General features: G+C 70.6%; 47 protein-coding genes and 1 pseudogene (2 of these 48 cut by a window edge). 27 read left to right on the top strand and 21 right to left on the bottom strand.

The genetic code is table 11. The features are described from left to right. On the top strand, window positions 1-158 hold the 3' portion of the coding sequence (locus tag ACFP2T_RS07185; RefSeq protein WP_377418844.1) for an alpha/beta fold hydrolase. The gene continues 694 nt to the left of window position 1, outside the view; only the last 158 of its 852 coding nucleotides appear in the window; the start codon falls outside the window, past its left edge; its stop codon occupies window positions 156-158. Between the two features lie 60 nt (window positions 159-218). On the opposite strand, the gene ACFP2T_RS07180 is transcribed toward ACFP2T_RS07185, so the two are convergent. The 3 genes from ACFP2T_RS07180 to ACFP2T_RS07170 all read right to left on the bottom strand — a co-directional run bounded on the left by ACFP2T_RS07180 (window position 219) and on the right by ACFP2T_RS07170 (window position 2723). Further along, window positions 219-446 carry a ferredoxin gene (locus tag ACFP2T_RS07180; RefSeq protein ID WP_377418841.1) on the bottom strand — a complete coding sequence of 76 codons (228 nt, stop codon included), beginning with the start codon at window positions 444-446 and terminating at the stop codon, window positions 219-221. After that, complete coding sequence (locus ACFP2T_RS07175) at window positions 443-1648, bottom strand: cytochrome P450 (protein WP_377418838.1); 1206 nt, start codon at window positions 1646-1648, stop codon at window positions 443-445. Before ACFP2T_RS07175 ends, ACFP2T_RS07180 begins: the two co-directional genes overlap by 4 nt. Before the next feature lie 178 nt (window positions 1649-1826). Further along, entirely contained in the window at window positions 1827-2723 is an 897-nt protein-coding gene (locus ACFP2T_RS07170; protein ID WP_377418835.1) for an alpha/beta hydrolase, read from the bottom strand. Window positions 2724-2864: 141 nt separating this feature from the next. Here ACFP2T_RS07170 and ACFP2T_RS07165 point away from each other — a divergent pair, with 141 nt between their 5' ends. Further along, window positions 2865-3200 (top strand): winged helix-turn-helix transcriptional regulator, encoded by a 336-nt coding sequence (locus ACFP2T_RS07165; RefSeq protein WP_377418832.1) that lies wholly within the window; start codon window positions 2865-2867, stop codon window positions 3198-3200. Window positions 3201-3306: 106 nt separating this feature from the next. Here ACFP2T_RS07165 and ACFP2T_RS07160 read toward each other — a convergent pair whose 3' ends face one another. Continuing rightward, the gene (locus ACFP2T_RS07160; RefSeq protein ID WP_377418829.1) at window positions 3307-3951 is read right to left on the bottom strand and encodes a response regulator; all 645 of its coding nucleotides are present in this window, start codon (window positions 3949-3951) and stop codon (window positions 3307-3309) included. Further along, window positions 3903-5213, bottom strand: a complete 1311-nt coding sequence (locus ACFP2T_RS07155) for a sensor histidine kinase (protein WP_377418827.1) — start codon at window positions 5211-5213, stop codon at window positions 3903-3905. The genes ACFP2T_RS07160 and ACFP2T_RS07155 overlap by 49 nt, the downstream gene beginning before the upstream one ends. 210 nt (window positions 5214-5423) lie before the next feature. On the opposite strand from ACFP2T_RS07155, the gene ACFP2T_RS07150 reads away from it, so the two are divergent. Further along, a complete protein-coding gene (locus ACFP2T_RS07150; RefSeq protein ID WP_377418824.1) occupies window positions 5424-7538 on the top strand; it encodes an MMPL family transporter in 2115 nt (704 codons plus the stop codon). Between the two features lie 63 nt (window positions 7539-7601). Here the strand turns inward: ACFP2T_RS07150 and ACFP2T_RS07145 are convergent, their stop codons facing one another. The 5 genes from ACFP2T_RS07145 to ACFP2T_RS07125 all read right to left on the bottom strand — a co-directional run bounded on the left by ACFP2T_RS07145 (window position 7602) and on the right by ACFP2T_RS07125 (window position 13101). Continuing rightward, window positions 7602-8426 carry an RNA methyltransferase gene (locus ACFP2T_RS07145; protein WP_377419927.1) on the bottom strand — a complete coding sequence of 275 codons (825 nt, stop codon included), beginning with the start codon at window positions 8424-8426 and terminating at the stop codon, window positions 7602-7604. A 194-nt stretch (window positions 8427-8620) separates the two neighbouring features. After that, a complete protein-coding gene (locus tag ACFP2T_RS07140; protein ID WP_377418821.1) occupies window positions 8621-9517 on the bottom strand; it encodes a carbohydrate ABC transporter permease in 897 nt (298 codons plus the stop codon). Continuing rightward, complete coding sequence (locus ACFP2T_RS07135) at window positions 9514-10479, bottom strand: carbohydrate ABC transporter permease (RefSeq protein ID WP_377418818.1); 966 nt, start codon at window positions 10477-10479, stop codon at window positions 9514-9516. The genes ACFP2T_RS07140 and ACFP2T_RS07135 overlap by 4 nt, the downstream gene beginning before the upstream one ends. Window positions 10480-10593: 114 nt before the next feature. After that, window positions 10594-11880, bottom strand: a complete 1287-nt coding sequence (locus ACFP2T_RS07130) for an ABC transporter substrate-binding protein (protein ID WP_377418815.1) — start codon at window positions 11878-11880, stop codon at window positions 10594-10596. Between the two features lie 588 nt (window positions 11881-12468). Beyond that, window positions 12469-13101: a TetR/AcrR family transcriptional regulator gene (locus ACFP2T_RS07125; RefSeq protein ID WP_377418812.1), complete on the bottom strand. Its 633-nt coding sequence runs from the start codon at window positions 13099-13101 to the stop codon at window positions 12469-12471. Window positions 13102-13163: 62 nt separating this feature from the next. On the opposite strand from ACFP2T_RS07125, the gene ACFP2T_RS07120 reads away from it, so the two are divergent. The 4 genes from ACFP2T_RS07120 (at window position 13164) to ACFP2T_RS07105 (ending at window position 16049) form a co-directional block, all read left to right on the top strand. Then, entirely contained in the window at window positions 13164-14147 is a 984-nt protein-coding gene (locus ACFP2T_RS07120; RefSeq protein WP_377418809.1) for an ATP-binding cassette domain-containing protein, read from the top strand. Continuing rightward, window positions 14144-14989 (top strand): ABC transporter permease, encoded by an 846-nt coding sequence (locus tag ACFP2T_RS07115; protein ID WP_377418806.1) that lies wholly within the window; start codon window positions 14144-14146, stop codon window positions 14987-14989. Before ACFP2T_RS07120 ends, ACFP2T_RS07115 begins: the two co-directional genes overlap by 4 nt. A 37-nt stretch (window positions 14990-15026) precedes the next feature. Next, window positions 15027-15518: a hypothetical protein gene (locus ACFP2T_RS07110; RefSeq protein ID WP_377418803.1), complete on the top strand. Its 492-nt coding sequence runs from the start codon at window positions 15027-15029 to the stop codon at window positions 15516-15518. 69 nt (window positions 15519-15587) lie between these two features. Beyond that, on the top strand, window positions 15588-16049 hold the full coding sequence (locus ACFP2T_RS07105) for an SAM-dependent methyltransferase (protein WP_377418800.1): 462 nt from the start codon (window positions 15588-15590) through the stop codon (window positions 16047-16049). Window positions 16050-16123: 74 nt separating this feature from the next. On the opposite strand, the gene ACFP2T_RS07100 is transcribed toward ACFP2T_RS07105, so the two are convergent. Further along, on the bottom strand, window positions 16124-16513 hold the full coding sequence (locus tag ACFP2T_RS07100) for a DnaJ family domain-containing protein (RefSeq protein ID WP_377418797.1): 390 nt from the start codon (window positions 16511-16513) through the stop codon (window positions 16124-16126). A gap of 351 nt (window positions 16514-16864) precedes the next feature. Between ACFP2T_RS07100 and ACFP2T_RS07095 the strand changes: the two genes are divergently transcribed. Next, window positions 16865-18046 carry a metallophosphoesterase gene (locus ACFP2T_RS07095; RefSeq protein ID WP_377418794.1) on the top strand — a complete coding sequence of 394 codons (1182 nt, stop codon included), beginning with the start codon at window positions 16865-16867 and terminating at the stop codon, window positions 18044-18046. Between the two features lie 110 nt (window positions 18047-18156). On the opposite strand, the gene ACFP2T_RS07090 is transcribed toward ACFP2T_RS07095, so the two are convergent. Next, complete coding sequence (locus ACFP2T_RS07090) at window positions 18157-18873, bottom strand: DUF6766 family protein (RefSeq protein ID WP_377418791.1); 717 nt, start codon at window positions 18871-18873, stop codon at window positions 18157-18159. A gap of 224 nt (window positions 18874-19097) precedes the next feature. Here ACFP2T_RS07090 and ACFP2T_RS07085 point away from each other — a divergent pair. After that, window positions 19098-19256: pseudogene (locus ACFP2T_RS07085) on the top strand (VOC family protein); the annotation flags it as partial. Window positions 19257-19370: 114 nt separating this feature from the next. Beyond that, a complete protein-coding gene (locus tag ACFP2T_RS07080; protein WP_377419925.1) occupies window positions 19371-20573 on the top strand; it encodes a hypothetical protein in 1203 nt (400 codons plus the stop codon). Between the two features lie 15 nt (window positions 20574-20588). Here ACFP2T_RS07080 and ACFP2T_RS07075 read toward each other — a convergent pair whose 3' ends face one another. Then, window positions 20589-21296, bottom strand: coding sequence for a GntR family transcriptional regulator (locus ACFP2T_RS07075; RefSeq protein WP_377418788.1), 708 nt, complete (start codon window positions 21294-21296; stop codon window positions 20589-20591). A gap of 154 nt (window positions 21297-21450) precedes the next feature. On the opposite strand from ACFP2T_RS07075, the gene ACFP2T_RS07070 reads away from it, so the two are divergent. The 10 genes from ACFP2T_RS07070 to ACFP2T_RS07025 all read left to right on the top strand — a co-directional run bounded on the left by ACFP2T_RS07070 (window position 21451) and on the right by ACFP2T_RS07025 (window position 30652). Beyond that, window positions 21451-22212: a LamB/YcsF family protein gene (locus tag ACFP2T_RS07070; RefSeq protein WP_377418785.1), complete on the top strand. Its 762-nt coding sequence runs from the start codon at window positions 21451-21453 to the stop codon at window positions 22210-22212. Window positions 22213-22425: 213 nt separating this feature from the next. Continuing rightward, window positions 22426-23766, top strand: coding sequence for a hypothetical protein (locus ACFP2T_RS07065; protein ID WP_377418782.1), 1341 nt, complete (start codon window positions 22426-22428; stop codon window positions 23764-23766). Window positions 23767-23939: 173 nt separating this feature from the next. Then, window positions 23940-25205 (top strand): ABC transporter substrate-binding protein, encoded by a 1266-nt coding sequence (locus ACFP2T_RS07060; protein ID WP_377418779.1) that lies wholly within the window; start codon window positions 23940-23942, stop codon window positions 25203-25205. Next, window positions 25202-26062, top strand: a complete 861-nt coding sequence (locus tag ACFP2T_RS07055) for a branched-chain amino acid ABC transporter permease (RefSeq protein ID WP_377418776.1) — start codon at window positions 25202-25204, stop codon at window positions 26060-26062. Before ACFP2T_RS07060 ends, ACFP2T_RS07055 begins: the two co-directional genes overlap by 4 nt. A gap of 22 nt (window positions 26063-26084) precedes the next feature. Further along, complete coding sequence (locus ACFP2T_RS07050; protein WP_377418773.1) at window positions 26085-27170, top strand: branched-chain amino acid ABC transporter permease; 1086 nt, start codon at window positions 26085-26087, stop codon at window positions 27168-27170. Beyond that, window positions 27167-27889 carry an ABC transporter ATP-binding protein gene (locus ACFP2T_RS07045; RefSeq protein ID WP_377418770.1) on the top strand — a complete coding sequence of 241 codons (723 nt, stop codon included), beginning with the start codon at window positions 27167-27169 and terminating at the stop codon, window positions 27887-27889. Before ACFP2T_RS07050 ends, ACFP2T_RS07045 begins: the two co-directional genes overlap by 4 nt. Beyond that, window positions 27890-28591, top strand: coding sequence for an ABC transporter ATP-binding protein (locus tag ACFP2T_RS07040; RefSeq protein ID WP_377418767.1), 702 nt, complete (start codon window positions 27890-27892; stop codon window positions 28589-28591). A 26-nt stretch (window positions 28592-28617) separates the two neighbouring features. Then, on the top strand, window positions 28618-29235 hold the full coding sequence (pxpB, locus tag ACFP2T_RS07035; protein ID WP_377419923.1) for a 5-oxoprolinase subunit PxpB: 618 nt from the start codon (window positions 28618-28620) through the stop codon (window positions 29233-29235). Beyond that, window positions 29232-30134 carry a 5-oxoprolinase subunit C family protein gene (locus ACFP2T_RS07030; protein ID WP_377418764.1) on the top strand — a complete coding sequence of 301 codons (903 nt, stop codon included), beginning with the start codon at window positions 29232-29234 and terminating at the stop codon, window positions 30132-30134. Before pxpB ends, ACFP2T_RS07030 begins: the two co-directional genes overlap by 4 nt. Window positions 30135-30220: 86 nt before the next feature. Continuing rightward, on the top strand, window positions 30221-30652 hold the full coding sequence (locus ACFP2T_RS07025) for a VOC family protein (RefSeq protein WP_377418761.1): 432 nt from the start codon (window positions 30221-30223) through the stop codon (window positions 30650-30652). A 21-nt stretch (window positions 30653-30673) separates the two neighbouring features. Here ACFP2T_RS07025 and sigJ read toward each other — a convergent pair whose 3' ends face one another. Next, window positions 30674-31606, bottom strand: coding sequence for an RNA polymerase sigma factor SigJ (gene sigJ / locus ACFP2T_RS07020; RefSeq protein WP_377418758.1), 933 nt, complete (start codon window positions 31604-31606; stop codon window positions 30674-30676). Window positions 31607-31904: 298 nt separating this feature from the next. Between sigJ and ACFP2T_RS07015 the strand changes: the two genes are divergently transcribed. The 3 genes from ACFP2T_RS07015 to ACFP2T_RS07005 all read left to right on the top strand — a co-directional run bounded on the left by ACFP2T_RS07015 (window position 31905) and on the right by ACFP2T_RS07005 (window position 35315). Continuing rightward, entirely contained in the window at window positions 31905-32651 is a 747-nt protein-coding gene (locus ACFP2T_RS07015) for an SAM-dependent methyltransferase (protein WP_377418756.1), read from the top strand. Window positions 32652-32716: 65 nt separating this feature from the next. Then, window positions 32717-33700: a 5-dehydro-2-deoxygluconokinase gene (iolC, locus tag ACFP2T_RS07010; RefSeq protein ID WP_377418753.1), complete on the top strand. Its 984-nt coding sequence runs from the start codon at window positions 32717-32719 to the stop codon at window positions 33698-33700. Between the two features lie 379 nt (window positions 33701-34079). Next, window positions 34080-35315: a glycosyltransferase gene (locus ACFP2T_RS07005; protein WP_377418750.1), complete on the top strand. Its 1236-nt coding sequence runs from the start codon at window positions 34080-34082 to the stop codon at window positions 35313-35315. 124 nt (window positions 35316-35439) lie between these two features. Here ACFP2T_RS07005 and ACFP2T_RS07000 read toward each other — a convergent pair whose 3' ends face one another. After that, the gene (locus ACFP2T_RS07000) at window positions 35440-36489 is read right to left on the bottom strand and encodes a CE1 family esterase (RefSeq protein ID WP_377418747.1); all 1050 of its coding nucleotides are present in this window, start codon (window positions 36487-36489) and stop codon (window positions 35440-35442) included. Between the two features lie 154 nt (window positions 36490-36643). Next, window positions 36644-38443, bottom strand: coding sequence for a hypothetical protein (locus tag ACFP2T_RS06995; protein ID WP_377418744.1), 1800 nt, complete (start codon window positions 38441-38443; stop codon window positions 36644-36646). Window positions 38444-39067: 624 nt separating this feature from the next. Here ACFP2T_RS06995 and ACFP2T_RS06990 point away from each other — a divergent pair. Genes ACFP2T_RS06990 through ACFP2T_RS06975 form a run of 4 tightly spaced genes read left to right on the top strand, consistent with a single transcriptional unit; the run spans window position 39068 to window position 53153 of the window. Beyond that, window positions 39068-46204 carry an SDR family oxidoreductase gene (locus ACFP2T_RS06990; protein WP_377418741.1) on the top strand — a complete coding sequence of 2379 codons (7137 nt, stop codon included), beginning with the start codon at window positions 39068-39070 and terminating at the stop codon, window positions 46202-46204. Window positions 46205-46209: 5 nt separating this feature from the next. Beyond that, window positions 46210-50889, top strand: coding sequence for a type I polyketide synthase (locus tag ACFP2T_RS06985; RefSeq protein WP_377419921.1), 4680 nt, complete (start codon window positions 46210-46212; stop codon window positions 50887-50889). A 27-nt stretch (window positions 50890-50916) separates the two neighbouring features. Further along, complete coding sequence (locus tag ACFP2T_RS06980) at window positions 50917-51234, top strand: acyl carrier protein (RefSeq protein WP_377418738.1); 318 nt, start codon at window positions 50917-50919, stop codon at window positions 51232-51234. Next, window positions 51231-53153, top strand: coding sequence for an alpha/beta fold hydrolase (locus ACFP2T_RS06975; protein ID WP_377418735.1), 1923 nt, complete (start codon window positions 51231-51233; stop codon window positions 53151-53153). Before ACFP2T_RS06980 ends, ACFP2T_RS06975 begins: the two co-directional genes overlap by 4 nt. Here ACFP2T_RS06975 and ACFP2T_RS06970 read toward each other — a convergent pair. From ACFP2T_RS06970 to ACFP2T_RS06950, 5 genes are all read right to left on the bottom strand, one after another. Then, window positions 53144-53674, bottom strand: coding sequence for a ribose-5-phosphate isomerase (locus ACFP2T_RS06970; RefSeq protein ID WP_377418732.1), 531 nt, complete (start codon window positions 53672-53674; stop codon window positions 53144-53146). The genes ACFP2T_RS06975 and ACFP2T_RS06970 overlap by 10 nt on opposite strands. Next, window positions 53671-55521 (bottom strand): dihydroxyacetone kinase family protein, encoded by a 1851-nt coding sequence (locus ACFP2T_RS06965; RefSeq protein ID WP_377418729.1) that lies wholly within the window; start codon window positions 55519-55521, stop codon window positions 53671-53673. The genes ACFP2T_RS06970 and ACFP2T_RS06965 overlap by 4 nt, the downstream gene beginning before the upstream one ends. After that, the gene (locus ACFP2T_RS06960; protein ID WP_377418726.1) at window positions 55518-56540 is read right to left on the bottom strand and encodes an NAD(P)-dependent oxidoreductase; all 1023 of its coding nucleotides are present in this window, start codon (window positions 56538-56540) and stop codon (window positions 55518-55520) included. Before ACFP2T_RS06960 ends, ACFP2T_RS06965 begins: the two co-directional genes overlap by 4 nt. Beyond that, the gene (locus ACFP2T_RS06955; RefSeq protein WP_377418723.1) at window positions 56537-57469 is read right to left on the bottom strand and encodes a sugar phosphate isomerase/epimerase family protein; all 933 of its coding nucleotides are present in this window, start codon (window positions 57467-57469) and stop codon (window positions 56537-56539) included. The genes ACFP2T_RS06960 and ACFP2T_RS06955 overlap by 4 nt, the downstream gene beginning before the upstream one ends. Before the next feature lie 72 nt (window positions 57470-57541). Then, window positions 57542-57671 carry the 3' end of a DUF6807 domain-containing protein gene (locus tag ACFP2T_RS06950; protein WP_377418720.1) on the bottom strand. Its footprint extends 950 nt past the window's final position, so only the last 130 of its 1080 coding nucleotides appear in the window; its start codon lies beyond the right edge, outside the window — the gene reads right to left on this strand; it ends in the stop codon at window positions 57542-57544.

Below are 57671 nucleotides of genomic sequence, written 5' to 3'. Positions count from 1 at the left end.
CGTACCCGGTGACCGGACAGCGGATGCACGCGGCGATGCCAGGCAGCCAACTGCGGACCCTGAAGGGCGCTCCGCACGGCATCCCGTGGACGCACGCCGAAGAGGTCAACCAGGCGCTGCTCGAGTTCATCAAGACCCCGGTCGACGCGCTGACCTGACTGCCGACCGGGCCGGCGGAGCGGACCGAGCGCTCCGCCGGCCCGGGGTACGGCTCGCGGCTACGGCTCGGGTGCGATGAGGCGGTGGTCGCTGGCGTCCCGCACCGTGATCGCCTCGACCGGGCAGGACTCCGCGGCGTCGATCACGGGGTCAGCCGGAGCGACCGTCTCGGCCAGCGGCGCCGAGAGCCCTTCGACGAGGTGGAAGTACTGTGGCGCGGTGCCGGCGCAGATGCCCGCTCCGATGCAGCGGTGCGGGTCGACGCCGACACGCCAGGTGGTGCTCACCAGGTCACCGGTAGCGCGGCCAGGCCGCGTACGAGCAGCCCGCTCTTCCAGGTCAGCTCCGGTTCCGGCACCGCCAGCCGCAGCCCGGGAAGCCGGGTGACCAGGGTGTGGATCGCCACCTGCAACTCCATCCGGGCGAGCTGCGCGCCGACGCAGTGGTGTACCCCGTGGCCGAAGCCCACGTGAGGGTTCGGGTCACGACCCAGGTCGAGCCGGTCCGGATCGGCGAACACCTCGCCGTCCCGGTTCGCCGAGCCGACCGCGGGCAGCACCGGCTCCCCGGCCCGGACGAGGACGCCGCCGAGCTCGATGTCCTCCGTCGCGTAACGGGGGAAGGCGGAGGCGACGCCGAGCGGCACGTACCGGATCAGCTCCTCCACCGCGGACGGCACCAGAGCGGGATCGGCCCGCAGCCGGGCCAGTTCCGCCGGATGTTCCAGCAGCACGTAGACGAAGTTCGGGATCTGGGTCACCGTCGTCTCGTGCCCCGCCGCGAGCAGCCCGCCGGCCAGTTGCACCAGCTCTTCCTCGGTGAGCCGGTCCTCGTTCTCGTCCCGGGCCCGCACCATCGCGCCGAGCAGGTCGTCGATCGGCTCGCGGCGGCGCACCGCGACCAGCTCTCCGATGTAGCCCCAGAGGTTTTCCAGGTAGTTCTGGATCTGGTCCGCACTCAGCGACGTGGTCGAGACGATCGCCTCGGACCAGGTGTGGAACTTGTCGCGGTCGGCGAACGGGACCCCGAGCAGTTCGCAGATGACCTGGATCGGCAGCGGCGTGGCGAACTGCTCGACCAGGTCGGCCGGGGGACCGGTCTTCACCATCTCGTCCACCAGCTCGTCGCTGATCTGCTGGGCTCGGGTGCGGAGCAGTTCGACCCGGCGCGCGGTGAACGCCTTCGCCACCAACCGCCGCAGCCGGGTGTGGTCCGGTGGATCCATCCGCAGCATGCCGAGGTCCTGCTGTCGTGGGATGGTCCGGGGCTCGTCGCGGCCGACGCTGAGGGCGCGGCTGAACCGGGAGTCACCCATCACGACCCGGACGTCCTCGTGGCGGGTGGCGAGCCAGGCCTCCTCGCCGAACGGTAGCTGCACCCGGGACAGTGGTTCGTCCCGGCGCAGCTGCGCGTAGTGCGGGTCGAGGTTGAGTCGGTCGGGAGCGGCGAACGGGTACGGTCGGGCGGTCACCTGCCGGCTGTCCGTCATCACGAATCCCTCCGTCAGAAGGCGGGCGTGGTCGGCGGCGCGACGGCCGGCGGTGACCGCCATGACCGATGACGATCAGCCTGATCGGGCCACCTGCACCGAGTAAGGCACTGATGGCGGATAGTAGCGAATTATGCTGATCAATACCATTGGGCACTGTGGATGATCGGTCGGACCGTCATCGGCTCAGCCGGCGGCGCAGGAAGTCCACGGTGGCCTCGACCGCCCGGTCGACGTACGGCTCGACGTCGTACAGATCGATGTGCCGGTCGCAGTCCAGCCAGACGATCTCCTTCTCGCCGGTGGCCCGCCGATGCAGCTCGGCGGCGAGTTCCGGCGCGCAGTAGTCGTCCACCCTGCCGTGCACCACCAGCAGCGGGGTGGCCCCCAGCAGATCGGCGGCACCGAGCACGTCGAAGGTCATCAGGGCGTGCAGGGATCCCCGGGTCACCCGGTTACGCCAGTGCGCGGACGCGGACCGCCCGGTGCCGTAGTAGGCGTACGGCTCGTCGCCGCCCATCGCCGCCTCGCCCCCGTCCGGAGCCACCGCCGGCAGGTACTCGTCGTACCGGTCGACGAAGGACCCCAGCGCACCCCGGTACGCCTCGACGCCCATCCGCCGGGCGAACCAGGCGGGACTGTTGTACGCCCCGGCGATGCCGGCCACCGCCCGTACCCGGGGATCGCCGGCAGCGGCCCGCACCGCGTACCCGCCGCCGAGGCATATCCCGACCAGTCCGATCCGGCCCGGGTCCACCTCGCTCCGGGACGCGAGCACCGTCACCGCGGCCCGCAGGTCGGCCAGCTTGCCCTGGCTGTCCTCATGCCCCTGCCGCCCGCCGCTCTCGCCGAAACCCCGGTGGTCGAAGGCGAGGGTGGCGAACCCGGACCGGGCGAGGCGTTCCGCGTAGAGCCCGGCGACCTGGTCCTTGACCCCGGTCAGCGGGCCGGTGAGCGCGATCGCGGGCAGTGCCCGGTCGGCGTCCGGCAGCCGCAGTGTGCCGACCAGTGTGATTCCGTCGGCGATGAACTCGACCCGCTCCGTGCGGATCCGATCGGTGTGGCCGTCAGACATGTCGCTCCTCGCGGCGGGAACAGGGGTCGGGGTTATCGTTGGCACGACGCTAGGTCGGGTCCCGACCGCCGACCAGAGGGCACTTCGCGGTGCCCATCCACCCGGGACCCGGGGCGTACGACCCGACGGGGGAGAGACGCGATGGCTCTGGTCGTTCCGGATGTGCTGGAGGAGAGCTGCACCACCCGGCAGGCCCTGGAGCGGCTCGCCGCCAAGTGGCGGGTGCTGGTGGTCTACGCGCTGCTGGCCGGCGCGCAGCGGCACTCCGAACTGCGTCGACGCCTGCCGGGCATCACCCAGAAGGTGCTGACCGAGACACTGCGGGGGATGGAGTCGGACGGCCTGGTCGAGCGGCGGGTTCTCAAGGACACCGCGCCCCAGCACGTCGAGTACGCGCTGACCGAGCTGGGCAAGACCCTCCAGGAGCCGTTGGCCGCGATCTGTGCCTGGGCGGCGGAGCACGGCGACCGCCGTTGACCCCGGCGCGGTCCGGTCACCCTCGCCGGTCGATCCGTCGATCCGTCGATCCGTCGGCCCGTCGGTCCGTCGGTCCGTTGGTCGGTCGGGGCGGGCGGTCAGGCGTTCAGGCGTTCAGGTAGGTGAGGACGGCCAGGACCCGACGGTTGTCGTCGTCCGAGGGTGGCATGCCCAGCTTGCTGAAGATGCTGTTGATGTGCTTGCTGACGGCCTTCTCGGTGACGAAGAGCCGGCCCGCGATCGCCGCGTTCGAGCGGCCCTCCGCCATCAGGCCGAGGACCTCGCGTTCCCGCGCGGTGAGGGCGTGCAACGGCTGGGCGCCGGCATTCTTGGCCAGAAGTTGACCGATCACCTCCGGGTCCATCACGGTGCCGCCGGCGGCGACCCGGCGTACCGCGTCGACGAACTGGCTGACGTTGGAGACCCGGTCCTTGAGCAGGTAGCCGATCGCGCCGCTGCGGTCGGCCAGCAGCTCGCGGGCGTAGAGCTGTTCGACGTGCTGGGAGAGGACCAGGACCGGCAGCCCGGGGATCCGCGCACGGGCCTGGATCGCCGCCTGCAGACCCTCGTCGGTGAAGGTGGGCGGCAGCCGTACGTCGACCACCGCCACGTCGGGCCGGTGCTCGATCAGCGCCGGCAGCAGCGCCGGTCCGTTGTCGACGGCCGCGACGACCTCGAAGTCGAACGCCTGGAGCAGTCGAGTTATCCCGTCTCTGAGTAGGGCGAGGTCTTCGGCGATGACAACTCGCACGGCAGCTCCATGGTCACGGTCGTGGGCCCGCCGGGCGGGCTGGCCACGAACATCGTGCCATCAAAGGCGGCGAGTCGTCGTTCGATCCCCCGCAGGCCACTACCGGCCGCCGGGTCGGCACCGCCGAGGCCGCTGTCCGCGACCACCATGACGAGTCGTCCCTCGCCGTGGCTCAGCCGTACCCAGGCGTGGTCCGCGTGACTGTGCTTGGCGACGTTGGCCAGCAGTTCGGCCACCGCGAAGTAGGCCGCCGACTCGACCGGGGCCTGTGGCCGGCCCGGCAGGTCGGCCTCGACGTCGATGATGAGCGGCAGTTTCAGGGCGAGGGCCCGGACCGCGCCGTCCAGCCCACGTTCGGCGAGCACCGGAGGATGGATGCCCCGGACGAGGTCGCGCAGCTCGCCCAGGGCCTCGCCGCTGGCCTCCCGGGCCTCCGCCATCAGCCGCTGGGCTGCCTCGGGATCCCGGGCCATCAGCGCCTCGGCCAGCCCGATGTTCATGCTCAGGGCCACCAGCCGGGCCTGGGCGCCGTCGTGCAGGTCACGTTCGATCCGGCGCAGTTCGGCGGCCTGCGCGTCCATTGCGTCGGAGCGGGTCTCGGTGAGCCGCTGTACCCGCTGTCTCAGCATCGCCTTCGGGGTCGGAGCCAGCAGCGCCCGGATGAACCCGGCGTGCAGCTGCTGGAGGCGCTGGCCCAGGAGCCCGCCGAGGAACAGCACCAACCCGCCCTGCGGCACCGCGAGCACCGCCTCGAAGGCATTGTCGATCGGCCAGGTCACGCCGTACCCGTACCAGATGTCGAGTGACCAGAGCAGGACCGGCAGGCCGAGGAGGCCCTCCAGGCCGTAGACCACCAGGCAGAGCGGGAGCAGTCCCAGCACCAGGCCGACCGGGATCGACACCAGCAGCCAGAGCAGGTCCCGCCAGGTCGCCGGGTCGGTGATCATCCACCGGTAGCGGCCCCAGAGGCCGGCCCCGGCCGGTTCCGGTCGGTACGGGACCGGGATCTCCTCCCCGGTCCACCGCCCGGCGAGCCGCCGGTTGAGGTTGGCGAGATCGCGTACCGCGAGTGTCACCGCCGGAAAGGCGAACAGGCCGGCGCCGAGCAGGGTGAAGACGAGCGCCAGCACCGACAGCACCAACAGCACGATGTTGGCGCTGACCGAGAGCACGGCCAGCAGCAGCGCCTGGCCGCCGTCGATGAGGCGGCGGCGGAACCACGGTCGTAGCTGTCGTAGCCGTTCGGCGAGGGAGCTGTCCATGGGCCCATTCTGGTGGATCTGTCGGTCCGGATCTGTAGTGCTACGACCACCCCTGTTGGGGACGTGCCACCCCTGCTGCCGGTGCTGCGAGCCCGTTGGATCGATGGCGTGACCGTGGCCACCAGCGGCCGGGAGTTCCAGCGGTCACCAGCGGCCGGGGGTTTCCACCGGTCACCAAGCAGCCCTACCAGGTTCCGGGAGGAACGCGTCATGTCCAGGCACCGATTGGCCGGAATACCATCCGGCCGGCGCGCCAAGTTCGCGATGCTGGCCCTGTGGGTCGTTGTCGCGGCACTGGTCGGCCCGCTCGCACTCCAGCTGACCGAGGTGCAGAACAACGACAACCTGGGCGCCCTGCCCGGCGGGGCCGAGACGAGCCGGGCGGCTGAGCGGGCCGAGGCGGCGTTTCCGGAGCCGGACGGTCTGGTGGCGGTCGTCGTGTACGCCAGGGAGGCCGGCCTCACCGACGCGGACCGGACGAAGGCCGCGACCGACCGGGCGGCGTTCGCCCGGTACGCCGACGGTGGTGTGGTGCCACCCGAGGCGCCCAGCGAGGACGGCCAGGCGCTGCTGCTCTCCTTTCCCCTCGCCGGTGACGGCGACGCGCAGTCGGCGGCCGTCGGCGAGCTCAAGGACCAGTTGGCGGACGGGGTGCCCGACGGGTTGCGGACCGCGCTGACCGGGTCCGCCGGGGCCGACGACGACATGTTCGACGCGTTCGGTGGGATGGACCACACCCTGCTGCTGGCCACGATCGGCGCGGTGGCGCTGTTGTTGCTGATCACCTATCGCAGTCCGGTGCTCTGGCTCATTCCGTTGATCACCGCCGGGGTGGCCAGCCAGCTGGCCAGCGCCGTCGTGTATCTGCTCGCCAGGCACGGCGGGCTCGTCGTCGACCTGCAGAGCCAGAACATCCTGACCGTGCTGGTCTTCGGGGTCGGGGTGGACTACGCGCTGTTGATCATTGCCCGGTACCGCGAGGAGTTGCGGCGGCACCGGGACCGCCACGAGGCGATGGGGTTGGCCATGCGCCGCTCGCTCCCCGCGATCTGCGCCTCCGCCGCCACCGTGGTGGCCGGGCTGCTGTGCCTGCTCGCCGCGCAACTGCCCGGGACCCGGGGCCTCGGCCCGGTCGGGGCGGTCGGGATCGCCGCGACCCTGATCGCGATGACCACGCTGCTGCCGGCGGTGCTCGTACTCTTCGGCCGGTGGCTGTTCTGGCCGTTCGTGCCGCGGTACTCGGCCGACCGGGCCGCGCACGACGTGGCCGAGGACCACCGCGGCTGGGCCAGGGTGGCCGGCTTCGTCGGCCGGCGTCCCCGGACGACCTGGATCGGTACCCTCGTCGCGCTCGGCGCGCTCACCCTCGGCATCGGCAACCTCAGCATCGGCCTGCCCGGGGACGAGTTCTTCACCAAGGAGGTCGGCTCGGTCACCGGGCAGCGCATGATCGAGACGCACTGGGCGGCGGGCACGATCGCCCCGGCCGAGATCCTGGCCAACGCCGGCAGCACGGACCAGGTGGTACGGGTGGCCGGGGCGGTCGACGGGATCGCGGAGGTCGGCGAGCCGGAGAGCTCGGCCGACGGACGGTGGGTACGGGTCCCGGCGGTCCTGGCCGACGACCCGGGCTCCCGGGCGGCCATGGAGAGCGTTGACCGGCTGCGCGACGCGCTCGCGACGGTGCCCGACGCCGACGCCCTGGTTGCCGGGGAGACCGCGTTCCAACTGGACACCGAGGAGGTCACCAACCGGGACAACCGGGTGGTGATGCCGTTGATCCTGCTGGTCGTCTTCCTCATCCTGGTGCTGTTGCTCCGCGCGCTGGTGGCACCACTGCTGCTGATGATCAGCGTCGTGGTGTCGTACGTCGCCGCGCTGGGCGCCGCCGGCCTGGTCCTCGACGCGCTGGGGCATCCGAGGCTGTGGGTCGGCATCCCGTTGCAGGCGTTCCTGTTCCTCGTCGCCCTCGGGGTCGACTACACCATCTTCCTGATGACCCGGGCCCGGGAGGAGGTCGCCGTGCTGGGGCACCGGCGGGGGGTCCTGCACGCCCTCACCGTCACCGGCGGAGTGGTCACCAGCGCCGGTGTGGTGCTCGCGACCACCTTCGCCGCGCTCGGCGTGCTGCCGTTGGTGCCGTCGGTGCAGACCGGCGTCATCATCGCCGTCGGTGTCCTGATCGACACGTTCCTGGTGCGCAGCCTGCTCATCCCGGCCCTGGCCCTGCACGTCGGGCCCGGCACCTGGTGGCCCGGCAGGCCGGACCGGACGACGACCGAACCGGTGTCGCCACCCCTGGCCCGGGCCGGGACGGCACGCTGACGCCAGCCCGGCAATCGGCAGCGCCGTCGCCGCCCCGCCGACCGTTCCCCGTACCCGGGGCGGTCAGCCGGGCGGCGACGGTCGGGTACGACGCTGCCGGGCCACCTCGTACAGCGCGACGGTGCCCGCGGTCGCGGCGTTGAGCGAACTCGCCGACCCGACGATCGGGATCCGGAGCATCCGGTCGCAGGCCTGGCGCCACGCGCTGCTCAGCCCGTGTGTCTCGTTGCCGATCAGCAACAGCGTCGGCCCGGTGAGATCGTGTTCGGCGATCTCCACCTCACCGCCCTCGTCGGTGCCGACGATCTGGACGGGCGACCCCTGCCCGCGCAGCGTCTCGACCCACTCGACCACCTCCCGGTGGGACCCGGTCCGGACCACGGGCACCGCGAAGAGCGAGCCGGTGCTGGCCCGGACCGCCCTCGGGTCGTACGGGTCGGCGGCGTGTCCGACGACGATCACCCCGGCGGCGCCGAAGGCGTCGGCCGAGCGGACCAGCGTGCCGATGTTGCCCGGTGCCGTGGGGCGGTCGAAGACGACCACCAGCGTCTCCGGCCCGGTCGGGATCCGGTCCAGCCGGTCTGGCGGCAGCCCGACGACGGCGACCAGCTCGGGCAGCCCGTCGTCCTTGCCGCCGAGTTCCGCGAGGAGTTCGGGTGCCATCCCGACCCGGGTGGTCGGCACCTGGTCGAGCAGTTCCTCCGCCCACCGGGACAGCGGCGCGCCGTCGACGTGGAGCAGGGCGTGGATCGGCCAACCCCGCCGCACGGCCAGGGTGATCGGCCGGACCCCCTGGACGAGGAACTCACCGGCCCGCTGCCGTTTGGTGCGGTTGGTCAACAGGGCCAGCCACTGCTGGAAATTCGCGTTCCGGGTGCTGACCCGCAGGGTCTTCTTCGCCGCCCTTGCCGGGCCGCCCCGGTCGGCCGTCCCGGCCCGTCCGGAGGATGCCCCGGACCGGCGTTCCGGGCCGCGGCTGGGGCTGTCCGCAGTCACCGGGCGACGATATACCGCCCGACCTGGCGGCCGGGCGGGAGTCCGGCGGGCAGCGGGAGGACCTGCCGTGATCGGAGTCCGTCGTCCTACTTCGTCGCTCCACTGGTGAAGCCGTTGTAGATGAAGCGCTGGAGCAGCAGGAAGACGATCAGTGTGGGGACGATGACCAGGATCACCCCGGCCGAGATGACCTCCCACTGGGCTCCGAACGGTCCCTTGAACCGGAACAGCGAGGTGGAGATGACGCCGAGGTCCCGGTCGGGCATGTAGAGGAACGGGATGAAGAACTCGTTGTAGATGGTGATCCCCTTGATGATCACGACGGTGGCGATCGCCGGCTTCAGCAGGGGCAGGATGATCCTGAAGTAGATCGTGAGGGAGCTGGCACCCTCGATCGCGGCGGACTCGTCCAACTCGCGCGGGATGCTCCGGAGGAACTGCTGGAAGATGTAGATCGAGATGATGTCCGTGCCGAGGAACAGCGCGATCGCCGACCAGCGGGTGTTGAACAGGCCGAGATTGTTCACCACCTGGAACGTGGCCACCTGGGTCGTCACCCCGGGTACGAGGGTGGCCAGGAGGAACAGCAGGATGATCGTCTTCCTGAGCCGGAACTGGAACCGGTCGAGGGCGTACGCCGCCATCGAGCCGATGATGACGGTGCCGACGAGGGAGATGACGAGGATGATCGAGGTGTTGACGAAGGCCCGCAGCATTCCGCCTTCGTTGAAGGCGGTGACGTAGTTGTCGAAGTTGAACCAGTTGCCGGGGGCGTCGAACGGTTCGCCGTTGACGTACTCGTCGTTGGTCTTCAGCGAGGCCATCAGCAGGACCAGCAGCGGCAGCAGTACGACCACCGAGGCGAGGACCAGCGAGACGTACTTGAGGGTGACGGCGATCCGGGCGCCGACGAGCTGCGACCGGGTCGTCCGGGCGCGTCGTGCGGCGGGTGCCTCGGGGCCGCGGAAGTCGGTCAGGCTCACGACAGGTTCACCTTCTCGTCGGGCACGACCCGGCGCTGTACCCAGGTAACCAGCAGGATGATCAGCAGCAGTACGACGGCCATCGCGGAGGCCAGCCCCACCTTGTAGGCCTTGAACGCCAGGTAGACGGTCTGGGTCACGAAGGTCTCGCTGCCGTTGGCGCCGCCGGTCATGATGTACGGGATCTCGAACACCGACAGCGAGCCGGAGATCGCGAGGATGACCGACAGCCCGACGATCGGCCTGATGCCGGGCAGGATGAGGAACCGGAACTGGTGCCACCGGTTCGCGCCGTCGATCTCGGCCGCCTCGTAGAGCTGCGCGGGAATCGACTGGATCGCGCCGAGGAAGAGGACGAAGTTGAGCCCCAGGTAGCGCCAGATGGACGTGCCGGCGAGGGAGTAGTTGATGGTGCCGGGATCGCCGAGCCACTGTCGGGACAGGTCGCCGAGGCCGAGCGCGCTCAGGGTCGAGTCGAGGGTGCCGCCGGGCTCGAAGAAGTACAGGAAGACCATCGCGATCGCGACCCCGTTGATCAGGTAGGGGAAGAAGATGATCCCCTTGAAGAAGTTCCTGAACCTGACGTTGAAGCTCAGCACCGTCGCGAAGTAGAGCGCCAGCACGATCTGGATGACCGAAGCGCCGACGTAGTAGAGGCTGACCCGGAGCACGCCGAAGAGTTCGGGGCGGGTCGCGATCTCGACGTAGTTGTCGGCGCCGATGAACTCCTTGGTCGGGCTGAGCCCGTTCCACGAGGTGACGCTGTAGCCGAACATGTTGACGACCGGTATGTAGGTGAAGACCACCAGCAGCGCCACGGGCACGATCAGGAAGAGGTACGGGGTGATGGGCTTTCGCCTGCGTGGCCCCTGCCGACGTCGGCCGGTGGTCCCGAGGCCCCGCTGGGGGGTTGCCCCGGGCAGCCCGGAGAACCGACTCGCGGTGTTGGTCGGAGATGCCATCTGGAAACGCAAACCTTCCGGTAGGCCCGGCCGCACGTCGTCGTGTCGGCCGATGGGCGTGCGAGCGGCATCCGCCACCCGCACGCCCGAGGTCCGTTGCCCGAGTTCAACCGGTTATTTGATCCTGGACTTGGCGTCCGACCACTTCTTGTTCAGGTCGGCGAAGATCTCGTCCTTGGTCTCCTTCTTCGCTCCCCGCGCGGCATCCACGATCCGCTGTCGGTACTTGCCGTCGTTCAGGGCGATCTCGGCCTCGTTGCCGATCTTGTCGGCCAGGCCCTCCTCACCCTTGGGGGCGGGGCTGAGTTCGATGAACTCGGTGTTCACGGCGGTCAGGTCGGCCAGGGTGGCCGGCATCGCCTGGCTGATCACCGTGGAGATGCCGCCCTGGTCCACGGAGTAGTTCGACTCGTCCGTGAACCAGTCGATCCAGGCCCGGGCCGTCGCCTTGTTCTTGGAGTTGACGTTGATGGCGTTCTTGTAGTCGCCGCCCATCACGGTGTGGAACTTGCCGTTGACCTGGAGGGGGAAGGGCAGGTAACCGATGTCGGCCTTGTTGGTGGCCGCGTCCTGCATCTGCACGACGGCCCAGGAGCCCAGCATCATCGTGGCGACCTTGCCGGTGCCGATCATGCCCTTGGACTGTTCCCAGTTGGTGGTCGTCGGATCGGGCTCGGTCAGGCCCTGCTGCACGATGTCGAAGATCAGCGAGTCGATGATGTGGTGTTCCTTGCCGGGGGCCCAGGGCGCGTCGTCCTTTGCCAGCTTGATTGCCGCGTCGGGATCGCCGCTCACCACACCCCGGAAACTCTCCCACTGGGACAGCGGCCAGGCGTCCTTGTAGTTGGTGTACAGCGGAATCGCGTCGGTCTTGTCCCTGATCGCGGTCAGCGCCGCCAGGAACTCGGTCGGCGTCTTCGGCGGCGCGGTGATGCCCGCCTGCTGCCACACCTTCTTGTTGTAGACGAAGCCCTGGGCGTTGCCGGTGATGGAGAGGCCGTAGACCTTGCCGTCGAGGACCTTTTCGTTGCGGACGAACCGGTACTTGTCCTTGAGTTCGTCGACGGTGCCCAGTGGCTCGAAGAAGTTCGGCAGCAGGTCGTCGGTGACGGAGTTGGGGATGAGGAGGACGTCGCCGTACTCCTTGGTGTTCATCCGGATCCGGACTTCGCCCTCGTAGTCGGTGATCGCCTCGAACTTGACGGTCGTGCCCGGATACTTCGCCTCGAACTTCTTCTTGTACTCCTGGAAGACGGTGTTGACGATGTCGGTGCGTTGGGTGAGTACCGTGATCTCGCCGGAGATGGCGCCGTCGGTTCCGCCCTCGTCGTCACCTCCGCCACAGCCCGCCACTGCCAGCAGAAGTGCGAGTGCGGTGCCGGCGATTCCGTACTTTCTCATATGCGCGTCCCACCTTTCGGTGTCCACATTGGACATAGCACGATGTGTAGAGGCGCGCCTTGGGGAGGGTGGGATAGGCGTCGCGACTTGCAGGGAACGTACACGCGGGTTACAGCCGTGTCAACGACGTGACAACACTATGCGGGAACTGAACTGTTAAGTGCATGAACCGGTTCAGGCATAACGTCCTGTTTGGCCTGCTAGAAGCCTCGCTCGAAGCGTCGGGGCGGGTGATGCGCCCGGGTGGTCACGATCCGTGAACCGGTTCAGGCAGTGCCGTCACAGGGCGCCGGCCGAAGGGCTGGGGAGGGCGCATGCTGATACCGCAAGTCAACGACAACCGACAGTACGTCTTTGTTGCGCTCCGGGCGACGACAAGGTGGCGGGGTGGTGAGGGAATGCGGTCATATCGAGAGGTCGTCCAAAGCCGGAAGTGAGAGCCGAACAAGTCGCCGAATCGTTAAGCGGCGGCGATGTCGATGTCGACGTGGAAGTCGAATGCGACCCTGCCGCAGGGATCCGCTCGTGCGGCGCGGTCGACGCGGCCCGCGTGCCGTGCGCCGTCGCGACCGGTGGGCCGGGCGAGTCCTACGGGGAGCAGAGCTGCGGACGCAGGGTGTCGTAGGTCCACTGCTCCCACTGCTCGGGCGACCAGCCGCGCTCGTGCACGAACAGCAGGTAGAGTTCGGTGCTCAGCAGGGCGTACAGGAGATCGGCGGCATGTTCCGCCGAGACTCCCGCGCGTGCTCCCGGCTTGCTGACCATGGCCTTCGCGGCGACCGTGTGCACCTCGAACCGGGGATTCCCGCCACCGGGCCAGAGCTGCGCGACCTCGGCGTCCGTCGTGGTGGCCGTGGCGACCATCTTCGTGATCCGGGCGATGCGTTCCAGGATCTCCCGGGTTCCTCGAACGTGTGCCGCCAGGTGGGTGACGGCGGTGTCGGTCGCCAGGGCGTCGCGGAACCAGGGGCGGTTCATCGTCGCGACCGGTTCGTCGTCCCCGGCGATGGTCACGTCGACGAGTTCCTTCAGCAGCGTCCGCTTGTTGCCGAAGACGAAGTAGATGGTCTGTACCGCGACACCCGCGGCAGCCGCGACATCCTGCAGATTCGTCGCCCCGTACCCGTGCTCGACGAACAGGTCGCGGGCGGCCTCCAGGATGCGTCGGCGCGTCTCCGCCGCCTTCTGGGTCCGCTTGTTCACTCGCTTGACATCCGTCACGGCTATAGCGTACCTCTAGAGGCGGTCACTAGTGAGCGACTCTAGAGAGAGGCTTTAGCTAGATGGCAACGAACTCTGAACCCGCGATCGAAGCCAGCGGGCTGGTCAAGGTCTTCGGCGCCACCCGCGCCGTGGACGGCGTCGACCTGGTCGTGCCCACCGACGGCGTGTTCGGCTTCCTGGGTCCGAACGGGGCCGGAAAGACCACCACGATCCGGGTACTCGCCACCCTGTCACCGCCGGACGGGGGCACCGCGCGGGTGTTCGGCCACGACGTCGTCCGGGACGCCCACCGGGTACGTGAACGGATAAGCCTGACCGGTCAGTTCGCCTCGATGGACGAGGAGCTGACGGGATTCGAGAACCTCACGATCCTCGCCCGGTTGCTCGGGTTCACCAGAGCGCGGGCCAGGGTCCGGGCCGACGAGTTGCTGGACGGCTTCGGCCTCGCCGAGGCGGGCGGCCGGACCGTCAAGACGTACTCGGGGGGTATGCGTCGGCGGCTCGACATCGCCGCGAGCATCATCGTCAGTCCGGACCTGCTGTTCCTCGACGAACCCACCACGGGCCTGGACCCGCGCAGCCGTAACCAGGTCTGGGACATCGTCCGCGCGCTCGCCCGCGAAGGCACCACCGTCCTGCTCACCACCCAGTACCTCGACGAGGCCGACCAACTAGCCGACCGGCTCGCCGTCATCGACCACGGCCGGATCATCGCGGAGGGCACACCCGCCCAGCTCAAGGCGTCGGTGGGCGCCGCAACCGTCCAGGTCCGGGTACTCGACCCGGCCCGCAGGTCCGAGGCCGGGCGGCTACTGGCCGACGCCCTCGGCACCCCGGTCCGGACCGGATCCGACGAGACCGCTCTGTCGGCCAGGGCCGATGACCCCGGGCGTGCCTCGATCGCGCTTGCCGGTCTGACCCGGGCCGGTATCGACCTCACCACCTTCGCGCTCGGTCACCCCAGCCTCGACGAGGTCTTTCTCGCCCTCACCGGGCACCGTGCGGAGACCGACACCGACGCCGATCAGGAGAAGGCGGCATGACCACGACATCAGCCCCGCATGCTCCGGCAGGCTTGCCCGATCGGGCCCTCCGCGACGCCCTGGCGACCCGGCCACGGCCATCCCGGACGAGTCCGCTGTCGGCGTCACTGACGTTCGCCTGGCGCGCCCTGCTGAAGATCAAGCATGTGCCGGAACAGCTCGCGGACGCGATCATGATCCCAATCCTGTTCACCGTCATGTTCACGTATCTGTTCGGCGGCGCCATGGCCGGCTCGACCCGCGAGTACCTCCAGTTCCTCCTCCCGGGCACGATGGTCTTCGCGGTGCTGCTCATCACCGTGTACGCGGGCGTCAACCTGAAGAACGACATCACCAAGGGCGTCGTCGACCGCTTCCGATCGATGCCGATCTGGCGGCCAGCCCTCCTGGTGGGCGGACTGATCAGCGATGCCGGTCGCAATCTGCTGGCCGCCGGACTGGTCGTCGCCCTCGGGCTGGTCATGGGCTTCCGCCCGGCGGGCGGCGTGGTCGGGGTGCTGCTGGCGGTCGGGCTCGTCCTGGTGTTCGCCTTCGGCCTGTCCTGGGTCTGGGCGACGCTCGGGCTCGTCCTGCGCACCCCCAGCGCGATCAGCGCGGTGAGCTTCCTCGTCCAGTTCCCGCTCACCTTCGCGAGCAACGTGTTCGTCGATCCGCAGACGATGCCCGGGTGGCTGCGGACGTTCGTCGAAGTCAACCCGGTCAGTCAACTCGTGGACGCGGTACGGGGACTGATGCACGGCACGGCCCAGGCGGATCAGATCGGTGCCGTCCTCATCGCCTCCGGCGTGCTCGTGGCGGTCTTCGCACCGTTGACCATGCGCCTGTACCGCAGCCGGACCTGACCCCGGCCCACCCTCGGCCATTACCAAGGAGTACCCCATGCTCAAGCGTCTCCACCTGATCGCGGCCGCCACCGGCTTCGCGACGATCCTCGTGTTCTGGCTCTCGGCCGTCCTCACCGAGCTGTTCGGCTCACCCGACCAGGTCGCCAACGTCAGGCGGGTCATCCTCTGGGGACTCCTCGTCCTCGTCCCCGCGCTGGTGGTCGCCGGGGCGACCGGATCGTCGATGGCCGGCGCCTCGACCGACCCCAGGATCACGGCCAAGAAACGCCGGATGGCCTTCGTCGCCGCAATCGGGCTGCTGCTCCTGGTTCCCGCCGCGTTCTACCTCGACCGACTCGCGTCAGGCGGGAAGGTGGACGCGCTCTTCCATCTTGCGCAGACGGCCGAGCTGGCAGCCGGCGCGGTCAGCCTCGTCCTGATGTCGCGCAACGTCCGGGACGGCCTACGGATCTCCGGCCGATTGGCGACCCCTGCCGCCGGGAGCACCGACAACGATCCTTCGGTGCACGGCCGGCGACAGGCTTGACATCATCTCGACAACGGACCGCGACAACTGCGCGTGGTACGGCCGGTGCCACACCTCAGGGGGTACATCGTGGATTTCGTCGTGACGTCGATCGGCACCGTGCGCAACGACCGTACGGACAGTGCCCTGACCGACCACTGGGGCGACGTGACCAGCACCATCGTGGTGGACGAGCGGTTCGGTGCGGACTGCCTGCTCGGGCTGGCCGAGTTCTCCCACGTCGACGTCTTCTTCGTCTTCGACCGGACGACGGAACGGCCGGACTACCGGCCGCGACGACCACGTGGCCGGGCCGACCTCCCGGAAGTGGGGGTGTTCGCCGACCGTGGACCGCGCCGTCCCAACCGCATCGGCATGACCACCTGCGCGATCACCGCGGTCAAGGGTCGGGAACTCCAGGTGCTCGGACTCGACGCGATAACGGGCACCCCGGTCGTCGACCTCAAACCCACGATGGCCGAGTTCCAGCCCACCAACCTCCGGCAGCCGGACTGGGTCGGTCGACTCATGGCCGAGTACTTCCTGCCGTAGTCGTTTCCCGCGCCGACACCTCCTCAGCCCGAACGCCTACTCAGTCCGAACGTCTTCTCAGCCCGAACGTCTTCTCAGCCCGAACGCCTCCGCCGCCGCCAGGTCTCGACGACCTCGTCGACGTCGAAGGTGCGCAGGACCACCGGCGGTCCGTCGACCAGTCCCCGATGGGCCTGCCGGATCCGCTGGTTGAGGTCGGTGACGACGGCACGTACGGACTGCTCGGACGACTCCTTCGCCAGCCGCCCCAACAGGTCCTCGGCCTCCTTGCGGATCTTCAGCGAGGTCGGGGCGAGTCCGGTGAGGTTCTCCCGGCGTACCCACTCCCTGATCCACCAGTTCTCGTCGTCCGTGCCACCGTGCCCGGGTAGGGGACGGCCGGCGCCGGGCAGGTTGTCGAACTCGCCCCGCTCCTGCGCCTCCCGGATTTGCCGCTCGACGCGGGATTCGTACCGGTCCGGCATCGAATGTCCTCCCTCGGCTCCTCCACCCGCCGCTTCGCTGTCCGCTGGCCGGCCGACCAGCTCGCGGGCTTGCGCGGCTCGGGCAGGCTCGCCGGTCCCGCAGCGCGCGTGCGACCCGAATTCTAGGTCGGGAATCCGGGCGGCGAGCCGGGCGTGTGCGCCGGCACACCGCGTCCGACCAGCGCGATTCCCGGCGGGGACCGTCGCCCCTGTGCCGGCGCTCAGCAACGTGGTCGATCGCGGATCCGGCGTGTCATGCTGCACGAACGGATCGACGGAGTGCCCGGACGGGGCCCGGAGACAAACGGAGTGCCCGGACGGGGCCCGGAGACAAGCTGAGGAGTCGAAGCTGTGTCAGCCACCGAAGCGGTGCGGGCGGCACCGGCCAGGCGATCTCTGCGACCGTTCCTGTTCACCCTGACGATCACCGCGATCATGGCGCTGCTGTTCGGGGTGCCGTGGTGGACGCTGGTCGTCGCGGGCGCGCACTGGCCGACTCCCGTGATCGCCACCGGCACGATCGTCTTCGTCGTGGCGCTCGTGGCGTTCCCCGTACTGATGTACCTCGGGCACGGCGGTCGGCGCCAGGACTGGGCGGCCCGGACCGGCGACACCCTGCTCGGGGTGGCCTGGGTTCTCTTCGTCTGGTCGCTGCTCGGCAACCTGCTGCGGATCGGGCTGGCCGTCGGCGGCGTCGGTGACCCGGTCCGGTCCCGGATCACCGCCGCGGCGGTGGCTGTCGTCGCCGTCGGGCTGCTGCTCTGGGGGTACGTGGAGGCGATGCGGGTACCCCGGGTCCGGCGGGTGGACGTGCGCGTCGGTCGGCTCGGTGCGGGCCTGGACGGCGTCCGGGTCGTCCTGCTCACCGACACCCACTACGGTCCGATCGACCGGGCCGGCTGGTCGGCCCGAGTCGTCGCGGCCGTCAACGAACTCGATCCCGACATCGTCTGCCACACCGGCGACATCGCCGACGGGACGGTCGCGCAACGGCGGGACCAGGCCGCGCCGCTCGGTGAGGTCCGGGCCCGACTCGCCCGGACCTACGTGACCGGAAACCACGAGTACTTCGGCGAGGCCCAGGGCTGGCTCGACCACATGCGTCAACTCGGCTGGGAACCGCTGCACAACCGGCACGTCGTCGTGGAGCGGAACGGCGCCCGGCTCGTCGTCGCCGGTGTCGACGACGCGACCGCCGGAGCCTCGGGACGTCCCGGCCACCACGCCGACCACGCCGCCGCGCTCACCGGCGCCGACCCCGACCTTCCGGTGCTGTTGCTCGCACACCAGCCGAAGCAGATCGGCGCGGCGGTCGCACACGGCATCGACCTGCAGATCTCCGGACACACCCACGGCGGTCAGATCTGGCCGTTCAACTTCCTGGTCCGCCTCGACCAGCCAACGGTGCACGGCCTCACCCGGCACGGTGACCGGACCCAGTTGTACACGAGCCGGGGGACCGGGTTCTGGGGTCCACCGTTACGGATCTTCGCACCGAGCGAGATCACCGTGCTCACCCTGCGTGCGGGCTGACCCCGGCGACGCCACTCCCGACCGCCGTCAAACGTGCCGCCGATCAGCGGTCGCAGCCGCCCGTCGACGGTGGCCGGGCCCGCTCCGCCGGGTAGGGCGCCGTGAGGAGGTCAGGTGCCGGTCTCGTCGTGCGGTGTGGTGACCGGCTTCGACTCGGGTGAGCCGTGCTGGCGGAGGAAGACGCTGAGCACGACGAGGGCGCCGACGGCGAGGAACTCGCTCTGCCAGTTCTGCATCGACTGGAACCAGAAGTCGCTGGTGCCCAGGAACTGCCAGGCGCTGATCGGAGCGGCGCCGCTCTCCAGCGCCTGCTGCTCGTTGTGCTCGGCGGTGCCGCCGAACAGGTGCAGGACGAAGGAGACACCGAAGATCAGGAAGAGGGCGATGGACAGGCTGTTGCGGTAGAGCATCAGCGCCACGCCTCCGGCGCGTACCGGCCAGGGCGAATTGGGCTTCGCGTTGCGGGCGTGATCCTCTGGCCGGTCGGTGTCCGGCTCGGGCTTGGACTCCGACGATCCGCGTTGCACGAGGTACGCGGTCAGCAGGACGTAGCCGCCCATCTGGAGGAACTCCGACTCCCAGTTCTCGAACACCGCCTCCGCGAAGTGCCCGGTACCGAGATAGCTGAGAAAGCTCTGGGGTGCGGCGCCGAACTGGGTCAGCTCCTCGTTGTGGGTCTGCCACCCGAAGATGCTCTGCAGGACGAGGAAGACCAGGAAGGCGCCGAACATCGACACCGCCAGCGCGTTGTCCCGCAGCCAGTGACGCCTCGTAACAGCCTTCCGACGGTCTGCCGATGTCTTTTCCTCAACGAGTTGACGCCCCATGTGGAGGTCTCCTTTCAACAGGAGGTTTCGCTGTCCCCGACCCAAGGAGTCCCGTCCCTCGGCTACCCTCCGTTCCCTGCGTGGATCTGCGGAAAACCTGGTCAGAGCGGGTGTGCGTCCAACGGTCGGGATCGGGCACCGGTTACCGGGGCCGAACTGGGATGGAGGTCGGCCGTCGAGGGTAGGGATGCAGATCGGTCGGAGACGAACGGACCGAGGAGGTGCTCCGAGGTGGTGACCCGGCCGCCGAGGTCGACCGGCTGGTCGCGCTCGGTGCCCGGCACGCCGACGTGGGGCAGCGGGGGGACGAGCAGTTCACCGTACTGGCCGACCCGGAGGGGAACGAGTTCTGTCTGCTCGACCGGCCGCCCTGGAAGGCGTGACCAGGTTGCCAGGGGCTTGTCCAACCTCGGTCACATTGCCTATATATAGATACTGATATATGTTTCCTGGCAGGATCCGACCGAGATGGCGGACCTGGCGGAGGGAATGTGACCATGTTCGGTCCCGGCGGATCCACCCTGCGCCGACGTGCTGCCGTGTTCGTGCTGGCGGCGCTGTGTGGGTGGAGCCTCGCGCCGCAGCCGTCAGTGTCCGCGGGGCGGGCGGGTGCCGCACTTCCGGTCGGGAGCGAGACCCGGGCCGAGGCAACCGCCGCCCCCGGCCTGTACGCGGGCGGCACCTTCACCGAGGCGGGCGGGGTCGCGGTCGACCACCTGGCGACCTGGAACGGTTCGACCTGGTCGGGGTTGGGCGGTTCGTCGACCGCCGGGCCGGACGGCTCCGTCACCGCCCTGACGGTGTACGACGGAGACCTGATCGCCGGCGGTAGTTTCCTGACCGCCGGTGGGGTACGGGTGAACGGCATCGCCCGGTGGGACGGGGCCGCCTGGTTCCCGTTGACCGGCTCGTCCGGTACCGGCGTGATGACGACGCCCCTCGACTTCGTCGACGCGCTGGCGGTGTTCGACGGTGACCTGATCGTGGCGGGGCAGTTCCTCCGGGCCGGCGGCGTGACCGTCAACCACATCGCTCGGTGGGACGGCAGCGAGTGGTTTCCGCTGACCGGGTCCGGCGGGACCGGGGTGAACGTACCCTCGGTCTGGGACCTGGCCGTCTACGGCGGCGCGCTGATCGTCGGGGGCGGATTCAGCCAGGCCGGTGGGACCGCCGCCAACGGGATCGCGCGGTGGACCGGCACCGCCTGGTCGACCCTGGGCACCGGCTTCAACGGCGACGTGCTGGCGCTGACCGTCTTCGACGGGTCGCTGGTGGCGACGGGCGGGTTCACCCAGGCCGGTGGAACCGCCGCCAACTACGTCGCCGAGTGGGACGGCAGCACCTGGTCGACCCTTGGCACGGGGCTGGACGCGGAGGGCCGGGCGTTGACCGTCTACGGCGGATCGCTGGTCGTCGGTGGCACCTTCACCGAGGCGGGCGGGGCGCCGGCGAACTACGTGGCACGGTGGAACGGCAGCGCCTGGTCCACGCTGGCCGGGCCGTCGGGTGCCGGCACCGAGGACATCGTCGTGTCCCTGGCCGTCCACAATGGCCGTCTGATCGCCGGTGGCTTCTTCGGCCGGGCGGGCGGCGTGGCGGTGAACCAGGTCGCCGGGTGGGACGGTACCGCGTGGTCCGCGCTGGCCGGACCCGCGGGCGCCGGTACGGACGCCGGGGTGTACGCGCTGCACACGGTCTGACCGGCCGCCGGCCGGCTACCGGGATGCCGGCGCGCTCTCCACCATCCGCTCGGCGTACGCGTCGACGAGTTGCCGTTCCGCGGTCCGCAGGTAGTCGTCGAGCACCGCCGTGGCCCGCTCGACGTCACCGGCCCGGATCAGCTCCAGTAGCTCGCGGTGCCGTTCGAGGTAGGGCTGGTGGAAGGTCTGCGGCGCGTCCATCACGTGGAAGGCGAGGCGGATCTCGGCCAGCGTCTGCCGCATGATCTCCTCGACCCGGGGACTGGCGGCAAGGCCGGCGATGGCCTGGTGGAACTGCATATTGGCGGTACCGACATCGAACCACCGCTGTTCCGCCGCGGCCTGCTCACCCTCGACCAGCGCCGCCTCGATCGCCTCCATCGCGCCGGGGACACTGTTTCGGGCGTTGGCCACGGCGGCGCACTCCAGCACCCGCCGTACCCGGTAGATGTCGATCACGTCCTCGACGTCGAGCACCCGGACGAAGACGCCCCGATTCAGTTCGTGTACGACCAGCCGCTCGTGCATCAGCAGCCGGAACGACTCCCGCAGCGTGTTGCGGGAGACGCCGAGCGCGGCGCCGATCATCTCCTCGGAGAGCCGGGTGCCCGGCAGCAGGGCGCCCTCGGTGATCCGCGCGCGCAGGATCTCCGCCACCCGCTGCGCCGTGCTCGCCCGACTGATCAACGCACGGTCATCCTGCAGCTTCGCCAGCCACGTCACGCGATCATTGTCCTTCATTCGTTCGGGCCCACAATCGAGAGAAGGTCCATGCTACGACGAGGTTACAAGTCAACATGACCATTGACGGATTGTTCAACAGTCTGCAAACCTGAACTCACGGCGCTCCACCGCCACCCTTCCCCCAGGAGGCGCAATGTCGGTCATCCTCGATCTGAACAGTGACCTCGGCGAAGGCTTCGGAGTCTGGCAGCTGGGCGACGACATGGCCCTGCTCTCGATCGTGACCAGCGCGAACGTCGCCTGCGGATTCCACGGTGGGGATCCGACGATCATGCGGCGGGTCTGCGCCGAGGCGATCAGCCGGGACGTGTCGATCGGCGCCCACGTGGGCTACCGGGACCTGGCCGGCTTCGGCCGCCGGGCGATGGACATCGAACCCGACCGGCTCGCCGACGACGTGCTCTACCAACTGGCCGCGCTCGACGGGATCGCCCGGAGCGAGGGCGGTCGGGTCCGCTACGTCAAGCCGCACGGCGCGCTCTACAACCGGACCGTGATTGACCAGGTGCAGGCCGGCGCCGTCGTGGCCGCCGTCTCCGCGTACGACCCGAGTCTGCCGGTGCTCGGCCTGCCCGGCTCGCAACTGCTGCGTCAGGCCGACGAGGTGGGCCTCAAGACGGTGCGGGAGGCCTTCGCCGACCGTGGTTACCAGTCCGACGGCAGCCTGGCGAAACGCGGCAGTCCGGGTGCACTGATCACCGATCCGGCGACGGTGGCGAAACGCTGCGTCAAGATGGCGACGACCGGCCAGGTGACCGCCGTCGACGGTGGCGCGGTCGCGGTCCGGGCCCGGTCGCTCTGCGTACACGGGGACACGCCCGGCGCGGTCGAGCTGGCCCGTCAGGTACGCACCGCGTTGCAGGACGCGGGCGTACAACTCGGCACGTTCAGCTAGGGATCACCCCGGATCGGTCACCGTCGACCGGAGCAGCGACGCACCCGGCCGACGGTCACCGGCTCCCGCACCTTCACAGCCACCGCCCGATGCCGCGGGCGGACAGCACCAACCCCCAGTGAAGCGCCGGCTCCATCCCTCTGGTTGGGCCTGGACGGCCGGAACCGGCGCAGCTATCGAGGAAGGTCGAAGATCACCTTGCATGTGCAGAAGTTGACTGAGAGTGTACGTGGCCGAGCTAAGTTGCTCGCCGCCACCGCCATCGGTGCCTCCCTGGTACTGATGCCCGGCACCGCCGGTGCCCAGCCCACGAGCCTGGCCGGGCACGCCGGACCGGCGGGGCAGTGCTACGACCGCACCGCCCCGACGACGTACGAGGAGACCCGGATCGACACGCCCGCGCTGCCGGGCGGCGTCCAGGTGCCGAGCAAGCTGATCGAGGTCGGTGGCTTCGCCCCGTTCGTCGCGCGGCTCACCGCCGACCTGTGCGGGGTCCGGTCGGTCAAGGAGGCCGACAAGCTGCTCCAGTCCCGGGGCGCCGAACTGTGGCGTACCGCCGTTGATCGGGCCCAGGGCAAGCGCTGGATGGGCAGCATCGAACGCTACGACGACCGGCCGCTCTACTGGTCGCGGCTGACCGGCACCCGCGACCTGCGGCAGTGGACCCCACGGTTCGCGGTGACCGCCGCCGCCCGCGCCTCGCTGCTGAAAACCTTCGAGTACGCCTCCCGGGGCATCTCCTCGACCGACTTCTCGTCGAGCCGGAAGGTGACCAGGGTGCTGGTCAGCGGCTTCGACCCGTACCAGCTCAACGGGGAGATCCGGCGCTCCAACCCGTCCGGCGCCTCCGCGCTGCAACTCGACGGTCAGGAGTACCAGGTCGGCGACCGTACGGTCCAGATCCAGTCGGTGTCGCTGCCGGTGACCTGGAGCGGGTTCGACCTCGGCTACGTCGAGGACGCCTTCGGGCCGCACCTGACCCGGAACAGCAGGGAGCGCGCCGACCTGATCATGACGATCAGCCAGGGCGGCCGGGCCCGGATGGCCATCGAGCAGTGGGCCGGCGCCTGGCGCGGCGGCAGCGCGGACAACAACAACGAGGGAACCCCCGAACTCGTTCCGCCGGTGACGAACTGGCCGCAGCCGTCGACCAACCCCGAGTTCATCGAGACCACCCTGCCGTTCCAGCAGATGATCGACGCCGGAACGACCCCGTGGCCGACCGCGCTCAACCCGCGGATCTGCGAGTGGACCGGTAACACCCGGCCCGACCCGACCAAGGTCTCCTGCCACGACAACGGCCCGTCGGCCGACGCGCAGGCGCAGGCGGGTGGCGGCGGCAACTACCTGTCCAACGAGAGCATGTACCGCTCGAACCGGCTGCGGCTCGCGCTCGGCGCGACCGACGTACCCGGCGGGCACCTGCACATCTCCTCGCTGGTGTACCCGCAGGACCCGCTGGCGATCATCGACGGTCCGTTCGCCTCCGACCGTGCGCAGACCATCGAGCAGACGGTCGCTCTGGTGAAGGCAGCCGGCGCCGCCGTCTCCTGACCGGTTCGGCATCGCGGAATCGTCCGACCGGGCCCGGGTGACGGCAGACCTGGGCCCGGGCGGGCCACGTGATGGGAAGGGCCCCTTCCTATACAGAAAGCGATAAGAAGGGGCCCTTCCTTGCATTTCTCTTCAGCCCCGTGCGGGCTGGCCGCCAGCAGAAAGGCCTCATCATGCGCAAGATCAGCAGCATTACGGTCGCCCTTGTTCTCGCCGCCGGGCTTGCCGGCTGTGGCGGAGGGGACGACGCCGGCTCGGACTCCGAGGTCAAGCTCGCCGGGCTGTGGCCGTTGAGTGGGCCGAACGCTACCCAGGGGACCGACGTACTGCACGGCGCCGAACTCGCCGTGGACGTCATCAACAACGACCATCCCGGGCTGGACCTGCCGCTCGGGCCGGGGAAGGGACTGCCGGGGCTGGGCGACGCGCCGGTGAAGCTGATCACCGGTGACACCCAGGGCAAGCCCGAGGTCGGTGCCGGCGAGGTGGACCGGCTGGTCACCACCGAGAAGGTCGCCGCGGTGATCGGCTCGTACCAGTCCGGCGTGACCCTGACCGCGAGCCAGCGGGCCGAGCGGCTCGGGGTTCCGTTCGTGAACGAGGCCTCGTCGTCGGTCGCGCTCACCGAGCGCGGCCTGAAGTGGTTCTTCCGGACCGGACCGACCGACGAGACCTTCGCCCGGTCGATGTTCGACTACCTCAAGGCCCGGCAGGCCGGCGGCGACCAGATCCGGACGGTCGGCATCTTCCACAGCAACGACCAGTTCGGCAACGACGGCGCCGGGGTGACCGAGAAGGTCGCCGCCGAGGCCGGCCTGCCGGTCGCGGTCAACGTGGCGTTCGACCCGACCGCGGCCGACCTGGGCTCCCAGGTGGCGCAGGTCAGGAGCAAGAACCCGGACGTGCTGTTCGTGCTCGCCTACACCGACGCGGCGATCAAGCTGATGAAGACGCTCGACCAGCTCGACTACTACCCGCCGGCGCTGCTCGCCTACGGCAGCGGCTTCGCCGACCCGGCGTTCGCCACCGGGCTCGGCCCGCTGGCCAACGGCGCGTCGAGTCGGGCCGCCTGGTCCAGCGAGATCGCCGCGAAGCGGCCGGCGGCGAAGACCGTGGCGGACCTGTTCCAGCAGCGGTACGGCGCCCCGATGACCGAGAACTCGGCGCGGGCCTTCACCGCCGTGCTGGCCCTGGCCCAGGCGATCGACACCGCCAAGTCGACCGAGCCGACCGCGATCCGGGACGCGCTGCGCGCGCTGGACATCCCCGGCGAGAAGACGATCATGCCGTGGACCGGGATCAAGTTCGACGACAAGGGCCAGAACACCGGCGCCGCCGGCGTCGTCGAGCAGATGATCGAGGGGAAGTACCGGGTCGTCTTCCCGGCCGAACTCTCCTCGGCGCAGCCGATCTGGCCGATGAACAAGGCGCAGCAGTGAGTGACCTCCTCCAGTCGGTCGTCAACGGGCTGCTGATCGGCGCGGTCTTCGCACTGGTGGCGGTCGGTCTGACCCTCATCTACGGCGTCATGGACGTGGTCAACTTCGCCCACGGCGAGATGGTCATGCTCGGCATGTACACCTCGTTCTTCGCCTGGTCGGTGCTGGGCCTCGACCCGCTGCTGTCGATCCCGCTCGCCGGGGTGTCGATCGCCCTGACCGGCCTGCTGATGTACATCGGCGCGGTCGGTCGGGTGCTCGGCAAGTCGCCGCTGGCACAGGTGATCGTCACCTTCGGACTACAGGTGTTCCTGCGCGGCCTGGCCCAGTTCCTCTGGACCCCGAACACCCGGACCGTTCCCCGGCCCTGGGCCGCCGGACTGCGCTGGGAGATCGGCCCGGTGGTGATCGGCGGACCACAGGTCATCATGGCGGCCGGGGCGCTGCTGGCCACCGGCGCGGTCGCGTACTTCATGAACCGGACCCGCCTCGGCGGCGCCGTACGGGCCGCCGGGGAGGACCCGGCGGCGGCATCGCTGATGGGGATCGACCCCCGGAAGATGTACGCCCTGTGCTGGGTGGTCGCCGGCCTGGCCACCGGGGTCGCCGGGGCGCTGCTGATGAACTCGTACTCCGCTTCGCCGACCGCCGGGGTGAGCTTCGTCCTGATGGCCTTCGTGGTGGTCGCGTTCGGCGGGTTCGGCAGCATCACCGGGGCCGCCCTGGCCGGACTGCTGGTCGGAGTCGCCCAGGGAGTCGTCGGGTTGTACGCCCCGAGCTACACCCTCGCGGCGGCGCTGGCGCTGTATCTGGTCGTCGTCCTGGTACGACCGCAGGGACTGCTGGGGACCCGATGAGCCAATCACGAGAGGTAGGACGATGAGCGCGCCGACCGTACTGCGCCAGCCGTCGCCGGCCCGGCTCCGGGCACTTCCGGTACGGCGGCCGCCGTCCTGGGCCACCGCCGTGGTGATCGTGGCCGCGCTGGCCGCGTACCCGCTGGTCTTCGCCGACTCGGCGGCGCACAACATCGGCATCCTGGCGTTGACCTTCGGCATCGCGGCCACCGGTTGGAACCTGCTCGGCGGGTACGCCGGGCAGGTCTCCTTCGGGCACGCGCTGTACTTCGGCACCGGCGCCTACACCACCGCGCTGCTGGTCCGCGACGGCTGGTCGCCCTGGCTGGCGATCGCGCTCTCGCTGCCGCTGGCCGCGTTGTTCGCCGCCGCCGTCGGCTGGCCGTGCTTCCGGCTGCGGCACCACTACTACTCGATCGCGACCATCGCCGTCGCCGAGATCGTCTTCATCCTGGTCACCAACCTGCCCGGCCTCGGGCAGGCGAACGGCTGGGAGTTGCCGGTGGTCGAGCCGTCACTGGCCAACCTTCAGTTCTCGCTGCTCGACAAGCGGCCGTACTACTACGTGGCGCTCGGCTTCTTCTGCCTCGCCGCGCTCGCCGTCTGGCTGTTCCTGCGGGGCCGGGCCGGAAACTACGTCCGCGCCATCCGCGACGACCAGGTCGCCGCGGCGGCGGTCGGGATCGACGTACACCGGTACAAGCTGGCCGCCGCGGCCCTGTCCGGAGCGATCACCGCGCTGGCCGGTGGCTTCTACGTGATGTACGTCCTCTTCGTCGACCCGCCCTCGGGGCTCGGACTGGACCTCTCGGTCTCGTTCACCCTGATGGCCGTGCTCGGTGGGGTCGGCCGGTTCTGGGGGCCGCTGCTCGGTGCCTGGGTGCTGGTCTTCGTCCAGGACTTCACCCGGCAGGAGTTCTCCGGCAGCGGCCGTTCGGTGGACCTGCTGCTCTACGGCGCGCTGATCATTCTGGTGTCGATCACCGAGCCGGGCGGCCTGCTGGCCATCGGGCAACGGTTGTGGGCGCCGGTCGCCCGACGACTGGGCCGGACGTCCCGGACGGAAACCGACCCTGAGCCGGCCGAGTCTGCTGAGGTGAAGGCATGACCACGACTTTGTTGAAGGTCGACAGCCTGTCCTGCCGGTTCGGTGGACTGTGGGCCAACCGCGACGTCAGCTTCGAGGTCGAGCAGGGCGCCATCATGGGCCTGATCGGACCCAACGGCGCCGGCAAGAGCACGCTCTTCTCCATGGTGGCCGGTGCCCAGCGCCCCACCGCGGGCCGGTTGTACTTCGACGGCCGGGACGTCACCGGCTGGCCACCGCACGCGGCGGCCCGGGCCGGGGTCGGCCGCACCTTCCAACTGATGCGGGTCTTCGGCTCGATGAGCGTGCTGGACAACCTGACCACGGCGTCGTTCGTCCGGCATCCCCGGTTGCGGGACGCCCGGCGGCGGGCCCGGGAGGTCGCCGAACTGGCCGGACTGGTTCCGGTGCTGGACTCGCCGGCCGCGTCGCTCACCGCGGCCTGGAAGAAGCGGTTGGAGATGGGACGGGCGCTCGCCACCGACCCGAAACTGCTGCTGCTCGACGAGGTGCTCTCCGGCCTGACCCCCACCGAGGCGCGCGAGGCGGTGGAGATCGTCCGCACCATCAACCGTGGCGGCGTCACCATCCTGATGGTGGAACACGTAATGGAGGTCATCATGCCGCTCTGCCACCGGCTGGTCGTGCTGCACTACGGGCAGAAGATCAGCGAGGGCGCGCCGGAGCAGGTCGCGCACGATCCGACCGTGGTCGAGGCGTACCTCGGAAAGGCCCTGTAGATGCTGACCGTGAGCGATCTCCATGTGGACTACGCCGGGGTCGTCGCGCTGCGCGGCGTCGACCTGCGGGTCGAACCCGGCGAGCTGGTGGCGCTGGTCGGTGCGAACGGGGCCGGCAAGAGCACGCTGCTCGCGGCCGTCTCCGGACTGCACCGACCGGTACGCGGCACGGTGACCTTCCTCGACGAGGACGTGAGCAGGCTGCCGGCGTACCGGATCGCCCGCCGGGGTGCGGTGCTGGTGCCGGAGGGGCGGCGGCTGTTCGGGCACCAGACGGTCCTGCAGAACCTGCTGCTCGGCGGCTACCACCGCAGCGCGGAAGAGCGGGAGGCGGACCTGTCCCGGGTGTACGAACTCTTCCCGATCCTGGCCGAGCGGTCCGGTCAGCGCGCCGGCACGCTCTCCGGGGGCGAGCAGCAGATGGTGGCACTGGGCAGGGCGCTGATGAGTCGACCGAAGCTGCTGATGCTCGACGAGCCGTCGCTCGGCATCTCGCCGAAGTTCACCAGGATGATTTTCGAGGTGCTCGCCGAGATCCGCCGCGCCGGCACCACCATGCTGCTCGTCGAGCAGAACCTGCGGGCCGCGCTGGAGCTGGCCGACCGGGCGTACGTGCTCCAGACCGGCGAGGTGGTGATGTCCGGCCCGGCCGACGAACTCGCCGAGTCCGACGAGGTACGGCGCTCGTACCTCGGACTGTGAGCCGCGTCGACGAGGGGTGGACGGCGGTGCGGATCATCCCGGTGGGCCTGCGTGCGCTGCTGGTCGAGGTTCCGGAGCCGGCGCACGCCCACGCGCTGGTCGCCGAACTCGACCGGCGGCGGGAACGCGGGGAGCTGCCCGGCGTCGAGGACGTCGTACCCGGCGAACTCACCGTGCTGGTCGACGGGCTCGACGATCCGGCGGGCCTGGCGGCGCAGCTCGCGGCCTGGCGGCCGACGTCGGCCCGCCCGCCGGACGGCCCGCTGGTCGAGGTCCCGGTCCGGTACGACGGTGCCGACCTCGCCGAGGTCGCCTGGGCATGGCAGGTGCCCGAGGAGGACGTCGGGCGGATCCACAGCGCCCCGGAGTACCGGGTCGCGTTCTGCGGCTTCGCGCCCGGCTTCGGTTACCTGACCGGACTGCCCGAGCGGTACCACCTACCCCGGCGGGCGGTGCCCCGGACCCGGGTGCCGGCCGGGTCGGTCGCGCTGGCCGGCGGCTACGCCGGGATCTACCCACGGGACTCGCCGGGCGGCTGGCAGTTGCTCGGCCGCACCGACCTCGTGCTCTTCGATCCGGGCCGGGACCCGGTCGCCCTGCTCACCCCCGGCACCCGGGTCCGGTTCCGGGACGTCGACGGATGAGCGGCGGACGATTCGTCGAGGTGGTCCGGTCCGGCGCGCTCAGCACCGTGCAGGACCTCGGCCGCCCCGGGCACGCCCACCTCGGCGTACCCCGGTCGGGAGCGCTCGACCTGCCGGCGCACCTGCTGGCGAACCGGTTGGTCGGCAACCCCGCCGACGCGGCGACGATCGAGACGACGATCACCGGTGTGTCGCTGCGGGTCGGTCAGGCCGCCACCGTCGCGGTCACCGGGGCGTGGGCGCCGGTGAGCGTCAACGGCCGCCCGGTGGGCTGGTCGGCGCCGGTGTCGGTGCCGGCGGGCGCACGCGTCGACGTGGCCACGGCGAAGCGTGGTCTCCGCAGCTACCTCGCCTTCTCCGGCGGCATCGCCGTTGCGCCGGTACTCGGGAGCAGGTCGACCGACCTGCTCTCGGGACTCGGGCCGTCCCCGCTCGCGGTCGGCGACCGGCTGCCGCTGGGTGAGGCCGCCGGCCCACCCGCCCCGGTCGACGTCGCCCCGACCGGGACGCTGACCGAGGAGATGACCCTGCGGGTCGTGCTCGGCCCGCGCGCCGACTGGTTCACCGACGACGCGCCGGGGATCCTCACCGGGGCCGGATACCGGGTGTCCATGCTGAGCAACCGGGTGGGGATGCGGCTGGAGGGACCCGCGCTGCCCCGCCGGATAGGTGGCGAGTTGCGCAGCGAGGGAGTGGTGCTCGGCGCCGTCCAGGTGCCCGCCGCCGGCACTCCCGTCATCTTCCTCGCCGACCATCCGACCATGGGCGGCTACCCCGTGATCGGCGTGGTGCACCCGGACGACCTCCCACTGGCCGCCCAGGCCGCCCCCGGCACCCCGATCCGGTTCCGGATCGTCGAGGGTGTGAGGAGGGGGCCCTTCTTATACAGAAAACGATAAGCGGGGGCCCTTCCTTACACCTGTGCGGACAAGATCATGATTGGATGGGCGCGTCCGGGCGGACGTGCCGGCGAAAGGAGCACATGATGACCGTGACCCCCCGTCCCGGGTTCCACCTCGCGATCCCGGTCGACGACCTGGACCGGGCCCGTGCCTTCTACGGAGGCGTGCTCGGGCTCGCCGAGGGCCGGTCGGCGGACGCCTGGGTGGACTGGAACTTCTACGGCCACCAGATGGTGACCCACGTCGTACCGGCGGCACGGCAGGCGGACGCGGGCCACAACCCGGTCGACGGGCACGACGTACCGGTGCCGCACTTCGGGCTCATCCTCTCCATCGACGACTTCCACGCCCTGGCCGACCGGATCCGGGCCGGCGGTGGGACGTTCGTGATCGAGCCCTATCTCCGGTTCGCCGGGGAGCCGGGGGAGCAGTGGACGATGTTCTTCCGCGACCCGGCCGGCAACGCCCTGGAGTTCAAGGCATTCCGCGACGAGTCGCAGATCTTCGCCAAGTGAGGTTCGTTCCGGTGAACGTCGTCAGCCCGTCCACGGCCGGAGTTTCTCCGGGTTCCGTACCGCCCAGATGTGTTTGATCCGGTCGCCCGCGATGTCGAACGCCATCACCGTCACGGTGATGCCCTCCTGCTGAGCCACCAGACCGGGCTGACCGTTGACCGTACGCTCCAGGATCGTCAGGTCGGACACCCTGCCGGCGAGATCGACGAAGACGCGCGCGACCTGCTCGCCACCTTCGATCGGGCGGAGCTCGGCGCTGACGAGGCCGCCGCCGTCACCGATCGCCGTGACGTCGGGGTCGAGGAGGCCGACGAGGGCGCCGATGTCCCTGGCTTCCCATGCCCGCTTGAAGTCCCTGACGATGTCGGCCTGCTGCGCCGTCGGAGTCGCGGGAGCCTGCGACGCGCGGATGCGACGGCGGGCCGACGAGGCCAGCTGGCGACATGCCGCCGGGGTACGGCCGACGATCTCGGCCACTTCGGCGAAGGAGTAGCGGAAGACGTCGTGCAGGATGAACGCGACGCGCTCGGCCGGGGTCATCGATTCGAGCACGACGAGGAAAGCCATGTTGATCGACTCGTCGAGGGTGACCCGGTCGGCCGGGTCGACGGGCATCCCGTCCGACCGCCCGTTGATCCACTCCATGCGATCGGGCAGTGGCTCCGGGATCCATTCGCCCACGTAGCGCTCCCGCCTGGCCCGTGCCGAGCCGAGCAGGTCGAGGCAGATCCGACTGGCGACCGTCGTCAGCCAGCCGCCGGGGGATCCGATGCCTTCCCGCTGCTGCGGGGACATGGCGTACCAGCGGGCGTACGTCTCCTGTACGACATCCTCGGCCTCGGCCAGCGAGCCGACGAGTCGGTACGCGAGACTGATCAGCTGACGCCGCTCGCTCATGATCGCGTCCAGGCCCGGGTCGACCCGGCCGCCTCCCGGCTCGGATTGCCTGCTCATGGTGTTGCCGACTCCCTTGGTCGCCGCTGTCCTCAGCAGTACGACGAGACATCGCACCGAACTGTGAGGTTGCGCGTCGCCCCACAGTACGAGGATCGCGTCGTCGTACCGCTGAAGATCGGCCTCGCCGGTCGATAACCGATCGACACGCGGGGTGGGGCGTTCTAGCCTCGGCGATGCCGAACGTTCCTCCGACCGAAGAGGGTGCATTTCATGACGGTTCGACCCGCCGCGACCGACCACGACGGAATCGCGGCGCCAGCCGTCATGACTCCTTCGGACGTAAGGACAACCAGTAGTGGATCTTCCACGTAGCTTCACCATCCGCGAGAGCAGCCACCGCATCCACAGCCCGTTCAGCCCGGAGAAGCTGGCGGTCCTGGGCCAGGCGCTGCGCCCGGCGCCGGGGACGAGAATTCTCGACCTGGCCTGCGGCACCGGCGAGATGCTCTGCACCTGGGCCCGCGACCATCGGCTGACCGGCACCGGGGTGGACATCAGCACGGTGTTCATCGCCTCGGCCGAGGCGCGGGCGATCGAACTCGGCGTCGCCGACCGGGTCTGTTTCGTGCACGGCGACGCGTCGGGCCACGTCGCGGACGAACCCGTCGAGATCGCCGCGTGCATCGGTGCCACCTGGATCGGCGGTGGCATGCCCGGCACCGTCGAGCTGCTCCGGCGCAGCCTCGGCCCAGGCGGGACGATGCTGATCGGCGAACCGTACTGGCGGCGCGAGCCACCGGACCGGGCCACGGTCGAGGCCTGCCACGCGACCGACCGGGACGACTTCCGCCCCCTGCCGGAACTGATCGAACAGTTCGGCGAGCTCGGCTGCGACGTCGTGGAGATGGTCCTCGCCGACCGGGACAGTTGGGACCGCTACGTCGCGGCGCAGTGGCTCAACATCCGCCGCTGGCTCGACGACAATCCCGACGACGAGCTGGCCGCCGACATGCGTGCGGAACTCACCGTCGCCCCCGTCCAGCACGTCCGCTACCAGCGCGAATACCTCGGCTGGGGCGTCTTCGCACTGATGGACCGCTGAATCGTGACCCCGGTGCGTCCCGACCAATCTTGACCGGTCGGGACGCACCGGGGTTACATGATTCGGTGACCTCCTTCGAGGTGATCACCATGGGTCGGGTGGGTGTCGACGTCTATCCCCTCCAGACCCGCACCCGACTGCCCGACGTGGAGACGTTCGGCAAGTTCCTCGGTGGCAGCGCCACCAACGTCGCCGTGGCGGCGGCCCGGTACGGCCGGCGGGTCGCCCTGATCAGCCGGACCGGAGCCGACCCGTTCGGCGAGTACGTACACCGTGCGCTCGTCGGCTTCGGCGTGGACGACCGGTGGGTCACTCCGGTTCCCGGGCTGCCCACCCCGGTGACCTTCTGCGAGATCTTCCCCCCGGACGACTTCCCGATCTACTTCTACCGCTATCCCAAGGCGCCGGACCTGGAGATCCGCCCGGAGGAACTGGACCTGGCCGCGATCCGGGCGGCCGGGGTCTTCTGGTTCACCGGCACCGGGCTGTGCGAGCTGCCGAGCCGGGACGCGCACTTCGCCGCGCTGGGGGTCCGGGGACGCGCCGAGAACACCGTCTTCGACCTCGACTACCGGGCGGCGTTCTGGTCCTCCCGCGAGGACGCCCGGGCCGCGTACGAGTCGGCGCTGCGCTACGCCACCGTCGCGGTCGGCAATCTCGACGAGTGCGCCGCCGCGGTGGGGGAGCGGGAGCCGCATGCCGCGGCCGAGGCGCTGCTGGCCCGGGGCGTACGGCTGGCCGTGGTCAAACGGGGACCCGGCGGGGTGCTCGCCCGGACCGCCGACGAGCTGGTCGAGGTGCCTCCGGTGGAGATCGAGGTGATGAACGGCCTGGGCGCCGGGGACGCCTTCGGCGGCGCGCTGTGTCACGGGCTGCTCGCCGGCTGGCCGCTGGCCCGGGTCGTACGCTTCGCCAACGCGGCCGGAGCGATCGTCGCGTCGCGGCTCGCCTGCTCCGCCGCGATGCCGTCCAGTGCCGAGGTCGAACAGGTGCTCACCGAGGTCGACCCGGCGCCCTCCGACGTCGAGCCGCGACACCCGGTCGGTTAGGTCGGCCCGGGGCGCCGGTCATCGCACCCGGCCGCCGCCCCGGATGCCGTCCGGCCAGTTCCGCCAGCGTCGAAGGCTCGGCTCGGCCGATCCACCGGGAGATGTTCCGCCCGGACGGATCCGGAGACGGCACGGACGATGGCGCGGGTGCGGGCTGATCTACCAATGCAAACGCGTGACGGCGCTTTGAAGCGAATATCCCACTCTCCACTTGAACATATAGTCCGTAGGGGGACTTGCGGCAAGACGGTGGTGCCGAGGCAGAATTTGGGGCCGTGAGCTGGGCCGGCTTGCGACCGGCGGAGGCAGACCCGTATGTGGTTCAGGTTCACGATGCGCCGACCAACCAGGAAACAAGGTCCTGACAAAGGAAGTTCTGATGAGGGTGTTGCTGTCGACAATCGGATCGCGGGGCGATGTCCAGCCGCTGGTGGCCCTGGCGCTGCAGTTGAAGGCTCTCGGTCAGGAGGTCCACCTCTGTGCGCCGCCCGACTTCCGTGACTGGATCGACAGTCTCGGCATCCCCGTCACACCCATCGGCCCCGAGCTGCGCAAGTCTGCGCTCTTCAGCGCGCCACTGGCCGCGCCGGCCCAATTCTCTCCCCGGCGCCGACGTCAGTTGGCGGAAGCCACCGTCGCCACCCAATTCGAGACGATCGCGGCGGCAGCCCAAGGCTGCGGCATCATCGTGGCAGCAACAGCCCTACAGATCGCCGCTCGTTCACTGGCAGAGATGATGAAGATTCCTTACGTCTTCGTCGCCTACTGCCCGACAGTTCTGCCGTCACCGCACCATGCGCCACCGCCATTTCCTCTACCGGGACAGGTACCGGCGCCGGCAACGGCCGACAACCGCGAACTCTGGGCTGGGAATGCACGACGCTTCCACGAGACGTTCGGCAGCTTGCTCAACTCTCATCGGGCATCAGTCGGCCTGGCCCCGGTCAGCGACATCCGCAGCCACATCTTCACCGACCGGCCCTGGCTGGCCGCCGACCCGACGTTGGGGCCCTGGCCCGATCCCGCAGACCCAACCGTGTTTCAGACGGGCGCCTGGATTCTGCCGGATGAGCGTCCACTGCCCTCGGAGCTGGAGACCTTCCTCCAGGCCGGCGACCCACCCATCTACTTCGGGTTCGGCAGCATGGGCGCGCCGCAAAACCTCAACCAAGTGATGATCCAGACGGCCCGCGCGCTCGGGCGTCGTGCGATCGTGTCTCGGGGGTGGGCCGGCCTGTCACTGGTTGACGACGAAGCCGACTGCCTGGCCGTCGGTGAGGTCAACCAGCAGGCGCTGTTCGCACGGGTTGCCGCCGTCGTCCACCACGGCGGCGCGGGCACCACCACCGTGGCCGCGCGAGCCGGAGCACCCCAGGTCGTCATTCCCCAGCTGTACGACCAGCACTATTGGGCACGGCAGATCCACCACCTCGGCATCGGAACCGCGCACGCACCCGGCACACCGACGACCGAGTCGCTGACCACGGCTCTCAAGCACACCCTCCGACCCGACGTGGCCGCCCGTGCCCGCTCCATCGCCACCGCAGTACGCAGCGACGGCGCACAGGCCGCCGCCCAGTGCCTGATCGCCGCCGAGACCCACAGCTCCTTCTGAAACTGGTTCTTCTCCGGTCCGGGGTCCTCGCCTGCGGATCGGCGTGAACACCACCCCCCGCGCGCAGGTGCTGATCAACTACTTGCCATCGGTCACGACGCCCACCGGGCAGCCGGGCCAGGAGTCAGCCTTCGCGCGGGTGGGTGCTGAAGAAGCGCCAGATCGATTCCGTCGCGGCCAGCTCCGTTGCCGGCGGGTCCAGCCCGAGTAGGCGCTCCGCCGTCGACTGGGGCGCACCCGGCCATTGGTGCCCGGCCCCGGCGATGGTGATCAGCTCGACGTCGCGTCCGGCCGGGCAGCGGGCAGCCGACGTGGTGGCCGCTCCGGCGGTACGCACCTCTGGAGCGGCGCAGCGCGCGACCTCACGCCACCTGTCGATCTGATCAGGTACGGGGCCGCCATCGATCTTGATTGGAAACGGCCCGAAGCCGCTGTTGTTCAGCTTTCCCGGCCGGCCGTCGTACGGGACCAGGTTGTCGGCCGTGCCATGGATGTGGATCACGGAGGTCGGTGTCGGCGACGGGCACTGTCCGAGCTGCTTTCCCGCCACCACCCCGATCGCCGCGAAGGTAGTGGTCTCGCAGGCCAGCCGGTAGGCGAGCATCCCGCCGTTGGACATCCCGGCGACGTAGGTCCGGTCTGGGTCGACTGGCAGCTTGGCGGAGATGGCGGCCACCGTGGCGCTGATGAACGTCACGTCGTCGACGCCGTCATGCGCCGGTGGCCCGCAGCACCCGGCGCTCACCGCCCAAAATCGGTCGAGCCCGTTCGGGTACGCGACGACGAACTCGTGACGGTCCGCAGCGGTGTTCCACCCGTACGCCGTCTCCGCCTGGCGGGCGCTGCCGAGCGCGCCGTGCAGCATCACCACCAGCGGTACCGGCGCCGACATCGGCAGCGTTGCCGGCCGGTACAGCCGGAACGTGCGGTTCCTGCCGTCCACGGTCATGCTGTGGGCGGACGACCCTACGGCAACGGCCGGACTGTGTGGGGCGGGAGAGGCCGCTGCGGACCTGGTCGGTGCGGTCGGGGCCGGTGCGGTCGGGGTGGCCGTCTCCCGCCTCGGCGGCCGCACCGCGTCGCAGCCGATCAGCACGGTGAGGACGCCCGCGATCGCCAGCACCGCCGGCGTGGCGCAGCGGACGGTTGCCGCTCTCCTGGTTCGCCGGTTCATGAAGCCTCCGCCCCTGCGGTGATCCGGTACTCGTCGCTCGTGGTCGCGGGCCGGTCGGCGTCCTACCCCGACCGGCCCGCGCCCATCCGGAATCGTTACTCCCTGCCGATCCTCGCTCCCTTTCCAAGAGGATGGTCATGTCCCCGAAGGGAGGTCATCCTTTGGCGGCGGAGGACCGGGAGTTGGCCACGGGCAGTCGGATCAGCTCCCACCCGCCCTCCGGGACATCATCACCCTTTCCGGTCCGCAGGTTCATCGGGTTCGCCATGCCGAGGTAGATAGCTGACCGGTCGGCCACCATGGTGCGGACCCCGTAGTTGAGGTAATTGCCGAGTCCGGTGGTGTCCAGCGGCTTGGCAGGTTTGCCCTTGTTGTCGAACACCCACAGGTCGGCTCCGTACGACGCGGGATCCGCGGCGCCGAGCCCGGCCCGGACCGCGCCGCCGAGCGCGGGCGGCAGGCCGTTGCTGACATAGCTCCAGTCCATGGTGCCCACGTACAGCGAACCTCCGGTCACCACCATCTTCCAGATGTAGTTGTTGTAGCCGTTACCGAATCCCGCCGCGCCGAACTTGGGCCTGTACCCGGTCCGAGTTGGCTGCCAGCCGCCCGCTCCGTCGTTCGCCTTCGGATCGAAGGCGGGTAGTTCCGAGGCGCCGTACAGCAGTTCGGCGGACGCCTTGCCCTTGTCGAACCTGCTCGCCCGGAAGATGCTCGCCGTGCGCTGCGTATTCTCGACCGCGAGGACGCCCTGCTCGTCACTTGCCGGCTTGTGCCGCGTCGTGTGCGTCTGCGTGGCCTTCAGCGGCATGTGCATCGTTCCCCAGTAGAGGTAACCGCCGTAGGAGGCGAGGCCGCCGAGGCCGTACGTTGCGGCCACGACGGGATCCGGCTCGTACTGGGTCACGTTCCACACCTGCTTCCAACGCTTGGCATCGGCCGTGGTGAGTCCCCGCTTACCGTCCGTCAGCCACCGGCTCACCCATACCCCAGCGGTGATCGGGCCTCGGCCATCGAGGCTGATGCTGGGCCAGGTGGTGACGAAGATCCGGCCTTTGTGCACGGCGATGTCGGCGACCTGTGCCGGCAGGTTGCCCACCACGGCGAATCTGAACGGGTTGGACTTGTTGCCGGTCCAGCGCAGCACCGCGCCTCCGGCCATGCCGTCGGGTCCCACGCCGACACCGGCGTAGAGAGCGCCGTCGGCCACCAGGAAGTGCCGGATGTTGCCGTACACGGTGAGGGTCGTCGACCCGAGGTACCGGCCCGAGGCGCCGTCAAACGCGAAGAGGTTGATGCCGAGCGGACCCGGTCCCCCGAGAAGTACGACACCCCGGTGTGAGCCGGCGGCACGGATACCCACCGTCGTCTCCAACCGTTGCTTGTCAATCCGGGATTTCTTGCTGATGGTTCCGGTCTTGTCGGTCAGTTTCCGCGACGACGTGTCGTAGAGGTACACCTTCGGTGGGCGCAGGTCGCCCCCTGCCGCCGGTATGAACGGGTTTGCTACTCGCTGCTGGCTCTCGCCGTACTCGCACACGAAGTCGTCGTTCTCGATCGGTTCGGTCTGCCCGAGGCCTATCCCGAGGGTGAGGCAGTGGACGTTGGCCGCTGTCCCGAACCACACGTGGTCGCCTGACTTGGTCAGGCCCCACACGTACGACTGATTCACCTTCGGCTGCCCGGCTTCGCAGTCCGGCCCCGGCGTGTCCTGCGTACCGATTCCGAGAAAGCACTCGTCCGGTGCGGCCTTGGCCAGCAGTCCCGGTCTGGTGGCCAGCGCTGCCAACTGTCTGTCCGTCTCGGGCGGCTCGTCGTCGAGCAGGTGTCTGTCTCCCGGGCTTCTGGCGTTGACGGTGCCGTCCGCGGCGGGCATGGTGGCGAGCGTCAGGGTGGCAGCCAGAACGGTGGCGGTGGAGAGTAGGGACCGTCCAGCGATCCGGGTCATGTTCATGCGTGGCTCCATTCTTGGGTAGCGGTTCGTCGCGTGGCTGTCGCCACGAACGTCGGGTTGGGCGGAGGACCGGGCGCAGGAACGCTTCGGCGGGCAGCAGGGCTGGCCACCCGCTGTCCCGCAAGGTGACGGGTGTAGGGCAGGCCGTTCCGTCGATGTGGCTCCCGGCACGGGGAGCGTGAGGGCGAGAGTCTGCCGGGCAAGCGGACAGAGCGCCCAAATCAGTCTGAGTTAGCACCAAAATGAGTGCTGTGTGCCATCAGGTCCTCCAGCGCGAGATCGGCGGCAACCAGGCTGCATCATGACAGTAACTCGCGAATCGGGCGATAGGTGCAGGAAGTTTCGGAATAGCAAGCGGTCGTGTCAACCAGGGAGGATCGTTCGCTTCTCGGAGGAACGGGACGCTCCTGGGGAGATCAGGTCGTACGGGGATGGTCGCCGCGATAACCCTCTAGTGGGGTCTTGGGTCGCTGACCTGCTGAAACGCCGCCAAAGCGGGTAAGTTGGCAGGCGTCGAGACCGGCGCCCACGAAAACCGCATCGGCGCGGCGGACGAGGTGGTGGGGTACCGGAAACACCGGCCATGACGGGAGTTCGATGAACGCACCCGCCGGGATTGATCCCGTGATCGTCATTAACCCGTGTGGTGGGGTCGAGCCTGGCCCGCGGATCGTGGTGGCCGCCGGCGTCGGTGGTGGCGTGGGGGTGTTCGATCTCGCCAGGGGCGACCGCCGGACGTTGTCGGCGCTGGAACGGGCGGCATCGTGGTCGGCGAGGCCGGTCGGGGTGCGAGTGCCGGCGAATTGCGTGGCCACGGTGACCGATGTGGAGCGGGCCGCGGGGGACCGGATGGGCCTGGTGGTGTTGCCGGCGGACGGTGCGTGGCCGCAGGCCGAGGCTGCCCGGCGGCATCGGGTGCTGGTGGAGGTGACAAGTCGTACCGAAGCACGTGCGGCGGCTACGGCCGGTGCGCACGGGTTGATCCTGCGCGGTTCGGAGGCGGGCGGGCGGGTCGGTGAGCTGAGTTCCTTCATCCTGTTGCAGCAGTTGCTGGCCGATGAGGCGCTGGACCTGCCGGTATGGGTGGCCGGCGGGATCGGGCCGATGGCGGCCGCCGCATGTGTGGTCGGTGGGGCGGCAGGTGTGGTTCTGGACAGCCAGTTGGCGCTGATGCCGGAGTCGGATCTGCCGGAGGACGTGCGGGCCGTGATCGGGCGGATGGACGGTTCGGAGACGGTGCTGTGCGAAGGCGTGCGGGGGGTACGCCGCGACGGCAGGCCGGACGGCACGGGCGAGTTGCTGCCGGTTGGCCAGGACGGCTGGTTGGCGGCGGTGTTCCGAGAACGTTGGGGGAGTACCGCTGCGGCGGTGCGCGGTATCCGTACGGCGATCGGGGATGCGGTGGGGGACTCCGTGGCGGGCCGGCTGCTGGCGCCGGGTGCACCGTTGGCCCGGTCGCTGGGTGTGCGGATCCCGGTGGCGCAGGGGCCGATGACGCGGGTCAGCGACGTGGCGGGGTTCGCGGCGGCGGTGGCCGATGACGGCGCGTTGCCGTTTATCGCGCTCGCCCTGGCAGGTGGCGAACAGTCCCAGCGGATGCTGCGGGAGGCCGCGCAGGCCTTGGGCGAGCGCCCGTGGGGGGTGGGTGTGCTCGGCTTCGTCCCGGAGGAGCTACGGACAGCGCAGCTCGCCGCCGTGCGGGAGGTCCGACCGCGGGTGGCGATCATCGCGGGCGGCCGGCCGGCGCAGGCCAAGGCGCTCGAGGCCGAGGGCATCAGCACGTTCCTGCATGTGCCGTCACCGGGATTGTTGCGGCAGTTCCTCCGCACCGGGGCGCGGCGGTTCGTGTTCGAGGGGGCCGAGTGCGGTGGGCACGTGGGTCCGCGGACGAGCTTTGCGCTGTGGGAGGCGCAGGTGCTGACCCTCGCGGACTTCCTCGACGGTGTCCCGGCCGAGACCGCCGCGCAGGTGCAGGTGTTCTTCGCCGGTGGTATCCACGACGCGCGTTCGGCCGCGATGGTGGCGGCGTTGGCGGGCCCGCTGGCGCGCCGCGGCGTGCAGGTCGGGGTGTTGATGGGTACCGCGTACCTGTTCACCCGCGAGGCGGTCGAGTGTGGGGCGATCCAGCCGCTGTTCCAGCGTGAGGCGATCGCGGCGACGGGGACGGCGGTGCTCGAGACGGCGCCGGGACACGTGACCCGCTGCCTGCCCAGCCCGTACGTCGACGACTTCCAGCGGGTACGGCAGGAGCTGGTCGCGGCGGGGGCGGCCGGCAGGCAGGTGTGGGAGCAGTTGGAGATGCTCAACGTCGGCCGGCTGCGAATCGCCAGCAAGGGCAGACGGCGCGAAGAAGACGCGCTCGTCGCGGTGGACGAGGCGGGTCAGCACACCGAAGGGCTGTTCATGGCGGGCCAGGTCGTCGTGCTGCGCGATGCCCAGACGACAGTGGCCGGCCTACACACCGGAGTGACCGTCGGTGCCCAGCACTTCCACGCCGAGCGGATCGAGGCGCTGGCAGCGACGCTCGGGCCGGGCGCCGAGCGGGCCGAGCAGGTGCCGGCGGCGCCGCTGGATGTCGCCATCGTAGGTATGTCCTGCGTCTTTCCGGGCTCACCGGACCTGGCCAGCTTCTGGCAGACGATCCTCAGCGGCCGCGATGCCATCACCGAGGTGCCCGCGCAGCGGTGGCCGGTGGACACCTACTACGCGTCCGAGGTGGAGCCGGGGCAGGCGGGCCGGATCAGCGTGTCGAAGTGGGGCGGGTTCATCGCACCCGTGCCGTTCGACGCCATCGGGTACGGCATTCCGCCGGCGGCGTTGGCCAGCATCGACCCGACCCAGCTGCTGGCCCTGGAAGCCGCGCACCGGGCCCTCGTCGACGCCGGGTACCGCTACGACGGGCCGGGCATCGACCACTCTCGTACCGGGGTGGTGTTCGGCGCCGAAGCGGGTAGCGACATGGGGCACGCGCAGACCCTGCGCACGATGCTGCCGGCGTACCTCGGCGGGGTTCCCGCCGAGTTGGAAGCGCAGTTGCCCACGGTCACCGAGGATTCGTTTCCCGGTGTGCTGGCCAACGTGATCGCCGGACGGGTCGCGAACCGACTGGACCTGGGTGGACCGAACTTCACCGTGGACGCGGCGTGCGCCTCGTCGCTGGCGGCCCTGGACGCGGCGTGCAAGGAACTGGCCGCGGGCACCAGCGACCTGATGGTTTGCGGCGGCGCCGACCTGCACAACGGCATCAACGACTATCTGATGTTCACCTCGGCGCACGCGCTGTCGCCGACGGGCCGGTGCCGTCCGTTCGACAGCACCGGCGACGGCATCGCCCTCGGCGAGGGCGTCGCGTGTGTGGTGCTCAAGCGGCTCGCCGACGCCGACCGCGACGGTGACCGCATCTACGCGGTCATCAAGGGGGTCGGCAGCGCCAGCGACGGACGAGCCCTGGGCCTGACCGCGCCGCGTGCCGCGGGGCAGCGCCGGGCACTCGACCGGGCATACGCGCGCAGTGGTATCTCGCCCCGGCAGGTCGGGCTGGTCGAGGGGCACGGCACCGGCACCGTCGTCGGGGACCGTACCGAGCTGGAGACCCTGACGCGTCTGTTCGTCGAGTCGGGTGTGCGGCCAGGCGGGTGCGCGCTCGGCTCGGTGAAGTCGCAGATCGGCCACACCAAGTGCGCCGCCGGGCTGGCGGGTGTGATCAAGGCAGCGCTCGCGCTGCACACCAAGGTCCGACCGCCGACCATCAACCTGACCCGCCCCAATCCGGCGTGGGATGCACAGCGCAGCCCGTTCGCCTTCTACACGCAGGCCCGGCCATGGAGCTCACCGGCCGGCGAGCGGGTCGCCGGAGTCAGCGCGTTCGGCTTCGGTGGCACCAACTACCACGTCGTGCTCGCCGCGCACCCGCACGCACCCGAACCGCGCCACGCCCGTCAGGAGTGGCCGGCAGAGCTGTTCTGCTTCCGCGGACCGGACCGGGCGGCGGGGCACCGGGCCGTGCAGAAGCTCGTCGCCGCACTGCGGACCACCGACCGGTACGGCCGGTCGTGGCGACTACGCGACTTGGCGGCCACGGCCGCCACCCAGGCCGACCCGCGCTCCGGACCCGTCCAGGTGGCGATCGTCGCTCGCGACACAGGCGAACTCGACCTGCTGCTGCATCGCGCGCTCGGCGGCGAGCACGATCCCGAACAGGGACTCATCCAGCCACCACCGCAGGTCGCTGGTTCGGGCACGGCCGGCGGGAAGGTGGCGTTCCTGTTCCCCGGGCAGGGCAGCCAACGTCCCGGCGCCCTGGCCGAACTATTCGTCGCCTTTCCCGAACTGCAGGAGTACCTCACGCTCGGCGAGGAATGGGCGGAGTTGCTGTTTCCACCGGCCGCGTTCGATCCCGCCACCGAACGGGCGCAGCAGCAGCGGATCCGCGACACCCGGGTGGCCCAGCCCGTGCTCGGCATCGGCGGACTCGCCGTCGACCACCTGCTCCGCCGGCTCAACATCCACCCCGACCTCACCGCAGGACACAGCTACGGCGAACTCGTCGCGCTGTGCGCCGCCGGCGCCTACGACCCGCCAACCCTGCTGCGGCTCAGCCGACAACGCGCCGAGGCGATCCTCACCGCCACCGGTGACGATCCGGGCAGCATGGTGGCGGTCACCGCCACCGCCGAACGCCTCGCCACCCTCCTGGAGAGCGCCGGCCTCGCCGACCAGGTCGTCCTGGCCAACCGCAACGCACCCACCCAGCAGGTGATCTCCGGTCCCACCCCGGCGATGCAGGCGGCGACCACCGCGCTGAAGGCCGCGGGCCTGACGGCCCGCAGACTCGACGTCGCCTGCGCCTTCCACAGCCCGCTCGTCGCTGCCGGTGTGGACCGCTTCGCGCGGGTGCTCGCCAGCCAACCGGTCACCCCGCCGAGCATCCCGGTCTGGTCCAACCGCACCGCCGGCGCCTATCCGACGGACCCCGACGAGATACGGCACGAGCTTGCCACCCAGATCGGCGCCCCGGTCCGTTTCGCCGAACAGATCGAGGCCATGTACGCCGCCGGCGCCCGCACCTTCGTCGAGGCCGGCCCCGGGCAGGTGCTCACCCGCTTCGTCCGGGCCATCCTCGCCGACCGGCCACACCTCGCCACCGCCTGCGACCGGCGTACCGGCGAGGGGCTTCGCGACTTCCTCATCACCGTGGCGCACCTGGCCTGCGTCGGCGTCCCCGTACAGACCGGCTGGCTGTTCCATGGCCGCGACACCGTGGTGGCCACCGCGGCCGCGCCCGACAGCCGCCCGTTCTGGACCGTGGACGGGCAACTCGTCCGCGACCGCGACGGCGGCAGTCTCCCAGGCGGCATGACGCCCCCACGACGCATCAAGGAGTTGTCAATGACCGCAGCAATCGGTCCCGTCGACGACGGCCGCCACGACCGTGACGAGCGAGGAGGCCGGGACGGACTCCTCGCCGAGTTTCTCCGTGTCAATCGTGAGATGGTCGCCTCCCAGCGTGACGTCATGCTCGCCTACTTCGGCGACACCAACGGTGGGCCCGTCGCCGGGCGGCCGGCGGAGACATTCCACCCGGTAGGCTCGCCGATCGACACGGCACACGTCATCGCGAGTCCACCGTCGCGGTCGGGCACAGTGCACCAGGCCCTACCGGTTTCGCCAGCGACAATCGGTCCGTCGGCGCCGGTGCCGCCGGTGCCGGCCGCGATCAGCCCATCCGTGCCGATCCCGGCCGGACCGGCGACGGGCACGGCGTCGGTGTTCGGGCAGCCCGGCAACGAGGCGGCCGGCACCCTCACCGGGAGTGCCCTGACCGCCGCACCGGCCGCCACACTCGCGGCGGAACCGCCGGACATCGGCTTCCAGGCCGCGGTGCTGACGGTGCTCAGCGAGCGGACCGGCTACCCGGTCGACCTACTCGACCTCGACCTGGACCTGGAAGCCGACCTCAGCATTGATTCGATCAAGCGGGCAGAGGTGGCCGGCGAGGTGGCCGCCCGCCTCGGCCTACGCGTCGAGGGTGACGAGTCGGAGCTGGAGGAGCTGGTCAAGGCCCGGACCGTACGCGGGATCGTCGAGTTGCTCACCACCCGCGTGGGCGAGGCGGTGGCCGCGGCGGTCCCGGCGCCGTCCTCGGTCGTACCCGCCCAGCCGGCACACGCCACCGGGCTGTCCACCGCACCGGCACAGACCCGTACGGCGCCCGCCGTGCCCCCCGCCGGGCAGGAGCCTTCGGCGGCGCGGCCGGTGACGGCGGCAGACGGCGCGGCACCGGTGGACGGTGACCTGCGGCTGGGCGTCACGCCGATACGGATGCTCCGCACGTTGGTTCCGGTCCCGGAAGTGTCACGGCGACCGGCGACGGTGCTCGCGGGTGCCACCTTCGTGGTCACCGGGCCCGGTCCGGCGGTCGTCCGAGTGGTTGAGCTGCTGCGCCGGCACGGGGCGACCGTACGAACCGGCACGGCTGCCGAGCCGGGCAGCATCGAGGGCGCGGACGGGCTGGTCATGCTCGACGCGTTGGCCGCTGGGCAGGCGCCGCTGCTGCCCGGCGCGTTCGAACTGATCAAGCGGGTGCTGGCAGGCGGGCCGCGCTGGGTGGTGGCGATCGCCGACCCGAGTGCCGGTGCGGGGGCGGACGGTATGCCCGGCCTGTTCCGCACCATCGCCCGGGAGTACCCGTCGATCACCTCGCGGCTGGTCGTCGTGGACGGTGCGCAGCCTGGGGAGCGGCTCGCCGAGCAGGTCGTCGACGAGTTGCTCGCTGGGGGCGATACGGCCGTGGTGCACCGTAGCGGCGACGTACGGCGCACGTACGATCTGGCGCCGGTGAGCCTCGGGGTGCTGGCGGCTGGTGGTGCCGGCCCGGCCGGCGATGGCGTGGCAGAGGCCCGGGCGATCGGTCTGGACCATGACTCGGTGGTGGTGCTGGTCGGCGGCGCACGCGGCATCACCTCCTGGTTCACCCGGGCCCTCGGTTCGGCCGCCCGGTGCCGCATCGAGTTGGCCGCCCGCACCCCGCTGCCGCAGGGCCCGCAGGATCCGGTACTGGCGGAGGCCACGGACGCGACGGCGGTGCGGGCGGTGCTTGCGCACCAGCGCATCGGCTCCCCGGCGACGATCGCCCGCACGGCCCAGGCGATCCTGGCAGGCCGGGAGGTCGAGGCCACCCTGCGGGAACTGGGTGAGCTGGGGGCCAAGGCGCGCTACCACAACCTCGACGTACGCGACGCGGAGGCGACCAAGCGGCTGCTCACGGCGATCCACGGCGAGTACGGCCGGATCGACGGTCTGGTGTACGCCGCCGGCGTGATCGAGGACAAGCTCATCGCCGACAAGGATCCGCAGTCGTTCGCCCGCGTCTTCGACACCAAGGCAGCGGGTGCTCGGGCGCTGCTGGGCGCGCTGGACGGCCTGGCCAGCCGGCCGAGGTTCGTGATGCTGTTCGGCAGCGTCGCCGCGGCGTACGGCAGCCGCGGTCAGGGCGACTACGCGGCGGCCAACGACGCTCTGGAGACGATCGGCGAGCGCTGGGCGGCCCGTACCGGCAGCCGGTGCCTGACCGTCCACTGGGGGCCGTGGGCGCCGGCCGAGGGCCACGGCGGCATGGTCACCCCTGAGCTGGGCCGAGACTTCGCCCGGCGCGGCATCGGCCTGATCGACCCCGAGGAAGGCGCGCTGAGCCTGCTGGCCGAATTGGCCTGGGGCGACCCGGCTCTCACCTCGGTCGTCTACACCGCCTCGGTCTGGTGACCGGCATGCCCGGCGACCCGATCGCGATCGTGGGGATGGCGGTGTTGCTGCCCGGCGCGGCCGACCTGGACAGCTACTGGCGCAACCTGGTCGAGGGTGTCGACGCGATCACCGAGGTGCCGCCGCACCGGTGGGATCCGGAATTCTACGACCCGGCGCTGGCGCACCGGCCGGACCGGCTGTACTGCCGCCGGGGTGGCTTCGTCGACGACCTGGCCACCTTCGACCCGCTCAGGTTCGGCATCATGCCGGCAGCCATCGCCGACATCGAGCCGGACCAGCTCATCGCGCTCCAGGTTGCCGCAGCGGCAATCGACGACGCCGGCGGCGCCGACCGGCTGGCCGCTGGCGACCGCGTCGGTGTGATCCTCGGCCGGGGCGGCATCCTCAGCCCCGCCCAGGCCCGGTACGCCCAGCGGGTGCGAATGTCCAGCCAGGTGATCCAGGTGCTCCGCGAACTGATCCCGGACTTGCCGGAGAGCCGGCTGGACGCAGTGCGTGCGAGGTTCGACGAGCGGCTCGGCAAGCACCAGCCGGAGGGGACCATCGGACTGGTGCCGAACCTGGCCGCCTCCCGGGTGGCAAACCGGCTCAACCTGCGCGGTCCCGCCTACACACTGGACGCCGCCTGCGCGTCGTCACTGATCGCGGTGGACCAGGCGATCAGTGAGCTGAACAGTGGCCGGCTCGACGCGGTTCTCGCCGGTGGCGTGCACCACGTGCACGACATCAGCTTCTGGTCCGTGTTCAGCCAACTCGGCGCGCTCTCCCGGCAAGGCGAGATCCGGCCGTTCGACAGCACGGCGGACGGTCTGCTCATCGGCGAGGGCACCGGAATCGTCGTACTCAAGCGGATGTCCGACGCACTGCGCGGCGGCGATCGGATCTACGCGGTGATCCGCGGCAGCGGGGTGTCCAGCGACGGGCGTGCCGCGAGCATGGTCAACCCGGCCAGCGCCGGTCAGGTCCTGGCCGTCCGGCGGGCCTGGACCGCGGCAGGGCTGGACCCGACCGCCCCGGACGCGCTGGGCCTGCTGGAGGCACACGGCACCGCGACGCCGACCGGCGACGTCGCCGAACTCGCCACCGTCGCCGAGGTGTTCGGTCCGCACCGGGACGGGCCACGACCAGTGATCGGCTCGGTGAAGTCGATGATCGGCCACGCCATGCCGGCGGCGGGCATCGCCGGCCTGATCAAGGCGGCCCTGGCCGTGCACCGCGGCGTGCTGCTGCCGACGTTGCACTGCGACACTCCGCGGCCGGAACTGGAGCGTATCCGGTTCGCGCCGATCAGCACCGCCGAACCGTGGGAGAGCGACGGACCACGCCGCGCCGGGGTCAACGCGTTCGGCTTCGGCGGCATCAACGCCCACATCATCCTGGAGGAGGCGCCGGACGCACTGGCGGCCCGTCGGGGCGGCACGGGAGCGACCGGGCCGGTGACCAGCAGCCTGCCGGCGCCCGCGGCGCAGACGGCTGTGCGGGCCACGTCGGGGATCAGCGTCGAGCAGCCCGACGAGGTGATGTGGCTCGCCGCTTCCGACCCGACCGCCCTGGCCCGCCTACTCGACGCCGACGACCACACCGTACGTGCCCTCGGCGCAGACCGGGCCCGACAGGCCCGTCCCGCCCGCGCCCGCCCTCTGGCGGCGGACGAACACTGCCGGCTCGGCATCGTCGATCCCGACGCCAAACGCCTCGCCACCGCCCGGCGCGCCGTCACCAGGGGGCAGCCCTGGCGCGGCGCCCGCGACATCTGGTTCAGCCCCACCCCGCTGCTCGCCGACGACCCTCCGGGCCAGCTCGCGTTCGTGTACCCCGGGCTGGAGGCGGAGTTCAGCCCGCGCACCGCGGACATCGCGACGCACTTCGACCTGCCCGACCGGCAGTGGTCCGCCGACGACCTCGGCCGGCACGGCGCCGGCGTGATCGAGGTCGGCAAGCTGCTCGACGCCGCCCTGCACCGCACCGGAATCACCCCCCACGCGGTCGCCGGGCACAGCATCGGCGAGTGGACCGCCGCGGCCACCACCGGGCAGATCAGTTCGGCGTCCATCGACGAGTTCCTCGCCGCGTTCAACTCGACGTCGGTCGAGGTGCCCGGCCGCGCATTCGCCGTCATCGGGGGGGCCGCGCCGCAGATCACCCAGCGGCTCGCGCGCTATCCAGGCGTGCTGCTCTCCCACGACAACGCGCCGGCCCAGTGCATTGTCAACGGACCCGAGAGCGAGATCGGCTCCCTCGTCGCGGCATTGCGCGGCGATGGCATTCTGTGCCAGAAGCTGCCGTTCCGCGCCGCCTTCCATACACCGATGTTCGCCTCCGCGTTGGAGTCCATCGGCGCGGCCCTTCGCCGCTGGCAGGTCAACCCCACCCGGATACCGGTCTGGTCCGCCACCCTCAAGGCACCGTTCCCCGCCGAGCAGGCCCGCGTGCTGGAGATCTTCGCCCGACACATGCTCGAACCAGTCTGGTTCCGGCAAACCATCCAGGCCATGTACGACGCCGGCATCAGGGTGTTCCTCCAGGTCGGCGCCGGGCAGCTTGCCTCGGTCATCGCCGACAACCTGCGCGGCCGCCCACACCTCGCCATGCCGGTCAACGTCGCGCACCGCGGCGGGCTGGACCAACTGCGCCGGGTCGCCACCGCGCTCTGGGTCGAGGGCGCCGCACCGGACCTGCGCGCCCTCGATCCGACGGGCACAGGTCGGGCCCGAGCTGCGGCGCCCGCTGCGGAGCAGCCCGCCCACCGGGGTCTGGTCATGCGGCTCGACCTCGGCGGTCCACTGGTCCGCCTCGGTGAGGGAGCCGACGACCTGCTCGGCGTCCGCGTGCCGGCCGCCGAGCCGACGGGCAGCCCGGACGGTGCCGGCGGGACAGGCACCACGAACGGCCCGATCGGGGTGGCCGGCGGATCCGGCTCGGTTGCTGGGGGAGGGACGATCGCCGGGGCGACGCACACCCCCGTGGCCCCGCCGAGATCGCCCGCCCTGGCCACGCTGCAGGGGCTCGCCCAGCGTTCCAGCGTTGCCGCGGAACTCGCCTCGCTGCTGGTGGCCGCACCGGGTCCGGCGGTCACGGGCGGCGACGCCGGGCAGACGCCGCGGCTGCCACCACTGTGCGCGCACCGCACGGTCCTGCGGGTCGCCCTCGACACGATGCCGTATCTGCGCGACCACTGCTTCTTCGTCCAACCCGATGACTGGCCCGACCCGGAGGACCGCTGGCCGGTGGTGCCGGCCACCACCGTCGTACAACACATGATGGACGCCGCTGCGCAGGCCACCCAGGGCATGCGGGTGGTCGGCGTGCGCGACGCGCGTTTCAACCGCTGGTTGACAGCCGCGCCGCCGCAGGACGTCGAGATCACTGTCAAGCCGGTCGGACCCGGTCGGCTGTCGGTGATCTTCGGTGGTTACGCCCGCTCGACGATCGAGGTGGCGCCGGACTACCCGACCGACCGGCCGGCGGTCTGGCAGCACGACCCGGCCACCGAACGGCCTCCGCAGGTCAGCGCCGAGGAGATGTACGCCGAACGCCTGATGTTCCACGGTCCCCTGTTCCAGGGCGTGACCAGGGTGCACGCCCTCGGCGACATGCACGTTCGCGGCGTGGTGACCGCCCCGACCCCGCCCGGCGCGCTGCTCGACAACGCACTACAACTGGTCGGCAACTGGCTCATCACGACACAGCCGATGCGGACCGTGGCACTGCCGGTGGAGTTCGGGCACGTGCGGTTCTTCGGGCCGCCGCCGGCCCCCGGTACGGCCTTCGAATGCGTCGCCCGGGTGCGTTCGATCGACGACGCGCAGCTCGTCGCCGACACCCAGCTCTCCGTCGACGGCCGGGTATGGGCACAGGTCGACGGCTGCGTCGACCGGCGCTTCGACAGCCATCCCACCGCCCGACCGGCGGAGCGCTTCCCGGAGCGCCATCCGATGTCGTTGCGGCAGCCGGAGGGCTGGACCGTGGCCTTCGACTGCTGGACAGACCTGGTCACCCGCGGCATGGCCGCTCGCGGCATCCTCGGCACCAGTGGCTATGCTGACTACGAGCGGCAGCCCCCCAGGGCGCGCAAGCAATGGCTGCTCGGCCGGATCGCAGTCAAGGACGCTGTCCGCTTCCAGCTGTGGGCCGACGGCCACACCGACGTCTACCCGATCGAGCTGACGGTTACCAACGAGCCGAACGGCATCCCCCGGGTCCACCCACGACCCGGCCGTGGCCTCCGCGACTGTGACGTCTCACTGGCCCACGTGGCCGAGATCGGTGTAGCGATCGCCCGACCTCGTGCGTCGGACACCCCGCCCGGTGCCCCCGGCGTCGGCATCGACGTCGCGGAGATCGCCGACCATCCGGACAGCACTGTCACGTTCGCGCTTTCCGAACCGGAACGCCGGCTGCTCGACTCGGTAACCACCGGCGACGACCATAGCCTGTGGTTTGCCCGCTTCTGGGTCGCGAAGGAGGCCGTCGCCAAGGCAGAGGGCACGGGCCTCGCCGGCGATCCGCGACGGTTCACGGTGGTGGCCGCCTCCCCGGCCACGCTGACCGTCGAGATCGGCGATCGTGTCTACCGGGTCGCACATCGAGAGGTGTCCAACCCTGAAGACCTCCCCGTACGGCAGTACGTCGTCGGCTGGACCTGGGGACCGGAGCCTGTCCACCGAACCGGCCAGCCGTAGCCGCGATCACGAGAAGGGCCATCACACATGTCTGTGGACCAGGCAAGCGTCCTTGCCGACGTTGCCGAGATGCTGCACGCGCTCCTCGAAGACGCCGGAGTCGACGGCGAGATCACCATGGCGACCAAGTTCCAGGAGGACCTGGGAATGGAGAGCATCGACATCATCTCCCTCGCCGGCCGCCTGCAGGTCCGGTACGGCGACACGGTCAACTTTGCCCAGCTCGTCGCTGGCCTCGACCTGGATTCGGTACGGCAACTGCGGGTCGGGCAACTCGTCGAACACATCGCCGCCGCGCTCGACAGCGTGGACGCCAGCCCCGGCACGGCGGGCACCCCGGCATGAGCATGGTGCGGGCGAACGGCCTCTCCGTTCACGTGGAGCAGCTCTCCCCACCCGAGCCGGTTGCCGGCACGACCTCCGGCAGACACGACCCCGCCCCGACCGCCGTGCTGATCCACGGCATGGCCACGGACACCCTGGCCAGTTGGTACCTCACCCTGGCCCACCCGCTCGTCGCCGCCGGCTTCCGCGTAGTCATGTACGACCTGCGTGGGCACGGACACACCGACCGCCCACCGGAGGGTTACACGCTGGACGACTTCATCGACGACCTGGCGGCGCTGCTGGCCGCGCTCGACGTAACCGGCCCAGTCCACCTGTTCGGCAACTCCTTCGGCGGCACGATCGCATTCGGCTACGCGGCCCGCCACCCCGAGCGGGTCGCCGCCATTGCCGCCGTCGAGTCCTCCCCGCCCACCGCGTTGTGGTTCGAGCGGGTGGCCCAGCAGCTCGACAACGCCGCCACGTACCTGCCCCGCGCGCACGCCCTGGCCGAGATCGAAGCCGAACGCGGGGAGCGCGCCAGCCGCCGGGCCAGGATGGCTCGCGAGGTGCTCGCCGCCACGAGCCTCGTGCGCGACCTGCCCGCCAGCCGGCTACCGGCCGAGGAGCGGATCGTCGCGGTCGGGTGTCCGGTGCTGTGGGTCTACGGCGGCGACTCAGCCGTGGTCGAACTGGCCCCCGAGGTACGACGGCTGTTGCCGCAAGCGCGGATCGTCACCGTGCCCGGCCAGAGACACTCCATCCTTGTCGACCAGCCGGGCGTCGTTGGCGACATCGTCCTGTCCTGGCTACGGCAGGACTGTGACGTCCACCCCGGCCGCGCAGACGCCACAGGGCTCTCCGGCCGTGACGGTCGGGACACGTGGTCCACCCCGGCGGCATCCACTGATCCGCATCGTTCAGGAGGACTTCTGATGGATCCGGCGACCTCTGGTCAGGCGATCATCATCAGCACCGGTCGATGCGGGTCGACCCTGCTGTCCGACCTGATCGCCGAGCAGATCGACACGCTGTCGGTCCAGGAATTCTTCATGGCGGTGGTGGCCCCGACAGACGCCGAAGACGTTCTCAGCGGCGCCGCGTACTGGTCGAGGCTGAGCAGCCCCAGGCCGGAACTCGCCACCCTCTTCCGGATCGGCCTCGCACCGGTCGAGGTGTGCTATCCGGAGGACGGCCGGTGGGCCCGCAACCTCGCCGAGCTGCCCCGGATCCTCGCGACCACGCTGCCGAAGATCTCGTCCGATCCTGATCACCTGTACGACACACTCGCCGAGCTGGTGCCCGGGTTTCCGGCTCAGCCGGTGGCCTGGCATCACCAGATGTTCTTGGACCTGCTCACGTCGCTCACCGCCCGGCGGCGCTGGGTCGAGCGATCCGGCGGCTCCAGCCACGTCGCCCCGTACCTGCTGAAGAACTATCCCACCGCGAAGATCGTCTACCTGACCCGCGACTGGGCGGACACCGCCCATTCGATGAGCCGCCATCCCTCTTTCCAGCTTCTGCAGCTCAGCATGGAGTCCCTCGGCCGATACGGGCTCGACCCGTTCCAGCTTGCCGCAGGTCAGCCCGTGCCGGAGGAGTTGGCGCCCTACCTGCCCGGCCGACTGACAGCCCAGACGCTACGCGAACGCGCCCGGGATGTTGAGCGCTACCTGGGCCTGTGTGCGTTTCTCGCCAGCGAGGCCGAGCAGGCCATCGCCGATGCCCGGCCACAGGAACTGCTGACGATGACGTACGAGGACCTCGTCGACGACCCGCTGACGCAGCTCGGACGGCTGGGCCGGTTCCTGGACTTCGACGACTGGGAGAAGTGGGCGCAGCGCGTGGTCGGGGCGGTCGAGGCACGTCCCCGTGGGCACGGGCCAGCGGCTCTCGCCGATCGGAGGGTGGTTCCCGGAAGAGCCGGTCGTCAGATGTGAGGCGAATGCGGTCCTGCGGCGGTCGGCCGCTGGAGGTCGACGCCGTCGTCGGCCGGTGCCGCCGTCTCGTACGAGCTGATCGCGGCGACCTTGGCGGCGGACGCGGACGACGCGTCGAAGCGGTAACCCAGCCACTCCCGGGCCAGGCGACGGGCCAGCTCCAGCCCGATCACCCGCTGTCCCATGGCCAGCACCTGGGCGTCGTTGCTGAGCACGGCACGTTCCACCGAGAAGCCGTCGTGGGCGGTGACCGCCCGGACCCCCGGTACCTTGTTGGCCGCGATCGCCATGCCGAGGCCGGTACCGCAGATCAGCAGCGCACGGTCCGCCCGGCCCTCGGCGACCAGCCGGGCGGCGGCCACCGCCACGTGCGGGTACGCCGTCGCGTCGTCCCGGCCCACGCCGACGTCCTCGACCGAGGCGACCCGGTCGTCCGCCTCCAGATCGGCGCGCAGTACCTCCTTGTAGTGCAGGCCCGCGTCGTCGCAGCCGACGACGATGCGCAGCCGGTCGCCGGTCACCTGTCCGACCCCTCGTCCACGATGGACACCTCCGGTGTGCTGTCGCCGTGACGCTCGAATGCCACCGCCACGGTACGGACGCAGAGCGCCAGCGACACGGCGCCGGGGTCCGGTGTACCGACGCTCCGGTCGGCCAGCGGACGGGCCCGGCCGACCCTGGGCCGCAGCCCGGCGGTCTCCTCCGCCGCCCGGTCGGCCACCCGGGCCGCCTGCTGCCAGGCCGCCCCGACCGGTGTGTCGGACCCGGCCGCGGTGTCGAGGGCGTCGTGGAACGGCACCAGCGCGTCGAGCAGCGTCTTGTCGCCGGGCTCGGCACCGCCGAGTCCCTGCACGGTCTCGACCGCGGCCCAGACCGCAGCCCGGACGTCGGCCGTACCGAGAGGGCTCCGCTCGTCACCGAGTTGCTCGCCGGCCGAGCGGAGGGCCGCGCCCCACAACACTCCGGAGGTGCCGCCGGCCCGGGCCGCCCAGGCGTCTCCGGCCGCGCCGAGCACCGACGCGACGCCGTGTCCACCGTCGACCGCCGCCTGCGCGGCCCCGGCGGCGGCCCGTACCCCGCGCAGCATGCCGCGCCCGTGGTCACCGTCCCCGGCCACGGCGTCGAGCCGACCCAGTTCCTCCTCGGCGACCGCCAGCGCCTCGGCGACCTCCGCCAGCGCCCCGGCCACGGCCCGGCCGTACGCCCGCGACTCCGGACTGCTCCGCGCCGTCCCGGATCCGCCGTTCCCGGAGTCGGTGACCTGCCCGCCGCTCGCCTCGGCGGCTCGTCCGCCGTTCGCGCGGTCGCCGGACACCGTCGGGCCGCCTGCCTCCGTGGCCCGATCCACCTGGTCGGCGAGGCCCGCGACCCGGTGCGGGTTCTTCCGGTACGCCGGAGTGTCGGCCGGCGCGCACCAGAAGCCCTCCAACTCCTCGTCCAGCCAGCAGAGGGTCAGCGAGCAGCCGGCCATGTCGAGGCTGGTGACCAGCTCGCCGACCTCGGGATCGACCACCTCGAGCCCGGCCCGGGAGAGCTCCTCGGCGACCGTCTTCCAGACGACGAACAGTTCCTCGTACTTCGTGGCCCCGAGACCGTTGAGGATGGCGGCGACCCGGGGGCCGGCGCCCTCCGGCCGTTCGGCGAGAACGCCACGGACCAGCACCCGGGCGAGTTCCGAGGCGGTCGGCAGGTCGTCGGAGGAGACCCCGGGCTCGCCGTGGATGCCCAGCCCGAGCCCCATGGTGCCGGCCGGCACGGTGAACAGCGGATGATCCTGGCCCGGCAGGGTGCAGCCGGCGAACGCGACGCCGAGCGAACGGGTCAGCTCGTTGGTGACCCGGGCCACCCGCTCGACCTCGGCCAACGGGTAGCCGGCCTCGGCCGCCGCGGCGGCGGTCTTGAACACCACGAAGTCGCCGGCGATGCCTCGGCGCTTCTCCGCCTCCGCCGGAACGGCGCTGGCGATGTCGTCGGTGACCAGCACCGTCCGGGTGTCGATACCCTCGGCACGCAGCCGCTGCTGGGCCAGCCCGAAGTTCATCACGTCCCCGGCGTAGTTGCCGAAGAGGAAGAGCACCCCGCCGCCGTTGTCGGCGGCCCGGGCCACCTCGTACGCCTGCTGGGCCGAGGGGGAGGTGAAGATGTTGCCCACCACCGCGCCGTCGGCGAAGCCGGGACCGACCACACCACAGAACGCCGGATAGTGCCCGGATCCACCGCCGACCACCACCGCGACCTTCCCGGTGCGGGTCGCCCCGGCCCGGACCACGCCGCCGTCGACGCCCCGGACATAGCGCCGGTGCAGGTCGAGGAAGCCGGCGAGCATGTCCTCGGTGAACGAGGCGGGATCGTCGTACAGTCGGGTCATCGGCCAGCTCCTCCGGTCGGCGGGTCGGGCCGTTCCGACCCGGCTGTCCCGTCCTGCGGCGCCAGCAGCGTGACGACCGTCGAATCGTCCTCGGCCGCCATGCCCTGGCGCATCGCCAGGGTGTAGAGCTGGGTGGCGGCGGCCGCGACCGGTGTCGGCACCCCCGCCGCCGAGGCGACCCGGCCGACGATGTGCATGTCCTTGCTGATCACGTCCAACCGGGACCGCAACTCGACGTCGCCAGTGTACGCCCGCGCCATCCGTGGGCCTCGATCCGCCAGCATGAACGAGGCCGCCGCACCCGAGCCGAGCACCTCGACCACGGTGTCGAGATCGAGGCCGAGGGCCCGGGCCAGCGCCAACGCCTCGGCCGCGGCGGCGGTGTGGATGCCGCAGAGCAGTTGGTTCACCGTCTTCATGGTCTGGCCGTCGCCCGGGTGCGGGCCGACGACGTAAACGGTGGAGGCCAGCAGGTCGAGCACCCGGCGGCCGCGTGCGAGCCCCCGGTCCGTCGCGCCGACCATGATCAGCAGGTCGCCGGTGCCGGCCCGGACCGGTCCGCCGCTCACCGGCGCGTCGACCAGGTCGATCTGCCGTTCGGCCAGCGCCGCCGCGACCGCTCGGGCCGCCTCCGGGCCGACCGTGCTGGTCAGCACGACGACGGCACCCGGCCGCAGGGTGTGGATTGCGCCGTCGTCGCCGAACAGCGCCGCCCGGAGCTGGGCCTCGTCCCGTACGGCGAGCACCGCGACGTCGGCCGCCCGGCACGCCAGTGCCGGACTAGCTGCCCCGACCGCACCGCCTTCGGTGGCGAGTTCGCGGCGCTCGGCGGAGATGTCGAAGGCCCACACCGGCAGTTCGGTGCCGAGCCGGAGCGCCATCGGCAGCCCCATCGCCCCCAGCCCGAGGACGGCGACGGTCGGCGGGGTCGTGTCGTCGGGCGACGGCGGGGTGTTCGTCGGATGTCCGCTGCCTTCGGCGGTCCGTGCCGGGTCGGCCGGTACTCCGGGCTGGCTCACGGTGCCTCCTTCGGGGGCAGGATCGACGTGAGGTAGCGGCGGTTCGTGGACATCACGCCGAGCCCGTCCCCGCCGTACTGTTCGAGGCAGAACGCCCCGGTGAAGCCGTACGCGACGGCGGAGCGGACCGCCCGGCGGTAGTTGATGACACCCAGCTCCATCGAGGTCGGCGTGCTGAGCACCGTACCGGTCGTACCGTCCTCGAACCGGTGGTAGTTCTTGACGTGCCAGTAGTTGGTCAGCGGCAGGCACTTGTCGAGCATCACCTCGATCGGCTCGATCGGACGGTGCAACCGGACCAGGTTGCCGAGGTCGGGATTGAGCCCGACGTTCGGATGCCCGATCTCCTCGACCAGCCGGACGGCGGAGTCGGCGGTGCCGAGCAGGGTGTCCTCGTACATCTCCAGGGAGAGGGCGACGCCGACCTCGGCGGCGTGCTGGCCCAGTTCGCGCAGCCGGGACGCGGCCAGCCGGCGGGTCTCCGGATCGCCTGCGTCGCGGGGCCCGTCCACGGTCCAGAACCACAGCACCTCGCGCTGGCGCGCGGTCAGCGGACGGTGCAGGCCGACGCTCAGCACCGAGCAGCCGAGCGCCGCCGCCGCGTCGATCGACCGGTGGCTGTAGTCGAGGTTCTCCAACCCCGCGACCGGGTCGATGACGCTGCGCCGGATCACCGAGATCGCCTCGGCCCGCAGCCCGGCCGCACGGACCGCCTCGTCCAGTTCGGTCAGCCGGGCCGGGGAGAGGTCGCCGGCCCGGACCCACGAGTCGGTCAGGTCGACCTCGGTGAAGCCCTCGGCCGCCACCTCGGCGAGCGTGTCCCGCCAGGTCTGGGCCGGGGCGTCCTGCACCGGCACGCCGGGCCGGAGTTCGGCCGGAAACGGCAGCATGGCCGCCGCAAGTGACCAGCCGGAGTCAGCCGTCGGCACGACGCCGCCCCGGCTCGTCGCGCACCAGATCGCCGGCCGGTCGGGAAGGTCGGTTGTCCGCCACTGTTCTCCTCACCTTCGCTGGTCCTCGGGTTCGTCGGCCAACAGGTCGGTCATCCCGGCCCGCTCGGCCAGCCGGGCACATCCGGCCACGTCCCGCTCGCCGTCGGCGATGACGACGTCGTAGCGCAGCCGTAGCTCG

Source organism: Plantactinospora solaniradicis (assembly GCF_042658085.1).
Taxonomy (GTDB): Bacteria; Actinomycetota; Actinomycetes; order Mycobacteriales; family Micromonosporaceae; genus Plantactinospora; species Plantactinospora solaniradicis.
This window is presented reverse-complemented; position numbering and strand designations above follow the sequence as displayed.

Coding starts and splice junctions, on each gene's coding strand:
- ACFP2T_RS07100 (WP_377418797.1), bottom strand. CDS start 16,513: ATGCCGGACCGGTACGAATCCCGCGTCGAGCGGCAAATCCGGGAGGCG.
- ACFP2T_RS07025 (WP_377418761.1), top strand. CDS start 30,221: ATGACCGTGACCCCCCGTCCCGGGTTCCACCTCGCGATCCCGGTCGAC.
- ACFP2T_RS07070 (WP_377418785.1), top strand. CDS start 21,451: ATGTCGGTCATCCTCGATCTGAACAGTGACCTCGGCGAAGGCTTCGGA.
- ACFP2T_RS07050 (WP_377418773.1), top strand. CDS start 26,085: ATGAGCGCGCCGACCGTACTGCGCCAGCCGTCGCCGGCCCGGCTCCGG.
- ACFP2T_RS06975 (WP_377418735.1), top strand. CDS start 51,231: ATGAGCATGGTGCGGGCGAACGGCCTCTCCGTTCACGTGGAGCAGCTC.
- ACFP2T_RS07120 (WP_377418809.1), top strand. CDS start 13,164: ATGGCAACGAACTCTGAACCCGCGATCGAAGCCAGCGGGCTGGTCAAG.
- ACFP2T_RS07040 (WP_377418767.1), top strand. CDS start 27,890: ATGCTGACCGTGAGCGATCTCCATGTGGACTACGCCGGGGTCGTCGCG.
- ACFP2T_RS07000 (WP_377418747.1), bottom strand. CDS start 36,489: ATGAACCGGCGAACCAGGAGAGCGGCAACCGTCCGCTGCGCCACGCCG.
- ACFP2T_RS07030 (WP_377418764.1), top strand. CDS start 29,232: ATGAGCGGCGGACGATTCGTCGAGGTGGTCCGGTCCGGCGCGCTCAGC.
- ACFP2T_RS07150 (WP_377418824.1), top strand. CDS start 5,424: ATGTCCAGGCACCGATTGGCCGGAATACCATCCGGCCGGCGCGCCAAG.
- ACFP2T_RS07115 (WP_377418806.1), top strand. CDS start 14,144: ATGACCACGACATCAGCCCCGCATGCTCCGGCAGGCTTGCCCGATCGG.
- ACFP2T_RS06980 (WP_377418738.1), top strand. CDS start 50,917: ATGTCTGTGGACCAGGCAAGCGTCCTTGCCGACGTTGCCGAGATGCTG.
- ACFP2T_RS07005 (WP_377418750.1), top strand. CDS start 34,080: ATGAGGGTGTTGCTGTCGACAATCGGATCGCGGGGCGATGTCCAGCCG.
- sigJ (WP_377418758.1), bottom strand. CDS start 31,606: ATGAGCAGGCAATCCGAGCCGGGAGGCGGCCGGGTCGACCCGGGCCTG.
- ACFP2T_RS06965 (WP_377418729.1), bottom strand. CDS start 55,521: ATGACCCGACTGTACGACGATCCCGCCTCGTTCACCGAGGACATGCTC.
- ACFP2T_RS07080 (WP_377419925.1), top strand. CDS start 19,371: ATGTTCGGTCCCGGCGGATCCACCCTGCGCCGACGTGCTGCCGTGTTC.
- ACFP2T_RS07175 (WP_377418838.1), bottom strand. CDS start 1,648: ATGACGGACAGCCGGCAGGTGACCGCCCGACCGTACCCGTTCGCCGCT.
- ACFP2T_RS06985 (WP_377419921.1), top strand. CDS start 46,210: ATGCCCGGCGACCCGATCGCGATCGTGGGGATGGCGGTGTTGCTGCCC.
- ACFP2T_RS07090 (WP_377418791.1), bottom strand. CDS start 18,873: ATGGGGCGTCAACTCGTTGAGGAAAAGACATCGGCAGACCGTCGGAAG.
- ACFP2T_RS07165 (WP_377418832.1), top strand. CDS start 2,865: ATGGCTCTGGTCGTTCCGGATGTGCTGGAGGAGAGCTGCACCACCCGG.
- ACFP2T_RS07170 (WP_377418835.1), bottom strand. CDS start 2,723: ATGTCTGACGGCCACACCGATCGGATCCGCACGGAGCGGGTCGAGTTC.
- ACFP2T_RS06995 (WP_377418744.1), bottom strand. CDS start 38,443: ATGAACATGACCCGGATCGCTGGACGGTCCCTACTCTCCACCGCCACC.
- ACFP2T_RS07155 (WP_377418827.1), bottom strand. CDS start 5,213: ATGGACAGCTCCCTCGCCGAACGGCTACGACAGCTACGACCGTGGTTC.
- ACFP2T_RS07130 (WP_377418815.1), bottom strand. CDS start 11,880: ATGAGAAAGTACGGAATCGCCGGCACCGCACTCGCACTTCTGCTGGCA.
- ACFP2T_RS07060 (WP_377418779.1), top strand. CDS start 23,940: ATGCGCAAGATCAGCAGCATTACGGTCGCCCTTGTTCTCGCCGCCGGG.
- ACFP2T_RS07045 (WP_377418770.1), top strand. CDS start 27,167: ATGACCACGACTTTGTTGAAGGTCGACAGCCTGTCCTGCCGGTTCGGT.
- ACFP2T_RS07135 (WP_377418818.1), bottom strand. CDS start 10,479: ATGGCATCTCCGACCAACACCGCGAGTCGGTTCTCCGGGCTGCCCGGG.
- ACFP2T_RS07110 (WP_377418803.1), top strand. CDS start 15,027: ATGCTCAAGCGTCTCCACCTGATCGCGGCCGCCACCGGCTTCGCGACG.